We start from the raw sequence: 57,671 nt of genomic DNA, 5'->3' as shown, positions 1-57,671 counted from the left end.
TAAAATATATATAATATGCGAATTACTAAATATCCATTATTTACTATCAAAGAAAAACCTCAAAACGCTGAACTAATCAGTAATGAATACATGTTAAGATCTGGTATAATTCAAAAAAACTCTTCAGGTTTATACACCTGGTTGCCTTTAGGATACAGGATATTAAAAAAAATTAAAAGAATAATTAGATATTATATGAAAAAAATTAATGGTATAGAAATATATATGCCAATTTTACAATCGTCAGAAATATGGAAAAAAAGCGGTCGTTTAAAATTATATGGTAAAGAGTTATTTAAAATTAATGATCGTAAAAAAAAAAAATTTATATTATCACCAACCAATGAGGAAATAATTACCCAATTAATAAAAAAAAATGTCAAAATTTTCCAAAATATTCCTATATTATTTTTTCAAATTCAAACGAAATTTAGAGATGAAATTCGGCCAAGTTATGGTGTAATACGTTCTAAAGAATTTATTATGAAAGATGCATATTCTTTCGACATAAGTAAAAAATCTTTACAAAAAACCTACAAAAAAATGTCCAAAATATATAAAAAAATATTTAAAAAAATGAATGTACAATTTAAAATTGAAAAAGCAGATGGTGGTAATATTGGTGATGGTTTATCACATGAATTTGTAACTATTACAGAAAGTATGCAAAATATTAAAAAAAAAAAAAAAATAAAAAAAAAAAAACTTGAAATAGGTCATATATTTCAATTAGGTGTAAAATATTCCAAAATTATGAATATATACACTAAAGATAATAATAAAAATAAAAAATATATATATATGGGTTGTTATGGTATAGGCATTACGAGATTAATTGCAGCTATTATTGAACAAAATAATGATCATAAGGGTATAATTTGGCCTAATGCTATTGCGCCTTTTACTGTATCTATAATACCTATACAAATAAAGAAAAATAAAAAAGTTAAATTAATATCAGAAAAAATATATAAAACCTTTAAAGAACAAAATATTGATGTATTTTTTTATGATAAAATAGAAAGAACAGGGATAATTTTTTCAGAAATAGAATTAATAGGAATTCCACATAATATTATAGTCAGTAATAAATATATTCAAAATAAAGAATTAGAATATCAAAATAGAAAAACAGGAGAAAAAAAAATATTCAAAATTAAAGATATATTTAAATACATACATAAAATATTAAAAAAAAAATCACGTAATAATTTTACAAGTAAAAGCAATTAAATTAAATTTATTAATAAATTTATTCATTCTTAAAGTACCAAAAATAACTATTACATTATCTTTATCTAAAATATTTTCAATTTTATTTAATAAAACATCATAAATTATCACTGATAATTTATCAAAATGATCGTTTATTATTAAAATAGCAATACGTTTATTATCTTTTATAAATTTAATTTTAATAGAAGAAATTATACCAAAAACACATATTTTTTTATTACAAAAACTAGAATTTAAATGTTTAATACGCAAACCTTTTGTATAAATAAAAGCTTTTTTAAAATATTCGTTAATTGGATTACCAGTCAAATAAAAACCTAAAGCTTCCCTTTCAAAATATAATTTCTCTAAATTTGACCATGAAATTTTATGATTTAAAAATTTATATTGTAATTCTATCAATTCGTAATTTTCATCTATAAATAATCTGACTTGCTTATTAAGTTTGTTTTTCCAATATTGTTTAGACCAATTTAAAAAATATTCTAAATTATTTTTTAAAAAAAAACGATCTAATTTTAAACAATCAAAAGCTCCAGAAAAAATCAATTTTTTAAATATATTTTTCGTAATAATTGCTCTATCAGTTCTTTTAAGAATATCATAAAAATTAATATACTTGCCATTAATGTTTCTTTCTTTAATTAAATAAAATATAGCATTTTTACCTATACCATTAATTGCTCCTAAACCATATACAATATTTCCAGAATCATGAACATGAAAATAATATTTACTTTTATTAATATTCGGGCTTATAATTTTTATATTAAATAAATGTGCTTCTTCTACTAAAGCAATTAACTTTTCTTTATTATCCATTTCTGCCGTCATAACTGAAGCAAGGAATTGAGAAGGGTAATGTGTTTTTAACCATAAAGTTTGATAAGAAATTAAAGCATACGCAACAGAATGTGATTTATTAAAACCATATCCAGAAAATTTATTTAATAAATTAAAAATTTTTAATGCAAAAGTTGAACTAATACCATTTCTTATAGCGCCTGTTTTAAAAGCAAGGCGTTGTTTATTCATATCTTTAATATCTTTTTTACTCATTGCTCTACGTAATATATCAGCACTACCTAAAGTAAAACCAGCCAAAACTTGCGCAATTTTCATAACTTGTTCTTGATATAATATAATTCCATATGTTGATTGTAAAATGGGTTTTAATAATCGATGTTGCCATTTTTTATCAGGATAAAAAATAACTTCTCTTCCATTTTTTCTATTAATAAAATTATCTACCATACCAGATTGTAATGGCCCAGGACGAAACAAAGCCACTAAAGACACAATATCTTCAAAACAATCTGGTTGTAAACGTTTTATTAAATCTTGTATTCCAAGAGATTCTAATTGAAAAACACCTCTAGTATTACCAGTACGCAATAAATCAAAACTATTTTTATCATATAAATTAATTGAATTAATATTTATTTTTTTTTTTTTACTTAATTTAAATTTTTTATTAATCATTTTAATAGTTCGATGCATTATAGTTAAAGTACGTAAACCTAAAAAATCAAATTTTACAAGACCAATTTTCTCTATATCGCTTTTATCAAACTGAGTCACTGGATTGTTTCCTGAATCATCACAATATACAGGTACAAAATCAATTATTTTCGTTGGAGCAATAACTAAACCACCCGCATGTTTACCTACATTACGTGTTACACCTTCCAATTGCTTTGCTAAATTTACAATAATTTTAACTTCATCATCATTATAATATAAATCTGTAAAAGCGCACTCTAAGGATAGAACTTTTTCTAAAGTAATACCTACATCTAAAGGAATTAATTTTGATATATGATTAATAAAACCATAAGGGTAACCTAAAACCCTACCTACATCACGTATTACAGCTTTTGCAGTCATTGTACCAAAAGTAATAATTTGAGCAACAGATTTTTTACCATAACGTTTCACTACATGTTCAATAACTTTATCTCTTTTCTCCATACAAAAATCAATATCAAAATCAGGCATAGAAACTCTTTCAGGATTTAAAAAACGTTCAAATAATAATTTAAATGTAATTGGATCTAATTCAGTAATATTCAATGCATAAGCTACTAACGAACCAGCTCCAGAACCTCTTCCAGGACCAACAGGTATATTTTTATTCTTAGCCCATTGAATAAATTCCATAACAATAAGAAAATAATCTAAAAAACCCATTTTTTTAATCACATTTAATTCATGATATAATCGTTTAAAATATTTCACACTTTTACTGATTCGTTTTTTTTTTTTAGGATATAAACTTTTAAGTCTTATTTTTAAACCACATTTACTTTTATTTTTTAAAAAATCATAAGAATTTTTAATACCAGTAGGAAAATTTGGTAAAAAATACTGATCTAAACAAATATTTACATTACACCGCTTAGCTATTTCTACACTATTTTGTAAACTATTAGGAAGATCTGAAAAAATAGCACACATTTCTAATTCACTACGCATGTATTGTTGATCACTATAATTATGTACAAAATGCAAACTATTTAAAGTGCAACTTTGATTAATTGCAACTCTAATTTTATGTGCGTAAAAATCATTTTTTCTTATAAAACATACATCATTAGTAGCAACAACTGGTATGTTATATAAAACAGATAATTTTATTACCTTATTTAAATATAACAACTCGTTTATACGTCCAGTTTTAGTAATTTCAATATAAAAATTATTTGCAAAATACTTTTTATAAAATTCTAAACATAAAATAATATTTTTATCGTTATTAAATATTATGCTCTTACCAATATCTCCAAAAATACCTCCTGATAATATTATTATACCTTTATGATATTTTTTTAACCAATTCTGTTTAATAATAGCTTGTGAATTATTAATTTTTTCTATATAAGATTTTGAAATCAAAGCAATTAAATTTTTATACCCTGTATTATTTTTAGCTAATAAAGTTATTTTGTAATTCTCATTTTTCATAATTTTCGAACTACAAAGTACATCTATTCCAATAATAGGTTTAATTCCATATTTATAAGCTGCCTGATAAAATTTTATAACTCCATAAAAATTATTATAATCTGTTATAGCAATAGCAGGCATATTTAAAGTATTAGCATGATGCAATAATTCACATGGTTTCGCTAACCCTTCAACTAATGAATAATCACTATGTACACGCAAATGTATAAATTTTGGTTGCAAGATTTTATTCCTATAAACATAAAAAATTAAAACATATAATATTGAAACATTATTTTAAAAATAATAATATTTTATAAAATAAACTATTAAAAAATAATTTTAAAAAGAACAAATTATTTCAGATTTGCACACAATATTATTTTTAACAATTACAGAACCATTAAAAAAGAAATTTTTAAAAACTATTTTAATTAAAGAAACATTAATAATCATTTGGTCGCCTGGTATAACAGATTTTTTAAAAAAAGTTTTTTTAATTCCAGCCAAAAAAAAATTTCTTTCTTTATAAAAGTGACATTTAAAACTATAAAATAATAACATCAAAGCAGCTTGAGCAATAATTTCAATAATTAAAACACCAGGAAAAATAGGATTATTTTTAAAATGACCTAAAAAAAAAGATTCATTTACTGTTGCATTTTTTAAAACACAAATATTTATAAATTTTTTTAATATTATAATTCTATCAATTAACAATAACGGATATCTATGTGGCAAAAAACCAAAAATTTCATTTATCAATAAATTACATCTTATATTATTCACAATTATCCTTAATAAAAATAATAAAAATGTTAAATATTACTTTTAAAAATCTTAATTATGATAGTAACTTAAAATATTATAAAAAATATTTTAATATCTAGAATTTAATTTAAAATATTAAAATAATAATAAAAAATTTTAACAACATAAATAAAAAATTCAATCATTATAATAAAATTTTTATTATTAGATTTTTTTTAAAAAAACTTATCATTCTAATTATAATTAAAAATTTAATAAAATATTTAATATTTTAACTAACAATTTAAAGCAAAATCCGTTAAAAAATTTTAAATTTAAATTTTATTTTTTTAAAAAAAAATTAAAAGAACTATATTATAATAAATATTAAAAAATATTTACTAAAAAAATTTACTAAAAAAAACAATATTTTAAATATTAAAAATAATATATTATATATATAAAGTATTTTAAATTTATAATATAAAACTATTAAATGTATTTATTACAACTTTATATTTACAAATTTTTTATTATTTATCTAAATTATATAATAAAAAAATTATATATGTATTAAAAAATAACTCTTTAAGATATAATATATATTTATACGCAATTTTAAATTTTTTTTATAGAATTTATTTTTTTTAAAATAATTTTATCAATTTTTAAAATATTCTCATCCGTTAATAATTGTATTTTATTTAAATACAAATGTTCTTCATCAAGACTAATTTGTTTATTTTTAGACAATAATTTTATTTTTTCATTACCTTCTCTTCGAATATTACGAATATTAATTTTTGCATTTTCTGATTCTAATTCAAATATTTTAACTATTTTATTTTTTTTTTCAGTAGTTAAAACTGGAAAAGGAATAAAAATATGATTATCTGCCGTATATGGATATAAATCTAAATTTTTCAGAATAATAGAGTTTTTAATAATATTTACCATAGACTTGTCAAAAACAGTAATTTGCACTGTTGTGGAATTTTTCACAATAATATTAGAAATATTTTTCAAAGGTGTGGGAACGTTATAATAATCAATAATAATATTATTAAATATATCTACTGAAGGTTTTCCGATATTAAACTTATCAATTTTAATATTAAAATTTTTTATTTTTTTTTTCATTAATAAAAAAATATTATTTAAAATATCACTTGAAACATTAGAAAACATATTTACACCTCAAATAATAATTATAATGAAAGATATAAAATATAGCTAAATTATTAAAGTTCCTTCTTTTTCACCTGTAATAATGCGATATAATATACCTGGTTTATTTATATTAAACACGCGAATTGGTAAATTATTATCTTTTGCTAAAATTATAGACACTAAATCCATAACTTGCAATTTACGATCTAAAACTTCTTGATATGTTAATTTTTTATACATCTTAGCATCTAGATTAATTTCTGGATCACAAGAATATACACCATTAACTTTAGTTCCTTTTAAAACAATATCAACATGCATCTCAATGCCTCGCAAACATGCGGCTGTATCTGTAGTAAAATTAGTATTTCCAATCCCTGCTACAAAAATAACTACTTTTTTTTTTGATAAATAATCCATTGCTTTTTTCCAATCATAATGCATGCAAATACCATTTATAGGAACAGCAGACATTAAACAAGCATTGATATTATTTTTATTCATAATATCTCTAATTGCTAAACCATTCATTATAGTAGATAACATTCCAATATTATCTGATATAACTGAACTAATACCTATTTTTTTTAATTCTGATCCTCTAAAAAGATTACCCCCACCAACTACTATACCAATTTCAATTCCACAATTTACTAAAAATTTTATTTCATTTACTATACTTAATATTTTTTTTGCGTCTATTCCAAATTTATTCGCGCCTTGTAAAAACTCACCACTTAATTTTAATAAAATTCTTTTATATAAAATTTCTGTATTTTTATACATAAAAAACCCTGAAATTATAAAATTTAATATATAATATTAATAAAATTTATTTATATAAAATAAAATATATTTTTAAATCTATTAATATTAAATTGAATATCTAAATAGAAAATCTGACAAAAGACAAAATAGAAATATTATTTTTTTTAAGAAAATCACCAACATTAACATTCTTTTCAAAAATAAATTCTTGACCAAGTAAAGTATTATCATTAATAAACTTCTGCATTCTACCTTGAACTATCTTTTTAGAAATTTCTAACGATTTTTTTGTATTTAATGCAATTTCCATTTGTACATTATATTCCCGTTTTAAAATATATTCCGGTATATCTTTTTCATTTAAATATTTCGGTGAACATGCAGCAATATGCATAGCTATCTTTTTTATTAAACATGATGAATTTGCTATACCATCAACTAAAACTGCAATTTTAAAACCATGTAAATAAAAAGAAATTAAATTCTCACTCTTTAAAAAAAAAGTTTTCTTTATAATTATATTTTCACCAAATCTTAAAACTAGATTTTTTCTTTCTTGATCAAAAATTTTATTAATAAATTCTATATTACCATTTTCTTCTAATAAAATAAAATTAATAATTTTTTCACCAAATTTCTTAAAAATCTCATTTCTAGCAACAAAATCAGTTTCACAATTTAATTCTAAAATACCTCCCATTTTATTTTTAACAGATGCAAATACCGATCCTTGATTTATACTTTTAGAAGATTTTTGTTCAATTTTTAAATTACCAGATTTTCTTAAATAATCTACAGATAATTCAATATCATTATTATTTGTAATTAAAGCATTTTTACATTCAATAACTCCCAAACCAGTTATATCTCTTAATTTTTTAATAAGATTTACATCTAAATGCATATATTCATCCTTACAATTATAATTTTAAATTTCATAAATACTATTATAAAAATAAAAAATATTAAACTAAATCTATTTTATCCATTATATTATCTAAATCATTTTTATTACAATTTATAATAACTTTTTGCACTACACCAAGATATAATTTAATTGCTCTTAAAGCATCATCATTACCTGGTATAATATAATCAATTTTATCTGGATTAGAATTAGTATCCACTACAGAAAATACAGAGATGCCTAAATTATTAGCTTCTCTAATAGCAATTTTTTCATGTTCTGCGTCAATTACAAATATAGCATCAGGTAAACCACCCATATTTTTAATTCCACCTAAACTATTTTCTAATTTTAATAAATTCTTTAACCTTATTAAACCTTCTTTTTTAGTTAATTTCTCAAATGTACCATCTTTAGATTGCATATCTAATTCTTTTAATTTGTTAATTGATTGACGAACTGTTTTCCAATTTGTTAACATTCCTCCTAACCAACGATGATTAACATAAAACTGTTTACAAATAATAGCAGTTTCTTTAATTATTGTACTAGCAACTTTTTTAGTTCCAACAAATAAAATTTTACCTTTATGTAAAGCTATTTTTTTTAATTCTGAAATAGCCATAATAAACATCGGTAATGTTTTTTCTAAATTTATAATATGTATTTTATTTCTTGCGCCAAAAATAAAAGGTTTCATTTTTGGATTCCAATAACGTGTTTGATGCCCAAAATGAACACCGGCTTTTAACATATCTTTCATAGAAACAATAGACATACAATCTCCTTTAATAAATTTTTTATATTAAAATTTATATTTTATATCATAAAGATACTAATTAATATAATTTATAAAAAATATTTAAAATAAATACAATAAATATTGTATATTACTGTAAGTTTTCAATAAAATAAAATATTAATCTGATTTGAAGGTTTAAAATTTACAATGTATATAAAAAAAAAAGCAGAAATCACAAAAATACGAAAATCCGGGATTATTGTAGCAAAAATATTAGAAAATATTAAAAAATATATTAAACCTGGAATAAGTACAAATAAATTAAATAAAATTTGTCATGAACTTATAATACAGGAAAAATCAGTCCCAGCATGTTTAGGATATAAAGGTTTTCCAAAATCTGTTTGTATTTCTGTCAATGATGTTGTATGTCATGGTATACCAAATAAAACTGAAATTCTAAAAAATGGAGATATATTAAACATAGATGTTACAATAATTAAAGATGGATATCATGCAGATGCATCTAAAATGTTTTATGTTGGATATATTTCAAAAGAAAATAACATACTATGTCAAGAAGCGCAAAAAAGTCTATACTGTGCATTAAAAGTAATTAAACCAGGAATTTTAATAAACAAAATAGGTTATGCAATACAAAAAAATATTAGAAAAACAAGTTTTTCAATAGTAAAAAATTATTGCGGGCATGGAATTGGTAAAAAATTCCACGAAAAACCGCAAATATTACATTATTATTGCAAACAAGACAACCAAATTATATTAAAAAAAGGTATGATATTTACTGTTGAACCAATGATTAATTTAGGTAGTGATAAAGTACAAATTATGTCAGATAACTGGACGGTTAAAACAATAGATAAAAAACCATCAGCACAATATGAACATACTATATTAGTTACAAAATATGGTTGTGAAATATTAACACACCAATCAACAGAAAAAATACCAAAAAAACTAAACAATATAATTAAAGAAAAAACTTAAAAACATTAAAAACTTAATATATTTTATTAAAAAAAAATTAGGATAATGACAATGTATAATATTAAAAAAAATATAGAAAAAGCATTTGACAAAAATAAAAAAATTTCCGAAATAATGCAAGATAATATACTAATTGAAAATATAAAAACAGTAATAAAAAATTTAAATACCGGAAAAATACGCGTAGCAAATAAAATAAATAAAAAATGGATAACTAATGAATGGATCAAAAAAACAATAATGTTATATTTTCAAATTAAAAAAAATAAACTAATAAAAGTTAAAAATTTAAAATTTTTCGATAAAATTCCTTTAAAATATACAAATTATACTAAAGAAAACTTCGAACATGATCAAGTGCGAATTACACCTACAGCTAACGTTCGTTATGGTGCATTCCTTAATAAAAATGTTATATTAATGCCATCTTATGTAAATATTGGGGCATATATAGATGAAGGAACAATGATAGATACCTGGGCTACAGTAGGTTCATGTGCACAAATTGGAAAAAATGTACATTTATCTGGAGGAGTTGGAATAGGTGGAGTTTTAGAACCTATACAAAATAATCCTACTATTATTGAAGATAATTGCTTCATAGGAGCGCGTTCAGAAATAGTAGAAGGAGTAATTATTGAAAAAAATTCTGTAATTTCTATGGGGGTATATATTGGTCAAAGTACTAAAATATATGATAGAGAAAAAGACAAAATATATTATGGTAAGGTTCCTAAAAATTCCGTTGTAGTTTCTGGAAGCTTGCCATCTAAAGATAAAAAATACAGCTTATATTGCGCTGTAATAGTTAAAAAAGTAGATGCAAGAACATTAAGTAAAACTGAATTAAATAAATTATTAAGACAGTCATAAATATTTAAATATAATACAAAACGGTTCGTATTCAAAATTCGAACCGTTAGAATTAATGAATTATAAAAAAAACAAAACTATTATTTTTATAAATATAAAAAACAGTAGATTCTAAATTACTATACATAAGATATTTAATTAAATTTTTAGAAAATACATTATAATTATTCACAGATAAAATAATATCTGATTCACGAAAATTACAATAATATATCCAACTATTTTTTTTAATATCATTTATTTTTAAAAAAAATTTATTATTTTTTATATAATCTATTATATTTCGCTTATTAAATATAATATCAATATTATAATACTTATTAAATTTTAATAAAAATTTATATAAAACTAAATCAATTTTATATACAATATTCCTTCTAATAACTTTTAAATGCGCTATTTTATCAATATTTTGCAACATTATATTCATACGAAAAGATAAAAAATCTGTTACTCGATTATTATTTACAGAAATAATCATATCTCCTAATTGTATATCTGAAAAATAAAAAACAGAAAAAAAAGATATATTATTTATTAATAAACCTCTTTGAGAATAAATATTATTTATTTTAGATATATTATAATTAATATTTACTGAAGAAAAATTAAAAATATAATTATTAAAAACCTGTAAATTACTAATTCTATTTAACATAATATCTACTACTTCAATTGGAATAGAAAAACCTATACCTACATTACCACCATTATTGGAAAAAACCGCTGTATTAATTCCAATTAATTCTCCATTTATATTTAATAAAGCTCCACCAGAATTTCCTTGATTAATTGCAGCATCTATTTGTATAAAATTTTCAAAATATTCAATACCTAATTTAGTGCGATTTAATGAAGAAATAATTCCAGAAGTAACAGTATTTTCTAATCCATAAGAATTCCCAATAGCTATAACTTTATCTCCAACATGAGTATTATTTTTATTTACAATATTAATAGATATTAAATCACGAACGTTATTTATTTTAATTATAGCTATATCAATATTTACATCTTTAATAATAAGATCTGCTGTATATATTCGACCATCGTACAACTTTACATAAATTTTATTTGCATTTTTTATTACATGATTATTGGTAATTATATATCCCTTACGACTGTTAACGATAACACCAGAACCTAAGGAAGTATTCCTAAAAAATTTATATTTTTTAACATGATGTGTAAAATTTTTTGTTTTTTTACATATATGTGAAAAAAAATATGGTGAAAAGTTATTACAAAAAGGATATTTTTTTTTAAAAAAAAAATTAATTTTTGAATTTAGTATACTATCGTTAATAACATTTTCTTCACATATAACACTCACCATAGATGGTAAAACTTTTTCAAGAATTTCATGAAAATTTAAATTTTTATTTTGTAATAATTGTTTATTTAAAAAAAATAAAAAATTTTTATTTATATAAAAAATTTTTAAAAAAAATAAAATAAAAAATAACAAAAAAAATAAATTATATTTTTTCATATAAGATTTTTTTAAAAAAATAATAATTAAAACAACATATTATTTATAATACAAATAATTACATAAATAATTTTATTATTTTAAATATATACAATATTATATATTTAAATATATAATATTTAATAAATTACAAATAATATATTACAAATATAACATAAATAATAAATTTAAATATTAAAAAAATAAAAAATCATATTAATCACATATAGATACATTATAGTAATATTATAATTTATAATGGATAGTTTATAAAAATATTTCTATATTTAGGAAAATATACCAAATATAATGGAGAAAAAATGAAAATGTTATCCGGTTCAGAAATGGTAATTAAATCATTAATAAAAAATAAAGTACAATATATATTTGGATATCCAGGAGGAGCTGTATTAGATATATATGACGCATTATATACTATAGGAGGAATAAAACATATTTTAGTTCGTCACGAACAAGCTGCCACTCATATGGCTGATGGTTATGCAAGAGCAACAGGTAAAATAGGAGTAGTACTTGTAACCTCTGGGCCTGGAGCTACAAATGCTATTACTGGAATTGCTACAGCTTATATGGATTCAATACCCATGATTATAATTTCAGGGCAAGTAGATTCCGCTTTAATTGGTTATGATGCATTTCAAGAATGTGATATGATAGGTATTTCTAGACCTATAGTCAAACACAGTTTTTTAGTTAAAAAAACAGAAGATATTCCTAAAATATTTAAAAAAGCATTTTGGATTGCAAACACTGGCAGACCAGGACCAGTGGTAATAGATTTACCAAAAGATATACTAAATATTAGAAATAAAAAAGAATATTTATATCCTAAGAAAATATTAATACGTTCATATAATCCAACACAAAAATTTAAAACAACAAAAAAAATAAAAAAAATATTAAAAACATTATTTTTAGCAAATCAACCAATAATATATATAGGAGGAGGTGTTGTTAACTCTAACAGTTCAAAAGAAATTTTATATTTAGCAGAGAAATTAAATTTACCTGTAACTACAACACTAATGGCATTAGGCGCGTTTCCAGGATCACACCCACAATGCTTAGCAATGTTAGGCATGCATGGAACATATGAAGCTAATATGTCTATGCATAATTCAGATTTAATTTTTGCCATAGGGGTTAGATTTGATGATCGTACTACAAATAACTTAGAAAAGTATTGTCCAAAAGCAAAAATAATACATATAGATATTGATCCAACTTCCATTTCAAAAACTGTAAATGCAGACTTATATATTATTGGTGATGCTAAAAAAATTCTTACTAAAATATGTAATATTCTTAAACTTATAAAAAAAAAAAAAAAACTAAACAATTGGTGGTATCAAATTAAAAAATGGAAAGATAAAAAAAGTTTAAATTTTATACAAAATAAAAAAAAAATAAAACCACAAAGTGTCATTCAATGTATTTATAAATTAACCAAAGGAAAAGCATATATAACATCAGATGTAGGACAACATCAGATGTTCACTGCGTTATATTATATTTTTAATAAACCTAGAAGATGGATTAATTCCGGAGGTTTAGGAACTATGGGATTTGGCTTACCTGCAGCGTTAGGTGTAAAATTAGCATTTCCAAAAAAAACCGTTATTTGCATTACTGGTGATGGCAGTATACAAATGAATATTCAAGAATTAGCAACAGCTATGCAATATAAAATACCAATTTTAATTTTAAATTTAAATAATTACGCATTAGGAATGGTTAAACAATGGCAAGATATTATTTATTATGGAAGACATTCACAATCTTATATGAAATCTTTACCAAACTTTATGCAATTAGCGCAATCATATGGACACATAGGTATAAATATAGAAAATTTTTATAATTTAAAAGAAAATTTAAAAAAATCATTAAAATATGTTAAAAAAGGAAAATTAGTGTTAGTAAATATAATAATAGATTTTTCTGAACATGTTTACCCAATGCAAATACGTGGTGGAGGTATGAATGAAATGCATCTTAGAAAAAAATATAAGGAAGAATAAAAAAAATGGGAAAAATTTTATCTATTCTATTAGAAAATGAATTCGGTGCGTTATCTAGAGTAATAGGATTATTTGCACAAAGAGGATATAATATTGATAGTTTAACTGTTGCACCAACAGAAGATCATACTTTATCATTAGTAACGATTAAAACTATTAGTAATGAGAAATGCTTTGAACAAATAAAAAAACAATTATATAAATTAATTGATGTATTAAAAGTCAATCAAATAAAATCAAAAAAACATATTAAAATAGAAACTATGTTAATAAAAACAAAAAAAATAACCACAAAAAAAAAAAATTTACTAAAAATAATTAAAAAAAAAATAAAATTTGATTTTATATATCAATCAGAAAAAATTTCTATAATACAAATTACAAATATACATACAATTCTTAAGCGATTTCTTAATAAAATAAATAAAATAATAAAAATAATAAAAATTTCAAGATCTGGAGTAATAAGCATTTCAAAAAAAAGTTTTTAAAAAAATAAAAAATATAATATAATATTCATAAGTGAACAACAAAAAATCATATTAAAAAAATGTTATTACATAAAACTGTATTATTAAATGAATCAATAAAAGCTTTAAATATTCTAAAAAATGGAATATATATAGATGGAACATTTGGTCATGGAGGGCATTCAAAAAAAATTTTAGATAAATTAGATAAAGGTTTTTTATATGCTTTTGATAAAGACCCTTATGCTTGTAAATATGCAAAAAAAATAAATCATACTCAATTTAAAATAATAAATGATAATTTTTCTAAAATAAAAAAATATTTAGAAATGAAAAAAATAAAAGGAAAAGTAAATGGAATTTTACTAGATTTAGGTATTTCTTCAATTCAATTATATGATTCTAAAAGAGGTTTTTCTTTTTTAAAAAATGGGCCATTAGATATGCGTATAAATCAAAGAGAAAAAATATCTATTTCAAAATGGATCCAAAAGAATAATGAAAAAAAAATACAAAAAATATTAAAAAAATATGGAAATGAAAAATTCTCAAAAAGTATTGCTAAAGCTATATTTTTTGAAAAAAAAAATATCCAAACTACACATGATCTAGCTAAAATTATAAAAAAAAACACACCTAATACCTTACAATATCAAAAATCATTAAAAAAAACTTTTTTAGCTTTTCGTATATATATCAATAAAGAAACACAAGCACTAAAAAAAATACTAAAACAAGTTGAATTTATTTTAAAACCTAAAGGACGTTTAGTAATAATAACATTCAATCCTATAGAAAATAAAATAATAAAGAATTTTATAAAAAAAAACAATAAAAAACATAACATACCACCTGAAATTCCCATAACTGATAAAGAAATTAAAAAAATACACAATATTAAATTTAAAATATTTAAAAAAATAAAACCGAGTATACATGAAAAATATTATAACACTAAATCTCGTAATGCAGTATTAAGAATTATAGAGAAATTATAATATATAAAAATATTATTTTAAAATAAAATATATAAATCATATTATAATACATAATATTAATTATAATAAATTTTCAATATATTCATATTATAAAATTTATTAAATCATTTATTTAATACTTTAAATATATTTATTTTATTCTAAAATAATAAATAAAAAAATTTAAAAAAATAAATTTATATTTTAAAATATATCAAAATTATAAATTATATTTATAAAAATAAATTATTTAAAAATAATAATACAAAATTAATTAAATAAATTATTTAATAAAATAAATAAAAAATATTTTCTTAAAAAAAAAATGAAAAAAATATAAAAAATATATTAAATTTAAACATTAATCTAAAGAAAAAATATTCCACCAAGTAAAAAACAAAATACTACGATATACAATATAAAAAATTTAACTTATTAAAAATATAAATATTAATTTTATATTAAACTGTATTAATTTTTAAAAATATTTAATATAAAAATTTTTTTATTTTTAAATATAACAAGAATGTTAAAACATATTCTTAAATATATAATAAGGTTATATATGAAAAAAATATCAAAAAAAATAAAAATCACAAAACCTGCAATTAAAAAAATAACAAACCTAAAAAACAAAAATAAAACAAAAAATCTAAGAATATTTATTAAAGGAGGAGGGTGTAATGGATTCCAATATCAATTTCATTTAGATGAAAAAATTAATAATGATGATATATTAATTAAAAAAAAAAACATACTTCTAATAATTGACGTAATAAGTATCAATATTTAATAGGATCAACTATTGATTTTTCAGAAAACTTAGAAGGATCAAAATTCATTATTCATAATCCACAAGCTAGAAACACATGTGGATGCGGTGCATCATTTAATATATAAATATTTGGATATCCTATTTAAAATAATAAGGATACCCAAATATTAATTTGAAAAATTAATTAATTTTTATAAACATTTCAAATAAAATATTTAAAAAATATTTTTCAATAATATCAAATATATAAAAAATGTTTAAAAATAAAGTAAAAAATAAACATAAAAATTCAATATTTATTTTCAAATGCTTAAAAATATTTTATTTAACATTTATAATATCAGTTACCGTACCTTGAAAAATTTCAGCAGTTAATCCAATAGTTTCATATAAAGTAGGATGAGCATGGATAGTTAAAGCTATATCTTCAGCATCACAACCCATTTCAATAGCTAAAGATATTTCAGATAACAATTCACCTGCATTACTACCTATAATTGAACCACCTATAATTTTACAAGTATCTCGATTAAAAATTAATTTAGTTAAACCAAAAGCAGAATTTACAGCAATAGCTCTTCCTGAAGCACTCCATGGAAAAGAAACTGCTTTATAATTTATTTTTTTAATTATAGCTTGCTCTTCATTAATACCAACCCAAGCTACTTCAGGATCAGTATAAGCAATTGAAGGAATTACTTGAGGTTCAAAAAAATGATTTTTACCAGATATAACTTCTGCTGCTATATGCGCTTGATGTATAGCTTTATGAGCTAACATAGGTTCACCAACAATATCTCCAATAGCATAAATATTATTAATATTTGTTTTCATTTGTTTATTAACTTTAATAAAACCTTTATCATTTAACTTTAAACCAATACTATCTATTTTTAATAATTTAGTATCAGGATATCTACCTATACAAACAATTATATTATCATATTTTTTTTTACTTTTTAAACCATTTTGATTTACTATAGTTACTATATATCTACAATTATCCTTTTTAATACAAGAAACATGTGCTGCACGTAATAAATTAAATTCATTTTCAATATTTTTTTTAAATATTTTCATTATATCATTATCTACCATAGATAATAATTTTTTTGAATTATCTACTACATCTACTGTAGAACCAAATGAACTATACAAAGTAGCTAATTCTAAACCTATAACACCACCACCTATAATTAATAAATTACTAGGTATTTTAGGAAAATTTAAAGCTTGAGTAGAATTCCATAAACCAGAAATTTTTAAAGGCAAATCAACAGATTTAGAACCAATTGCAATAATACAATACTCAAATTTAATTAAAATTTTACTATTTTGATTAACAACTGAAATTGTATTATGATCAATAAAAGAACCAATTCCATAAATTATTTTCACATTTCTAAATTTAGCAATATTTTGCAAACCACTGCTGATTTTATTAACAACAGAGTTTTTCCAATTATGTAAGGAATCTACATTTAATTTTGGAAAAGAATTAAAAATTCCTTTTTTATATAATTCTCGTGTATCTTTAAAAATTTTAGCTATATGTAATAATGTTTTAGATGGAATACAACCTACATTTAAACATACACCACCTAATTTATTATAACGTTCAATTAATATTGTATTTAAACCTAAATCCGAACAACGAAAAGCAGCAGAATAACCAGCAGGACCCGCTCCAATAACCACAACTTTAGTAGTAATTACATGATCTTTCATAATATTTACCTTGATAATAATAAATGTTAATCATATTAAGATTTTCAATAATATATTTTTAAAAATATTCCCGAAATATATACATATTAAATATTATAATTATAAATAATTTTTAAAAATAGATAATAAAAATAAATACATACATTTATTTACATTAATAAATAACGTATATCAGATATTAATTCATTCATAGAAAAAATAAATTCACCTGCATCTACTCCATTAATAACTCTATGATCATATGATAAAGAAATAGGTAAAATTATTCTTTCAATTAATTTTTTATTAATTAAATTAGGTTTTAAAATTACTCTAGACATACCTAAAATCGAAACTTCCGGAAAATTAATAATAGGTGTAAAAAAACCACCACCAAATTTACCCAAATTTGAAACAGTAAAAGTACCTGAATTCATTTCTGTTAACAATAATTTTCGATTATGAGCTTTTTTAGATAACACATGAATATCATCAACAATATCTAAAATTTTTTTTTTATACACATTTTTAATTACAGGGATGAATAAACCATGTATAGTATTTACAACTATACCAATATTTATATTTTTTTTAAGAATTATCTGATTATTATGTAAATCTAAAGAACTATTAAATTTAGGAAATTTTTTTAAAACTTGAGCAACTATTTTTAAAATAAAAGGTAATAAAGTAATTTTTGTATTTAATTTTAAAGAATTAATATTTGTATTATATTTTATACGAAAATTTTCTAATTCAGTAATATCAAGATCTTCAAAATGCGTTACATGTGGTATATTTTTCCAACTCTTTTTTAAATTAAAAATTATATTTTTTTGTATATTGTTAAATTTTATACTTTTTATTGTTTCACAATCATTAATATTTTTATTAGATGATGTAACATTATCTAATATTTTTTTTTGATTTAAATTATTTAAATAATGGTCAATATCTTCTCTAAGAATACGGCCTTTTCTACCAGTTCCAGAAACTCTTGATATATCTATTTTATTTAAACGAATTAATCGACGTATTAACGGTGAAGCATGATTTGTTTTTTGTTTTTTAATATATTTTTTCTTGAAATATGATTTTCTACTTAAATTTTTATTTCTAATAATATCATTATCTACATTTTTTTTTTCTTTATTTTGTAGTATTTTTTCTTTAATAGTTAAAACACATATTTTATCATTAGTATGTATTTTATCACCAATTTTAACAAATATTTCTTTAATTATTCCATCTTCAGGTGATGGAATTTCTATAGCAGATTTATGCCCTTCTATGTTTAATATACCTTGATTTTTTTTTATAAATTTATCACTATGAACCAAAATTTCTACTACTTCCGCTTCATCAATTCCAATATCCGGTAGTTGCACTATAATATCCACTATATAAACCTTTTAAAACAAACGAGGGTTAATTTTATTAACATCAATATTAAATTTAATAATAGCATTAGAGACTATATTTTTATTAATATAACCACAATCTGATAAAATAAATAATGATGCAACAACTATGTAATATTCATTAATTTCAAAATAATTACGTAAATTTTTTCTACTATCAGACAAACCAAAACCATCTGTACCTAAAACAAAATATTTTTCAGAAGGAACGTAATCTCTTATTTGTTCTGCAAATAATTTCATAAAATCTGTAGCAGCAACGGCAGGAAAATTATTCATAACTTCGGCAACGTAAGGTTTTTTTTTATTTCTATCAGGATTTAACATATTCCAACGTACACAATCTTGCCCATTTCGTGCTAATTCAGTAAAAGATGTAACACTATAAATATATGAACCAATATTATATTCTGATAATAAAATTTTTGCAGCATTATTAATAATTCTTAAAATTGAACCAGAACCTAATAATTGTATACTACAATTAAAACTATGAATAACACTTAATTGATAAATACCCTTACATATTCCTAATTCTGCTCCTTTAGGCATTGCTGGCATTAAATAATTTTCATTCGAAGTAGTAATATAATAATATATATTTTCTTGTTCAATACCATACATACGTCGTAAACCATCATTTATGATAACTGCTATTTCATAAGCATATGCAGGGTTATATGATATACAATTTGGTATAGTCAAAGATTGTATGTGACTATGTCCATCTTGATGTTGTAAACCTTCACCATTTAATGTAGTACGTCCAGAAGTTCCTCCTATTAAAAAACCTCTAGCTTGTTGGTCTCCAGCTGCCCAAAGTAAATCACCAGTTCTTTGAAAACCAAACATAGAATAATAAATATAAAATGGTATCATTGGTAAGTTATTTGTACTATAAGAAGTAGCTGCTGCTAACCAAGATGCAGTTGCACCAAGTTCATTAATACCTTCTTGTAAAATTTGGCCATTTACACTTTCTTTATAATAAGATAATTGTTCTTTATCTTGAGGAATGTAATTTTGTCCTTTAAAATTATAAATACCTATTTGTCGAAAAAAATCTTCCATACCAAAAGTTCTTGCTTCATCTGCTATTATAGGTACAATTATTTTTTTAATAGCTGTTTTTTTAATTAATATATTTAAAAACCTGATAAAAGCAATTGTAGTTGATATTTTTTTTTTTTGTGATGTTAATAAAATTTCAAAATCACTTAATTTAGGTAATTGTAAATCTTTTGTAAATTTATTTAAACGCTGAGGTAAATAACCATTTAATTTTTTTCTTTGTTTATGTATGTATTTATATTCATCAGTTTTTTTATTAAATTTAATATATGGTAAATCATCTATTTTTTTTTTTTTAATTGATATATTTAAATGATTATAAATTTCATGTAAATCTTGCATATTTATATTTTTCACTTGATGTGCAATATTTTTAGATTCAATATTTAAACCTAATCCATAACCTTTTACAGTATGTGCTAAAATCACTACTGGTTTGCCAACTATACTTTTAGCTTTTACAAATGCGGCATATACTTTTTTAAAATCATGCCCTCCTCTTTCTAAATTCCAAATCTCTGTATCAGTCATATTTTCTACTAATTTTTTAGTTTCTTTATATTTTCCAAAAAAAAATTTCCTTATATATGCGCCATTTTTGGATTTAAAATTCTGATAATCTCCATCTAATGTTTCATTCATTAAATATGTTAATTTTCCAGAATAATCTTTTTGAAATAAAGCATCCCAACTACTACCCCATAATACTTTAATAACCTCCCAACCCGCTCCTATAAAAAACGATTCTAACTCATTAACTATTTTTCCATTACCCAACACTGGTCCATCTAATCTTTGTAAATTACAATTTACAACAAATATTAAATTATCTAAATTTTCTCTAGAAGCAATATTGATAACACCTTTAGACTCAGGTTCATCCATTTCACCATCACCTAAAAAAACATACACAGTTTGTTTTGTAGTATCCTTCAAACCTCGGTTATTTAAATATTTTAAAAATTTTGCTTGATATATTGCACAAATAGATCCAAGTCCCATAGAAACAGTAGGAAATTGCCAAAAATTAGGCATAAGCATTGGATGAGGATAAGAAGATAAACCATTACCTTGCAACTCTTGTCGAAAATTATCCAATTGCACAGAAGAAATCCTACCTTCTAAATATGCTCTAGAATAAATACCAGGTGAGATATGTCCTTGAAAATAAATTAAATCCCCATCATAATCGTTTCCACTACCTTTAAAAATATGATTAAAACATACTTCATATAAGACAGCAGAAGATTGAAAAGAAGATAAATGCCCTCCTAAATCCTGTTTTTTTTTTGCAGCTTTTAAAACCATAATTATTGCATTCCAACGTATTGCAGAACAAATGCTTTTTTCTATTTTTAAATTTCCTGGATATTCTGGTTCATTTTCAACAGGAATAGAATTTACATAATCACTAAAAAACTGCAAATTTAAATTACAACCTTTTTTATATTTAATATAATCAGTTATTTTTTTTAATAAAAAAAGTGATCTTTCAATACCATCATTGGCAATAACTGAATCTATTGATTGAATCCATTCATCTGTTTCTATAGTATCCAAATCATTAAAAAAAGAACTACCCATATTTTACATCCCTAATATAGTTTACAATAAAATTATAAAATATGTATAACTAAATATTTAAATAAATAAAAAATATACTCAAATAATTCAATATAGAACATGAAAATTTTGAAAAAATTAAATAAAATAATGTTAAAATAAGTAATATATTATAAATTTATTTTCTATAATTAAAATAAATAAAAATTATGAATTCTTATTAATAATATTAATATTTGAAAACATAGGATTATAAAAATTTAAAGATGCTATATTACTTTTACTTAAAATAGAAATTACCTTGTATTTTATTGCATCAAACATTGAAACAAACATAATATATGACTCTTTTATATACTCTTGCTTAGGATCTTTTTGAGCATAACCTTTTAAATATATACTTTGACGCAAATAATCAATATTAATTAAATGTTCCTTCCAAAAAATATCTAAATTTTTTAACATAACTGATTTTTCAAACAATCGCATATTTTCTAAACCAACAAATTTCTCTATATTAAATAAATTTAAACGTATTTTAAAAAGTATTTCCTTAAAAATATTTTTTTTATATTTTTTAATATTTTGATTCAATAATTTAATTTTTGCAATATCTACATTAAAATCTTTTTTTAAATCACATTTTAAAGATTTTATATTAAATTCATTTGTTATTTTATCTTGTATAAAATGTTTATTTAAAATATTTTTAACAATATCATATAAAATATCATTTATAACATTATGTATACTTTTTTCATTCATTACAATATTTCTATATCTATAAATTATTATTCGTTGTTCATTAAAAATATTATCATAATCCCATATTTGTCTACGAATATCAAAATTACTTTTCTCAATTTTAATTTGAGCATTGGTAATCACAGAATTAATCCAAGAATGTTGTATTGATTGTCCATACCTAATACCTAATTTTCTAAAAAAAACTATAACATTTTTAGGAATAAATATGCGCATTATAGAATCATCTAAAGAAACATAAAACTGCGAAGATCCAACATCACCTTGTCGTCCAGAACGTCCTCTTAATTGATTATCAATTCTTCTAGACTCATGGCGTTCTGTTCCGATAATATGCAATCCTCCAGCATCTAACACGAATTTGTGTTTTTTTTTCCAAATTTTTGTTTTTTTCTTAATAATTTTTGATGATAATGAATAGTTATTATTAAAAATAAAGGTATCTTTGCAACCTCCTAAAACTATATCCGTACCTCTACCAGCCATATTAGTAGCAATTGTAACTGCTCCAACATCTCCAGCTTTTGCTATAATTTCTGCTTCTTGTGAATGACTTTTTGCATTTAAAACATTATGTTTAATACCTAAATTATTTAATTTTTTAGAAATTATCTCAGATTGTTCAATAGATATTGTTCCAACTAAAACAGGTTGTTTCTTCTTAAATCTATTCAATACTTCTAAAATAATAGCATTTATTTTTTCTTTATGAGTTAAAAATACTAAATCAGGTAAATCATTACGTATCATGGGACGATTTGTAGGTATTACAACAGTATTTAAATTATAAAAACATTTAAATTCAAATGATTCAGTTTCAGCGGTACCTGTCATGCCAGATAATTTTTTATATAACTTAAAATAATTCTGAAAAGTTATAGAAGCTAATATTTGATTATCATCTTGTATTGCAATATTTTCTTTTGCTTCAATAGATTGATGCAAACCATCAGACCAACGACGACCATGCATAATTCTACCAGTATGTTCATCAACGATCATGATTTTATTATCTTTTATAATATAATCTATATCTTTAAAATACAAATAATGAGCACGTAAAGCAGAAATTACATGTAAAAAAAAAACAATATTTTCAGGATAATAAAGAGATTTTTTATCATTTATAAAATTATATTTAATTAATAATTTTTCTATTTTTGTAAAACCACTTTCTGTTAAATATAATTGTTTACATTTTTCATTAATAATAAAATCACCATTTTTACATAATACATTTGACTCCTCATAACCTTGAAAAATTAAATTAGGGATAATAATATTATTTATTTTAGTAAACACATTTTTTTTATTATTTACTATACCAGATATAACCAAAGGAGTCCTAGCTTCATCAATTAATATTGAATCCACTTCATCAATAATAGCATAATTTAATGACCTTTGAACTTTTTCTTGTGTAGAATAAACCATATTATCTTTTAAATAATCAAATGCATATTCATTATTTGTTGCATAAGTTATATCTGCACAATAAGATTTTTTTTTTAATTGAATAGACATATTGGATAAATTTAAACCTACAGTGATACCTAAAAAATTAAATAAAGGTGCATTTTTATTAGCGTCCCTTTGAGCTAAATAATCATTCATGGTAACAATATGCACACCTTTTTTATTTAAAGCATTTAAATAAGCAGGTAATGTGGAAGTTAATGTTTTTCCTTCACCAGTAGACATTTCAATAATATATTTTTTATGTAAAGCTATACCCCCAAGTAATTGAACATCGAAATGACGCATTTTAAAAATTCTTTTACTTGCTTCCCTGACAGTTGCATACGCTTCAGGTAATAATACATCTAAACTTACACCTTTTTTAACAAGATCATGAAAATAAAAAGTTTTATTTTTTAATTCATCATCATTTAATTTTTCAAAAATTGGTTCTAAATTATTAATATCATGAACTATTTTATAAAATTCGCGTAATATATGATCATTTTTATTAATAAACAACTTTTGAAACATTACCTTCCACATTTTATAATACTCATATGTATATTAGTTATTATTCTCGTAAAATATAATTTACCAAAAAAAAAAAAAAAATAAATAATTAATTTTAAAATATTACTATTTACAATAATTACATACATTAGAAAAATAATTATTTAATTTAAATAATTAAATATATAATTTTTATATTATCAATTTCATATAAAAGATTTAAAAGATTTTGGTATATTAAAAAATTTAGGATATTTTACATGAATTAAATATAAGCCATTGGAATTAGCTGTAGAAGAAGCATACATTCTATTATTCATTTTTAACAAATCTTTTATATAAAAAACATTTTTTTTACACGTACCAATATCTATCAAACAACCTACTATATTACGAACCATATGATATAAAAAAGCATTGGCTATTATATCAATAATAATTAAAGGTCCATCACGTAATATATTAAAATAAGTTAATTTTCTATAATTACTAGATGATTGACAACCTTTCGATCTAAAAGAAGAAAAATCATGCTCTCCGAGCAAGAAATTACCTGCAAATTGCATATTTTTAATATCTAATTTTTTATTAACATGACATAAAAAATTTTTAAAAATAGCAGTTTTATATTTTTTATTATAAATAATGTACCTATAATGCCGTGATAATGCACTATGACGAGCATGAAAATAAAATGGAACTGAACGAGCCCATAAAATAGTAATATCATCCGGTAAAAAAGAATTAGAACTAGATATCCATAATTCCATAGTTTTAATAGTAGAAGTATAAAAATGTGCTACTTGACCTATACTATGTACACCAGAATCTGTTCTACCGGCGCTATATAATTTAATTTCATGTTGTGCTATAAAAGATAAAACAGACTCAATTGTTTCCTGAACAGTATTTTTAAAATTATTTTGTTTTTGCCATCCTTTATATCTAGAACCATTATATTCTATTCCTAAAGCAATTTTTGTATAATTTAAAATTTTTCTCATATAATCATTCCTAAATATTAATTATATATAAAAATTTTTAATTTCATATATTATGAAATCTTTTATTGCATATTTTTAGTAATAATGAAAATAATAATATATTAAATATTATAAAAAATCTTCATTAATATTTAAAAATATTTTAAAAAATATTAAAAAATAACTTTAGCTATATAAGGTAAAGATCTATAATATTGTGCATAATCTATACCATATCCAACTACAAAATCATTAGAAATATAAAAACCTGTATAATCAATATGAATGGAAATATCACGGCTTTTGGTTTTATTTAATAAAGTGCAAATAGCTAAAGAATGTGGTTTTTTAGACTTTATAATTTCCCTTACTTTAAACCAAGTATTACCTGAATCTATAATATCTTCAATAATTAAAACATTTTTACCACAAACATCTTGATTTAAATCTTTTAGTATTTTTACATTCATATTTGTAACTGTATTATTACCATAACTCGATATAGTCATAAAATCAATTTCATGTTCAATATTAATACATCTACATAAATCTGCAATGAATATAAAAGATCCTTTTAACAATCCAACTAATACCATATTTTGTTGACTATTTTTATAATTACTAGTAATTTGTTGGCCAAGCTCAATTATTCTTTTACGAATTTGAGTAGCAGAAATAATCATCTGAATAGAGTTCTTCATAATGTTCATTTATATAAATATATCTTCATTATATAATATTTTAACATTAAAATATTATATAATATTTATTTTATTTTTACAGTATATAAATAAAATTTTTATCAAAATATTTAAATAACATACTATTTACTGTAAAAATAAAAAATATATTAAAAAAAAGTAAATTATATAAATATCTAAATATAATTATAAAATAAAATATATTACTTAAAATAATATAATTTGATACAAATAAAATATGAAAGGAACATATATATTATGAAAATATTAAAGTTTGGAGGAACATCATTAGCCAATGCTGAAAAATTTATAAAAATAATGCATATCATTGAATCACAAATTCACAAAGAACAGATATCAGTAATTTTATCAGCTCCAGCAAAAATTACTAATTATCTTGAAAAAATAATAAAACACCATAAAAATAAAAAAAAAATAAAAAAATACATTTATAAAATATTTAAAAAAATAAAAAACATAATAAAAGAAATTAATTCTAAACAAAAAAATTTTATTTATAAAAAAATAAAAAAATTTATTAAAAAAGAAGAAAAACATTTAAAAAAAATAATTAAACAAATAAATATATTACAGACGTGTCCTAATAAAATATATGCTTATATTATTTCTAAAGGAGAAAATTTTTCTATAAATATAATGCAAGCATTATTAAAATCCCGAAACCATAAAATTACCATAATAGATCCAGTGAAAAAAATTTTAGCAATAGGAAACTTTTTAGAATCAATTGCAAATATTGAAATATCTACTCAACTTATACAAAAAAAAAAAATACCATCTCGAAATATAATTTTAATGCCAGGTTTTATAGCAGGAAATAAAAATAAAGAAATGATGTTACTAGGTAGAAATGGTTCAGATTATTCTGCTACTATTTTAACCGCTTGCTTAAAAGGATCTTGTTGTGAAATTTGGACAGATGTAGATGGAATATATACAAGTGATCCTAGAGTTATTCAAAAAACTAAATTATTATCTTCATTAACTTATCAAGAAGCAATAAAATTATCATATTTCGGAGCTAAAGTATTACATCCGAAAACTATTTTTCCAATTTTAAATTTAAATATTCCTTGTATTATTAAAAATACCTTAAATATAAAAAATAAAGGTACAATAATTCAAAAACAAAATACTCAAAATAATACAAATAAAATAAAAGGTGTAACACATTTAAATAATATAATACAAATATATATTGAAAATAAAGATATACAAATAATCAATCATTTACACAAAAAAATATGTAAATTTTTAAATAATAATTCTATATGGAATATATTAATACCTAATACAACTTACAATAATAGTATTAATTTATATATTAAAACAAAAGATAAAAAAGAATTAAAATTTTTAATAAAGAAAAATTTTAAAAAATCAAAAAAAATAAAAACAAAAATAAAAATTACAAAAAATTTAGCAATAATTTCTATTATAGGAAATAATTTGCATTTAAAAAAAAACCTTGTTAAAAAAATTTTTAAAAGTTTATCAAATATAAATGTAAATATTTTACAAATTATTCAAGGAAATAATAAATACTCCCTATCATTAGTTATAAAATCATCGAAAATGATAATTGCAGCTCAATCAATACATCACGCTTTATTTAATAGAAAAAAAATAATTGATGTATTTCTTGTAGGATCAGGAGGCGTTGGTAGCGCTTTATTAAAAAAAATAAAAAAAAATAAAAGTATATTAAAAAAAAAAAACACAAAAATAAAAGTCTGTTGTATAGCAAATTCACAAAAAATACTTATCAACATCAATGGTATTCAATTAAATAATTGGAAAGAAGAACTAAATAAATCTAAAAAAAAATTTAAATTAAATAAAATATTAAAAATCCAAAAAAAAACATATTTAAATAACCCAGTATTAGTAGATTGCACATCTAATAATCAATTACCAAGTAAATATTTAAAAATTATTAAAAACGCATTTCATATAGTCACACCTAATAAAATATATAACACTTTAAACATGAAAAAATATAAAAAATTAAGGAATATTGCACATAAGAAAAAAAGAAAATTTTTATACGAAACGAATGTAGGTGCAGGATTACCTGTAATAGAAACGTTGAAAAATATAATTCAAACAGGTGATAAAATAATCAAATTTAGAGGTATTTTATCTGGTTCTTTATCATATATATTTGGTAAATTAGATAATAATATATCTATTTCTCAAGCAACAAAAAATGCTGCAAAATTAGGCTTTACTGAACCAAATCCTCGTGATGATTTATTAGGCCTTGATGTTGCTAGAAAATTATTGATTTTAGCACGTGAGATGGGTTATAAAATAGAATTAAAAGATATAAAAATACAAACAATTCTTCCAAAAAAATTTCAATCCATAAATAATAAAACAGAATTTTTAAAAAAATTAAAACAATTAGATCAATATTTTTCAGAAAAAATTAAAAAAACACTTAAAAAAAACAAAGTTTTACGTTTTATAGGTGTTATTAAATCCACAGGGCAATGTTATGTAAAATTGAAAAAAATAGATAAATTAGACCCATTATATGAAGTAAAAGACGGTGAAAATGCATTAGCATTTTACAGTAATGAGTATCAACCTATACCTTTAGTAATACGAGGATACGGTGCAGGAAATAATGTCACCGCTGCTGGAATTTTTACTGATTTATTAAAAATATTATCATAAAAAAGGAAATAAAATGATAAAAATTTACGCACCTGCTTCAATTGGAAATGTTAGCGTTGGTTTTGATTTACTAGGAGTAGCTATTAAACCAATAAATGGAACTTTACTAGGTGATTGTATACAAATTAAAAAATCAGATAATTTTAAAATTAATATCATTGGTAAATTCGCCAATCAATTACCTAAAAAAATAAACCAAAATATTGTCTGGAAAGCATGGAAAATTTTTTTAAAAACAACACAAAAAAAAAAAAATGTACATATAACATTAGAAAAAAATATGCCAATTGGATCTGGTTTAGGTTCAAGTGCTTGTTCTATAGTATCAAGTTTACATGCTATGAATGTTATTTTTAATAATCCATTGAATGATGAACAATTATTAAAAATTATGGGTGTTTTAGAAGGGGAGATATCCGGTAGCATACATTATGATAATGTTGCACCATCCTATTTAGGAGGAATGCAATTAATTATAAATGAAATGAATATTATCAGTCAAAAAATACCTATATTTGAACATTGGTTTTGGGTTGTTGCTTGGCCAGGAACTAAAGTATCTACAGAAAAAGCACGATTTATATTACCAAAAACATATAAAAAAAAAACATGTATACAACATAGCAAATTTTTAGCTAGCTTTATTCATGCAACATATTCTATGCAAGAAAAATTAGCACTTTATCTATTAAAAGATCATATAGCAGAACCATATCGTAAGAAATTATTACCAGGTTTCTCAAATGCTAAAAAAAATATTATAAAAATTGGTGCATTAAGTTGTGGAATTTCAGGATCCGGTCCAACTTTATTTGCAATATGTAAAAAATTAAATATTGCCGAAAAAGTTTCAAAATGGTTAAATAATAATTATTTGCAAAATAAAAATGGTTTTGTACATATCTGTCATTTAGATACAAAAGGTTCACGAATAATATAAAGGTTAAATATGAATTTATATAATTTAAAACATAAAAATGAAAAAGTAAGTTTTGCACAAGCAGTTAAATTTGGTTTAGGTTTTAATCAAGGATTATTTTTTCCTAATGATCTACCCATTATAAACAATAAAGAATTAAAAAATTTACTAAATATGAATTTTATAGAAAGAAGTACAAAAATATTAAATAAATTCATAGGTGATGAAATTCCTATAAAAGATCTAAAAAAATGCATAAAAAATGCATTTTCCTTTTCTGGACCTAAAATAAAACCTGTTTTAGATAATATCGCTTGTTTAGAACTATTTCATGGACCTACTCTAGCTTTTAAAGATTTTGGAGCTAGATTTATGGCACAAATTTTATCTTATTTAAATCAAGGAAATGAAATAGTAACTATATTAACTGCTACTTCAGGTGATACTGGAGCTGCAGTAGCACATGCTTTTTATAAAATGCCAAAAGTACGTGTAATAATATTATATCCAAAAGGTAAAATTAGTATTTTACAAGAAAAAATGTTTTGCACACTAGGTAAAAATATAAAAACCATCGCAATAGATGGTAGCTTTGATGATTGCCAAAGTTTAGTTAAACAAGCATTTAATGACCAAGAATTAAAAAACAAAAAAGGTTTAAATTCAGCTAATTCTATTAATATTAGTAGATTATTAGCGCAAATATGTTATTATTTTGAAGCATTTGCATTAATTCCAGAAGAATATAAAAAAAACTTAACTATATCTGTTCCATGTGGAAATTTTGGAAATTTAACAGCAGGTTTATTAGCTAAATCATTAGGTTTGCCTATAAAATCTTTTATAGCTGCTACTAATGCAAATGATACAGTACCTAGATTTTTAAAAAACAATATATGGGATCCAAAAAAAACAATTTCTACAATATCTAATGCTATGGATATTAGTCAACCAAACAATTGGCCTAGAGTAGAAGAATTATTTAAAAGAAAAAAATGGAATTTAAAAAAATTAGGATATGGAAGTATAAACGATAAAAAAACTATACAAACATTAGTAGAACTAAAGAATTTAAAATATGTTTCTGAACCACACGCAGCTATAGCATATAAATTATTAAAAAATAAAATTTCAGATAAAACCTATGGATTATTTTTAGGAACCGCGCATCCAGCAAAGTTTCAAGAAACCATTGAAAAAATACTAAAAGTTAAAATTTCTCTGCCAGTATCACTAAAAAGCAGAGAAAATTTACCACTATTATCGTATCACATGAAACCAGATTTTATAAAATTAAGAGAATTTTTACTAGAAGCTTAAAAGAAAAATTAATAGAGAAAAATATAATTATTTTTCTCTATAAAAAAACTAAACATTAAATAAAAAATTTAAAATATCTCCATCTTGAATAATATAGTTCCTACCTTCAATTCTTAACTTTCCTAATGCACGTAAATCTTTCTCATCTTTATAAACTAAAAAATCATGGTATGAAATAACTTTTACTCTAATAAAACCTTTACTAAAATCACTATGTATTAAATTTGCAACTTGTATAGCATTGCTATTTTTAAGAAAGAGCCATGCTCTAACTTCTTTAGTTCCTACAGTGAAAAAAGTGCACAAATTTAACAAATTAAAACATTGGTTTATAATTTGTAAATAATCAGATTGACTTAAATAATAATTTTTAACATTATTATTAGTTCTATTAATATCTTTAGAACTAACACGCTTAGAATTTTTCATAAAAATAGGTATAATAGATTCTTTTTCTTTGTTTAAAAATATTTTTATTTGTTTATATAGATTCCTACTAGCTCTAGTTTTATCTAAATTTAAAATATATATAACAGGTTTTAATGTTAAAAAATTAAAAAAAGACAAAATATCCTTTTCTTTAATACTAAAATTTGATATTCTTAATAAATTTTTATTAGACAAATAAATTTCACATTTTTTTAACAACTCTCTAATATAATCAATATCTTGATCTTTAGGAATATTTTTTTTATTTAGATTTTTTAGTAAATTAGTACATATAGATAAATCAGAAGAAATTAATTCTTGATTAATAATTGATATATCTAATATAGGATCAATTTTGTTATTTATATGTATTATTTCTAAATTTTGAAAACATCTTACAACATGTATCACAACATCAACATTGCGAATATTATTTAAAAATTGATTACCTAGGCCTTCACCTTTAGAAGCACCTTTAACTAAACCAGCAATATCAATAAACTTTATATAACCATATGTTTTTTTATTGGATTGTACAATATTAGAAAGTATTTTCACACGTTCATCACACACAGGTACAATTCCAATATTTGGTTTAATCGTACAAAACGGAAAGTTTAAAGCTGGAACGTGTGATTTTGTTAAAGTGTTAAATAAAGTAGATTTCCCAACATTGGGTAGACCTATTAAACCACATGATAGACTCATATAATACAGACCTAGTTAAATTTATTAATGGATTGATAATTCAAAATTATTTTATTAATAATGAATGTTTATGTAATAATTTGTTTAAAAATGACATATTCATATCTTTAATAAGATTATCAGTTATATTAATCATATATTTGATAATAAATTTTATTTTTATTTTATCTAAAATTGTAGGATTAGATAGAACATAAGAAGATATTTGTTTACAATATTTGGGTCTTCCTATACCTATGCAAATTCTATAAAATTTTTTATTTTTAAAATTTTTTACAATATTCCTTAAGCCATTATGTCCATTATGTCCATTGCTTAATTTAATTTTAATATTTCCAGGCAATAAATCTAATTCATCATGCACAATTAACATATTTTCACAACTTAATTTATAATATGCAAGAACAGAAAAAATAGCTTTAAAATTTAAATTTATAAATGTATTTGGTAATAAGATATAAACATGCTTTCCAAAAAAATTTATTTGACCTAAATATCCATATTTTTTTTTTTAAAAAATCCAGAATGTTTACGCATTAAACCTTGTACATACCAAGCACCAACATTATGACGTGTATCATTATATATTTTAATAGGATTTGATAAACCAATTATTATTTTTATATTTTTCATTTCATCCTTACTTTAAAAATTTATAATAAATGTTAATTATTTTATTTATAACATAATATTTATAAAATTAAAAATAAAAAATTTTAACAAAAATATATTATTTAATAAATATAATATTTAAAAATTAAATAGATTTTAAAAATATTTCTGAAATATATGTCCAATTTACAATTTTCCAAAAAGCATTAATATATTCTAATCTATTATTTTTATATTTTAAATAATATGCATGTTCCCACAAATCTAAACCTAATACAGGTATTCCAGATACATCACAAATACTATCATGCATTAAAGGATTATCTTGATTAGAAGTAGTTCTTATATGTAAAGTATTTTTATCCAATACTAACCATATCCAACCAGAACCAAACTTAGACAACGCCAATTGTGTAAATTTTTTCTTAAAATCTTCAAAAGAAGAAAATTTTTTAACAATAGAAATTTCCAATTCTTCTGATAATTTAGAAATTCCTGTTATAAACTGCTTCCAAAAAAAACTATGATTAACATGTCCACCGATATTATTTTGCAAACCTACACGCATATTTTTTGGAAAAATTGCTAAATTTTTTAAAATTTCAATTGATGACATCTTATTAAATTTAGTATTTTTTAAAATTTCATTAGCATTATCAACATATTTTTTATGATGCATCATATGATGTATATACATAGTTTCTTTATCAATATAAGGTTCTAAAGCATCATAAGAATAAAGTAATTTAGGCAAAACAATCATAATTTTTCCTTTATAATTATAAATTATTTTTATAAAAAATAATATTATATTAATATAATTTATTTTAATTGTAAAGAAAGATTTTAAAAGATTTAAATTTTAAATTTAATAATTATTTTATTATATACAATATTTTTTAATATAATTTTGGAAATAAAACTACAACAATGTATAAAGAGAGATTCAATATCAATAAAAATAGCTTAAATTCTATAAAAAACCGATTTAGAAAATTATTACCTATAGTAATAGATATTGAAACAACAGGTTTAAATCCTAATATTCATGCAATATTAGAAATTGCAATTATTACTTTAAAAATGAGTAAATTAGGTTGGTTGAAAAAAGATTTTATATTGCACTTTCACATCAAACCATTTAAAAATTGTAAAATTAATAAAAAATCATTATTTTTAAACAAACTTGATCCTTTTAATCCATTGCGATTTGCTATCAGTGAACAAGAAGCATTAAAATCAATATTTCAAATAACAAAAAAAAAAATAAAAAAAAATGAATGCAAAAAAGGAGTGATAATTGCACATAATGGCTATTTTGATCACAGTTTCTTAATGAAAGCTATTAAAAGAAATAACATGTCAAAAAAAATATTTCATAATTTTACAATATTCGATACAGCAACTTTAAGCGCTTTAGTACTAGGTCAAACAGTATTATCTAAATCTTGTAAAGCAATGGGGATATCATTTAATCATTCAAAAGCGCATTCGGCATTATATGACGCCATAAAAACAGCGGAATTATTTTGCAAAATTATTAACTTTTTTAAAAAAGTTAATTAAATATAAAATAATTTAAAATAATATGTGTAAATAAAATACAACATGTTTAATTAAACAAAAATACACATGTCGTATTTAAAATAATTATTTAAATATTAAAAATATAAATACAGCTATAAATATATTACATAAGTAAATTTTTTAAATTTTTATTTTTATGCATTTCTGTAATAATATCACACCCACCAATTAATTCACCATTTATAAAAACTTGAGGAAATGTAGGCCAATTAGAATATTTTGGTAAAAATATTCTAATATCTTCATTTTCTAAAACATCAACATAATGAATTTTTTTTTTATACAATAATAATATTTTGATAGTTTGCGCAGAAAATCCACATCTTGGTACTTTTGGAGTTCCTTTCATATAAATTAAAACATTATATTTCTTAACTTGTGTATCAATTTTTTTTAAAATATTCATCATTTAAACTTTAAAATTTTAAAAGTTATATATTATATTTACCATGTATTTTAAAATAAATAATAAAATATTACAATTAAAATATTATACACATTATAAAAAATATGATATAATTAATTATGGGGCTGATTTTGGATTTGACAAAATTTATTGACACCAAAGTGCATGTCGAGATTCGGTATCACTCGTTAAAAACCGATAAATAATTGCAAAAAAACAAAATTACGCTTTAGCAGCTTAAAAATTGCAAAGCTCTCTTTCTGTATTTAAATATAGACAGAGAAAATTAATTTTTTTTAAAAATATTGCATAAGTATTTTTATAATATTTAATTATGCTATAATACTTAAAAGTTGTTTATTACTCAAAAGTAATGAATAAAAAAAAAAATAAACTAAACATGTAGTACTAAAGTGAATTTAATTTTGGACGCGGGTTCAAATCCCGCCAGCTCCAATAAAATAAAATTAAAAATTATTAAACAGGAAAAAATTTTTTTGACCAGTTTAATTTATCACTTAAAATATTAAAATAATTATACTTAATCGGATGTAAAAAAGATAAATTATATTTACTTTTATAAATTACAACTGTGTCATTTTTTTTTATTGATAATATCTTTTGACTATCACAAGTAACTCTTAATTTTCCTGGAAAATCATGAAACTTCAAAGAAACAATATTTTTATTATGTATAATTAAAGGTCGAACAGATAAAGTATGTGGGGACATGGGAATTAAAATAATAGCATCTAATGAAGATTCTAAAACAGGCCCACCTGCTGACAAAGAATACCCTGTAGAACCAGTTGGTGTAGAAATTATTAAACCATCTGCACATTGTGAAAATGCAAATTTTTTATTAATTAATACATCAAACTCTATCATTTGTGTGGCATTTTTTGGATGAATTACAAATTCATTAATAGCTTTACTTTTAGCTATAAACGAATTATTTCTATATACCGAAACTTCTAATATAAAACGATTTTCAATAAAAAATTTACCAGACAAAATGCTTTTAAGATTTGCAAAAATAGTTTTATAATTCAAATCAGTTAAAAAACCAAAATTACCTCTATTAATTCCTATCATACATATTGTATAAACACATAAAGCCCTTCCGGCTCTTAAAATATTTCCATCTCCCCCGATTACTAAAGCTAAATTACAACATTTTCCAATACCAGATAAAGATAAAGCCATAGGTTTAATTAAAAAAAGTTTATCAAGAATTTTTTTCTCAACATATACATTATAACCTTTATTGTTTAACCAATAATAAAGTATTTCATGTGTAACAAAAGCACGATCATGTCTTGGTATTCCGATAATACCAATATTATTAAAATATCGTTTCATTATTTACACCATATAATATATAACGTATTAAATTTAAACTAATTTAATCTTGAAAGATTTTTTTTAAAACCTTATAATATAATAATATTAAATTATAAATAAAAAATTTAACAAAATTAAAATGAACATAAAAAAAAAAGAATTTTTAATAAATTTTAAAAAAAAATTTAATAAAATTAAAAAAAAAAGAAAAGAAATTAATTTAAGAATGCAAGCAAAATTAGAAAACACAAAAAAAAAAATCATTATACAACAAAAAACAATAAAAACTCAAAATATTGAAAAATTTTTTAAAAAAATAATACCTATAATAGATTATTTAGAAGATTCTATATCATACTTAAAAAAAATATATAATTTTAAAAATAACACCATAAAGGGATTAATATTAATATTAAAAAACTTACATAATAATTTTAAAAAATATAATATCATTGTAATTAATAATAAAAAAATAAATTTAGATAAAAAAAAACATAAAAATATAATAAATATCAAAAATAAAGAAAATAATTCCACAAATAAAATAAAAAAAATAATTAAAAAAGGGTACATTAGAAAAAATACAATATTAAGAAAGGCGTATATAGAAACATACAAATAATAAATTAATTTATAAAAACCAATTAATTGGCCTTCCTCCTATAGCACATAATATATTATTAGTTTTAGAAAAATGCCGACAACCAAAAAAACCACGGTTAGCTGAAAAGGGGGAAGGATGAGAAGCAGTAAATAAAAAATGTTTGCTTTCATCAATTATTATTTTTTTTTTTTGAGCTGCATTCCCCCAAAGTAAAAAAACCACACCAATACAATGCTTACTAATTATAGATATAACTTTATCTGTAAACATACTCCAACCTAAATGCATATGTGAAAAAGGTTTTCCAGATTCTACAGTTAAAATAGTATTTAATAAAAATACACCTTGCTTAGCCCAATTCATTAAACAACCATTATTAAATATATAACCTTTTTTATTATAGTCATTTATTAACTCCCTATAAATATTTTTTAATGTAGGAGGTATTTTTATACCACACGGTACAGAAAAAGCTAACCCATGAGCCTGTTTAGAACGAAAATATGGATCTTGTCCTAATATTACAACTTGAATATCACTTAATTCAGTCATATAAAAAGCTTTAAATATGTTTTTTTTTTTAGGATAAATCTTTTTATTACAATATAAAATGTTTAAATGTTTAATAATATTTATAAAATATTTTTTTTTTTTTTCTTTATTTAAAAAATCACACCATTTTTTATTCATTTTTGAATCAACTCAGTTTAAAATAAATATCTTGCAAATTAGCTAATTTATATATAATTTACAAAAATGTTAATAAAAACAATTTAAAAAATTTTAGATTTAAATAATATTCATAAATAATAAAATTTCATTTAAAAGGATAGAAAAAATGGTATTAGTCACTCATAAAGCACCAAATTTTACTGCACCTGCAATATTAAAAAATGGAAAAATAATTGAAAATTACAATTTTTTAAAAAATATTTCAAATAAAATAACAGTTTTATTTTTTTGGCCAATGGATTTTACCTTCGTTTGTCCTTCAGAAATTATAACATTTAACAAAAATTTAAATGAATTTAAAAAGCGCAATGTAAAAATAATTGGAGTATCTATAGATTCTGTATTTGTACATAATGCTTGGAGAAATACACCAATTAATAAAGGTGGTATTGGAAACATACATTATACAATGATATCAGATATAAAAAGAAACATACAACAACTATATGGAATTGAACATCCTAATAACGGAGTTGCTTTAAGAGCGACATTTATAATTGATAAGAAAAAAATTATACGTCATCAAAGTATAAACGATCTTCCTATAGGACGTAATATAAAAGAAATAATTAGAATAATTGACGCTATTGAGTTTTATGAAAATTCTGGAAACGTCTGTCCAGCAAATTGGAAAAAAGGAAAAGCAGGTATCAAACCAAATCAAAAAGGAATACAAGAATATCTAAAAGAAAATTTTTAACACTAATTTAATATATTTTATCTATAACTGTATTCACAATTATACAGTTATAGACAAAAAATGTCCTAACTATAAATATTCATCATCATCTTCTTCATCTTCATAATCATCATAATCGTATGAATCTGTAAATTCTGTGGTTTCAGAAGTAGAATTGTCATCTGAAGAAAATTTTTTCTCTTCATTTAAAATATAATTATTTCCAGTACTATTTTCGCTATTTTGAAATAAATTACTTGCATGATTATTAGAATTATTAGAATTATTAGTACTAAATAATTCTGAACTGGATTTATTATCATGATTAAATAAATTCATCAACATATTTGCAGTAACTACACCACCTGCTACACCAATAGCTGTTTGTAAGGCGCTTCCTAAAAAACTATTATTTTTACCTTTTAAATCGTTATTTTTATTACCAGAATTTAATTTAGTTAAATTAGGAGAAGTTTTAGTATTCTCAGTTTCTACTTTATTATTAATTTCTTTTTTAGTTTTAGAACCAAATATACTAGATAAAAACCCAGTAGATTTTTTATTAGAATTTATTTTAGATTCCTGATCTTTGATAATTTTTTCTAAATTTTGTATCTTTTCATGTAATTTTTGCACAGCATGCTCTTGTATTAATATAGTTTGCACCATATAGTATGGAGAATTAGGTTGTATTTTTAAGTTTTCAAAAATAAGTTTTTCTGCTTTCGCATCTCTAATCTTATTCTTAATTTCTGTATCATTAAATCTTGAAAATAAATTCTTAATTAATTTTTTTTCAACACTATTCATATAATATCCTTTAAAATTTATATTAGTTTAACAAAATATATTAAATATAAATATAAATCACTTTATATAATTTTCAACATATATTTATATTATTTTAATTAAAAAATTATATATATAAATAATATTATTTAATTTATGTTAAATAAAAATTTTACAATATAAAATATTATTATTCTATAAATATCAGAGAAATATTTGATGAAAGAAATTGCCAAGGAAATTAAAAATATATCAATTGAAGAAGAATTAAAAAACTCTTATTTAGACTATGCAATGTCAGTAATTGTTGGACGCGCTTTACCTGATGTTCAAGATGGATTAAAACCTGTACACAGAAGAATTTTATATGCAATGAAAATATTAGGCAATAATTCTGAAAAATCTTACAAAAAATCAGCTAGAATAGTAGGAGATGTTATAGGTAAATATCACCCACATGGTGATTCAGCAGTATATGAAGCAATCGTACGTATGGCGCAAACATTTTCCTTACGATATACTTTAATTGAAGGACAAGGAAATTTTGGCTCAATAGATGGTGATTCTGCTGCAGCTATGCGATATACAGAAATTAGAATGTCTAAAATTTCTAACGAATTAATGAAAGATTTAGAAAAAAACACTGTAAAATTCATACCTAATTACGATAATACAGAAAAAATACCAGAAATATTACCCTCTAGAATACCAAATTTACTAATTAATGGCGCTTCTGGAATAGCAGTAGGAATGGCTACAAATATTCCACCACATAATTTAAAAGAGATAATAAATGGTTTTTTAAAATATATTGAAAATAAAAATATTAGTTTAAAAAAATTAATGAAATATATACCAGGGCCAGATTTTCCAACATTTGGAATAATTAATGGAACAGAAGGTATAAAAAAAGCATATAAAACAGGAAGAGGTAAAATTCTAATTCGAGCACGTAGTAAAATTGAACATAATTTACATAAAAAAAAATCCATAATAATTTATGAATTACCTTATCAAGTTAATAAATCTAAATTAATAAAAAAAATAGCAGAACTTATAAAAGAAAAAAAAATCGAAGGCATAAATAATCTAAGAGACGAATCTGATAAAGATGGTATGCGTATTGTTATAGAAATAAAAAAAAATAATATTCCGGAAATAATATTAAATAAACTGTATTTAATGACGCAATTGCAAATATCATTCGGCATAAATATGGTTGCTTTATATAAAGGACGTCCAAAAATTCTTTCATTAAAAAAAATTTTAAAAGCTTTCTATCGACATAGAATTAAAATTGTAACAAATCGTACTATTTTTGAATTAAAACAAGCAAATAAAAAATTACATATCTTAAAAGGTTTAATTATAGCATTAACTAACATCAATAAAATTATATATATAATACAAAAAATACCAAATTTCGCAGAAGCAAAAAAAAAACTTACTAAAAAAAAATGGTTAATAAAAAACCAAATATTCATATTTACAAAAAAACAAGCAAAATCTATTTTAAATTTAAAACTACATAAACTAACTCATTTAGAAACAACAAACATAAAAAAAAAAGAAAAATTATTAAAAATTAAAATAAAAAAATTTAAAAAAATTTTAAATAATAAACAAAAAATGATAAAAGTTATAAAAAATGAACTAATTAAGATACGTAATAAATTTAAAGATAAACGCAGAACAAAAATAAAAAATGCTAATCCTAATATCAAAATAGAAGATATTATTGCGCAAGAAAATGTAGTTGTAACTTTATCTAATTCTGGATATGTTAAATATCAACCTATAACGGATTATGAAGCTCAAAAAAGAGGAGGAACAGGAAAATCTGCTGCTAAAATAAAAGAAAAAGATTTTATAGAGAGTTTATTAATCACTAAAACACATGATTTAATACTATGTTTTTCAACTATAGGTATAGTATATTGGATAAAAGTTTATCAATTACCAGAATCTAGTAGACATGCAAAAGGAAAACCTATAGTAAATCTATTACCATTAAGTAAAAATGAAAGAATAACAGCTATTTTACCAATTAATAAATTTTGTAATAAAATAAATGTTTTTATGGCAACAGCACAAGGCATTGTAAAAAAAACCCCTTTAAAAGAATTTAGTAAACCTAGAAACAAAGGAATTATTGCTATTAATTTAAATAAAAATGATAAACTTATTGGAGTTTCTTTAACTAACGGAAAAAATAATATAATGTTGTTTACTGCGAAAGGTAAAGCAGTACATTTTTCTGAAAATTCCGTTCGTAAAATGGGAAGAACTGCATCAGGCATAAGAGGAATAAAAATAAATACTAATGATCGTGTAGTTTCTTTAGTTATACCAAAAAAAATAGGAAATATTTTAACCGTAACTGAGAAAGGATATGGAAAGCAAAGTCAAATGAAAGAATTTCCTATAAAATCAAGATCAAATAAAGGTATAATATCCATAAAAATAACAAAAAAAAATGGCATTTTAATTGGGGCACTAGAAGTCACACAAAAAGATCAAATTATGATAATAACAAATGCTGGTACATTAGTTAGAATTAGAGTATCAGAAATAGCAATATTAAAAAGAAATACACAAGGTGTGATATTAATCCGAACTAAAAAACAAGCAAAAGTAGCTGCATTACAAAAAATAAATAGTAAATATTTTAAAAAACTTTATTGAAATTATTATATTATATTACAATACATAAATTTTAAATAATAAAAAGTATTTAAAAATGTACATTTTAAATAAAAAAAATTTCACAAAAACCAAAAAAAAAAAATTTAAAAAATTTAAATATTTATCATGGATAAAGATATGAAAAATAAATTTTTTGTCATCAAAAGAAATGGACAAAAAGAATTAATAAATTTAGATAAAATACATAAAGTTTTAAATTGGGCTGCGGAAGGTTTAGAAAATATTTCAATCTCACAAGTCATTTTAAGATCAAAAATACAATTTTATAATAATATTACAACTATTGCAATACATAAAACAATAATTAAATCTACTGCTGATTTAATTACTAAAAAAGCATCAGATTATCAATATATGGCAGCCAGATTATCAGTTTTTCATATTCGCAAACAAGCATACGGACAATTTCAACCCCCTAAATTATATACACATATAAAAAACATGATTAAAAATGATAAATACGATGCTCAATTACTAAAAATATATACTCCATATGAATATAATATTATAGAATCATTTATAGATCATTGGAGAGATATGAATTTTTCATACGCTGCTATAAAACAATTAGAAGGAAAATATTTAGTTAAAGATAGAGTTAAAGGTAAAATATATGAAAGTGCACAATTTTTATATATTATGATCTCTGCTTGTTTGTTTGCAAATTATCCCAAAAAAACAAGACTAAAATACGTAAAAAAATTTTATGACGCAATATCCACTTTTAAAATTTCTTTACCTACTCCAATAATGTCAGGTGTGCGTACTCCTACTAAACAATTTAGTTCTTGTGTATTAATTGAATGTGATGATAATTTAAATTCTATAAACGCAACAGCTAGTAGTATTGTAAAATACGTTTCACAAAGGGCAGGAATCGGGGTAAATGTTGGTAAAATACGCGCCATAGGAAGTCCTATAAGAGGAGGCGAGGCATTACACACTGGTTGTATACCATTTTATAAATATTTTCAAGCAGCAATCAAATCATGTTCACAAGGTGGAGTTAGAGGAGGGGCTGCAACATTATTTTATCCCATTTGGCATTTAGAAGTGGAAGATTTATTAGTTCTAAAAAATAACAGAGGGATAGAAGAAAATAGAGTGCGTCATATAGATTATGGTTTACAAATAAATAAATTGTTTTATAAACGATTAATTAAAGGAAAGAACATAACTTTATTTAGCCCATCAGATACACCAAAATTATATGATTACTTTTTTTCTGATCAAAAAAAATTTAAAAAATTATATAAACATTATGAAAAACAAAAAATAAGAAAAAAAACAATAAAATCAACAGAACTATTTTCACTAATCATGCATGAACGCACATCAACTGGCAGAATATATATACAAAATGTAGATCATTGTAATACACATGGTTCTTTTAACCCAAAATTAGCTCCTATCAAACAATCAAATTTATGTTTAGAAATCACTTTACCAACTAAACCATTAAATGATATTAATGATACAGAAGGTGAAATTGCTTTGTGTACATTATCTGCTATAAATTTAGGAAGTATTGATAATTTAAAAGAAATTTCCGAATTAGCTGATTTATCCGTACGTGCTTTAGATGAATTATTAGATTATCAAGAGTATCCTATATATGCAGCAAAAAAAAGCACAATGAATCGAAGATCTTTAGGAATAGGTGTTATAAATTTTGCATATTATTTAGCTAAAAATAATGTACGATATTCAGATGATAGTGCAAATTCTTTAACACATAAAACTTTTGAAGCATTACAATATTATTTATTAAAAGCATCTTGTAATTTATCAAAAAAAAAAGGCGCATGTCCATTATTTAACCAAACTAAATATTCTATGGGTATATTACCAATAGATACATATAAAAGAGACATTGATACATTTTGTAATGAACCATTACATTTAAATTGGGAAAATTTACGTAAAAAAATATTAAAATATGGCTTAAGACATTCTACATTATCATCTTTGATGCCATCAGAAACATCTTCACAAATATCAAATTCCACTAATGGAATCGAACCACCTAGAGGTAGTATTACTATAAAAGCATCAAAAGACGGCATGCTAAAACAAATAATACCAAATTATAAATTACTTAAAAAAAAATATGAATACTTATGGGATTTACCGAATAATACAGGATATTTAAAATTAGCCAGTATTATGCAAAAATTCATTGATCAATCTATTTCAACAAATACAAATTACGATCCTAGCCGTTTTAGAAATAATAAAATACCTATGAAAGTATTATTAAAAGATTTATTATTTTCCTATAAAATTGGATTAAAAACATTATATTATCAAAATACTAGAGATGGAGCCATGGATTATCAATGTAATATTCCACAATTAAATAATATTGATGACTGTAATGGAGCTTGTAAAATATAATATTAATTTATAATTTTAGTAAAATAATTTATTATATAAAAGTATAAATCAGGAAAAAATATGACATACACTACATTTTCAAAAAATAATAATAACCAATTAAAAGAACCTATGTTTTTTGGACAATCAGTAAATATAGCTAGATATGACCAACAAAAATATAAAATTTTTGAGCAATTAATAGAAAAACAATTATCCTTTTTTTGGAGACCTGAAGAAATTGATTTATCAAAAGATAGAATAGATTTTCAGAAATTATCTAAAAATGAAAAACATGTTTTTTTAAGTAATTTAAAATACCAAACACTTTTAGATTCTATCCAAGGTAGAAGCCCAAATGTTGCATTCTTACCTATAGTATCTATACCAGAACTTGAAACATGGATAGAAACATGGTCTTTTTCTGAAACTGTGCATTCAAGATCGTATACACATATTATAAGAAACATCATTAATAATCCTTCGACTATTTTCAATAATATAATCAATAATCAAGCAATTTATTCCAGAGCTAAAGATATATCTAAATATTATGATAAATTAATAAATAACACCAATTACTGGCACTTATTAGGTGAAGGTGAACATAATATTAATGGCAATAAAATAAATATTAGTTTAAAAAACTTAAAAAAAAAATTATATTTATGTTTAATAAGTGTAAATGCTTTAGAGTCTGTGCGTTTTTATGTAAGTTTTGCTTGTTCTTTTGCTTTTGCAGAACGTAAATTAATGGAAGGAAACTCAAAAATTATTCGATTAATAGCGCGTGATGAAGCATTACATCTTAATGGAACGCAACATATATTACATTTGTTAAAACATGATAATGACTCATTTGAAATGCAAAAAATTATAAAAAAATCCGAACATGAATCATATCAAATATTCTTAACTGCTGCAGAACAAGAAAAAAAATGGGCTCAATATTTATTTCAAGATGGTTCAATATTAGGTTTAAATAAAGAAATTTTATGCAAATATATTGAATATATCACTAATATTCGTATGCAAGCTTTAGGTTTTAAAATGCCTTTTTCTGTTAATATTAACCCTATTCCATGGATTAATGCATGGTTAGTATCAGATAATGTACAAAATGCACCACAAGAAGTAGAATTAAGTTCATATTTAGTTGGTCAAATTAAATCTGAAATAAATAAAGATGAATTTAACGATTTTATTTTATGAATTCCAATAATTTAATAACTATTATACAACAAAATATTCAAAAAAAGATAATTAATATTAAAAAACAAACCCTATTAAAAACTTTAGAATTAAATAATATACATGTTTCATATCAATGCGAAAAAGGGTATTGCGGTATGTGTAGAGTAAGTTTAATTAAAGGTTCAATAAAATACATCAACAAAGAACAATTAGCAATATTAAACCCAAAAGAAATTTTGACATGTTGTTGTATTCCAATAACTGATATTATAATTAAAATATAATAATAAGATAATTAAAATTAATTTATTTTTTTTTTACACTGTATGGAAGTTATTGCAATAGTATATACAATATCTTCCACTAAAGCCCCTCGTGAAAGATCATTTACTGGTTTTTTAATTCCCTGTAAGATAGGTCCAAATGCATATATAGAATTATATTTCGCTGCGCTACACTGAACTGCTTTATAAGTAATATTTCCAGAATTTAAATCAGGAAATATTATAATTGTTGCTTGACCTTTTATTATAGAAAATGGAGATTTTAATTTACAAATACTTGGAATAACTGCAGCATCATATTGCAATGGACCTTCAATAATTAAATTTGGATATTTTTTTTTAACAATTTTAACAGCTATTCTGACTTTATCAATTGTTTTACCAGTAGAGGAATTACCTGTAGCATATGACACCATAGCGATTTTTGGATTTATTCCTAATAATTTTGCTGTTATAGCAGATTGCACGGAAATATCAGCTAATTGTTTAGCATTAGGATTTCTATTAATAGCACAATCAGCATAAACTAATACTTTTTCATCTAATAACATAAAAAAAACAGAAGAAATTAAACTAAATTTATTATCTTTTCCTATTAATTGAAATACTGGACGTAAAGTTTCAGCAGTAGTATGAATGGATCCAGACACAATTCCATCTACATCATTATTATATAACATAAGAGCAGGTAAAACCATATATTGTCGAATATCTTGATAAACATAACATTTATTCATATCATTATACAAACGTAATTGTATTAGTTTATATATGTATTTTCTAAAAATACATTTTGAATTAATAATTATAATATCTTTATGTAAAAAAATATTATTTTTTTGAACAATTTTATAAATTTTCTTTTTATTTCCTAATAAAATACACTGTGCTAAATTTAATTTTTGACATTTAGAAGCAGCTTTAATTACTCTAATTGAATAACCTTCAGGTAATAAAATTTTATTATAATTACTTTTAGATAATTTATATATATTTGTAATAAAATCTTTTGGTTTTAAAAAAACAGATTTATTTGACATATTTCCATACCATATATGAATTAAAATAATATAATTAACATGTTTAAAAAAAATATAATAAAAACTTTTTATATCAAAAATTAAATTAATGATAACATATTATTAAATATTGATAAATAAAATAACTAAATTTTTTAAAATATTATAAAATTTTATATCTTTTAAAATTTCTATAAAAATTTATAATAATATTATAATTTTAAAAAAATTTATAATTAAAAGTTGCATTTAAATTATACAAATACTAATGTGTAATTATAAAAATTTTTTAAAAATATATATTTAAATATTTTAAAAAAATTATAAAATAAACAAAAAAGTAAAAAAATAAAAAATCACATAACATTAATTTTGTATTTATTAATTAAATATAAAACTTCTTCAGCAATTATATATTCTTCATTAGAAGGTATAATTAAAATATTGATACTATTTTTAGTATTTATGAAAATATTTTTATTAACAACAGAATTGTTTTTACTTTTATCTATATAAAAACCTAAAATCGATAATTTAGAAATAATTATTTTTCGAACCAAAGGAACATTTTCACCTATTCCACCAGTAAAAATTAAAGCATGAATTTTTTTTTCATTTAATACAAAATATGCTCCAATATATTTTATTATTCTTGCACAAAACATATCAATAGACAACTTAACAAACTTATTTGTATAATATTTTTTTTTTAAATAATGAAAGTTTTGCGAAATACCATTTATACCTAATAAACCAGAATTTTTTGTTAAAATTGACTCAATACTTTCGATACTCATTTTTAATTTTTTATACATATAAAATACAATTGAAGGATCAATATCGCCACTTCTAGTACCCATAATTAAACCTTCTAATGGAGTCAAACCCATGGAAGTATCAAGACATTTACCATGTTTAACAATAGAAATGGATGATCCATTTCCTAAATGACAAATAATAACATTTAGTTTATTTAAAGGAATATTTAATATTTTAGATACTGTTCTTACTGAATATAAACAACTAATACCATGCGCTCCATATTTTCTTATACTATATTTCTTATAATAAAAGTAAGGAATACCATATAAATAAAATTTTTTTGGAATAGTTTGATGAAAAGCAGTGTCAAAAACAGCAACATTATTTTTTTTAAATAAATTCATTTTATTAAGAATAATTTTAATACATAATAAATTTATTGGATTATGTAATGGTGAAAAAATACAAGCTTTTTTAATATAATTTAAAACTTTTTTATTAATAATAACAGATTTATTAACATATTGCGCACCATGTACAACTCTATGGCCAATACCTATTAATTTAGATAATAAATATCTTTCTTTAAATATAATTTCTTCCAAAATAAAATTTATAACAATTTTATATGAACCATTAAAATTTAATAAAGATTTAAATTGTAAATCACCTATAGTCCATACAACAGAAATAAATTCTTTTCTAATAAAATCTACAACACCATATAAAAATTTTTTCTTACTATAAACATTTAATATAGAAAATTTCAAACTAGAACTACCACAATTAAATACTAAAATCAAAGTATTTTTCATTAAATCCTCTAAAATATATTTATGAAATATTAAAATATATATTATAAATATTTTTATATAGTACAAAATAAATCTATTTTATTTGACCTATTGTAATACGATATATACCATAAATATCTTTATAAGAAATTATATTACTATATTTATGTATTTTAAAATATTTTAAAATAATTTTTCTTTGCATAAAACCATGTTCAATCATTAACCAACCGTTTGAATTTAAGTATTTTTTTGATTCTTGAATAATATACTTTATATCTCTTAACCCCTTTTTTTCTGAAAATAAAGCATTTAAAGGTTCAAAAAAAATATTTTTCTTTAATAAAAAATTCTCTTCATAACTAATATATGGAGGATTACTAACAATAATATCAAAATGCATATTTTTAATAGAATTAAACCAATCACTTAATATAAAATAAACATTGCTAAGATCATGTATAATAGCATTTTTTTTAGCTATCATAATAGATTTAAAATTTTTATCTAAACCTAATATTTTATTATTTTTGTAAAATTTAGCAATACTTAAGGCAATTAAACCAGAACCAGTACCTAAATCTAATATTGAACTATTAATATTTTTAACTTTATTTAAACAACTTCAATTAAAATTTTAGTTGAAATTCTAGGAATTAAAGTATCTTTGGAAATTACAAAATTCAAAAAAAAAATATTATTTTTTTTAAATAAATAGTCTAAAGGTTCGAAATTAAGACATCGCGATAATAAATAATTTAGTTTATTTAATATTTTAAAACATAATAAAAATTCAATATTTAAAAAAATCCAATTTTTTTTTTTATTTAATATAAAACAAATTATTTCTTCAGCATAATATTTTGATAAGGAATATTTTTCGAGTTTTATAAAAGAAAATACTAACCATTTATTAATAGTCATATATTATTTAGAAATATTTAATAAAATATCAGCGTGATATTCTTGTATAATAGGTTGAATCAACAAATCCATATTACCAGCTAAAATATCATTTAAACAATATAAATTTAAATTAATTCTATGATCCGTAACTCTATTCTGAGGGAAATTATATGTTCTATTACGATCTGAACGTTCACCAGTTCCTAATAAATTTTTACGTAAAAAAGCTTTTTTTTTATTTTTTTTTAAAATTTTTGCATTATAAACACGAGCAGATAAAATAGACAAAGCTTTTGCTTTATTTTTATGTTGCGATCTTTCGTCTTGGCATTCTGCTACTATACCAGTTGGAATATGTGTAATTCTTATTGCAGAATCAGTAGTATTTACATGTTGTCCTCCAGCACCTGAGGCACGAAAAGTATCAATTTTTAAATCATTAGGTAAAATATTTAATAATTTTGATTGTTTAACTATTGGCATAACCGCCACAGTACAAGTAGAGGTATGCAATCGACCTTGTGATTCTGTTTTTGGTATACGTTGTACTCTATGCCCACCTGATTCAAATTTTAATTTTCCACAAGCTCCATAACCAATGATTTTAAAAATAATTTCTTTAAAACCACCTTTAACACTATGTTGTACATGCATAATATTAATATTCCAAGAATTTAACTCAGCATATCGACTATACATACGAAATAAATCACCTGCAAAAATTGAAGCTTCGTCACCTCCTGTAGCTGCATGAATTTCAATTATACAACCATTTTTATCATTAGGATCAATAGGTATTAATAAAAACTTTATTTTTTTTTCTATTTTTTTTTTTTTAATATAACTATTTTTTAAATCATTATATGCTAACTCGTACATCTCAGAATCATGTAATAACTCTTTAAGAGAAATAATATCCTTTTTAATTAATTTCCAATTAATAAAATACTTACATATACGAGATAATTTTAAAAATTCACGAGATAAAGCACTGAATTTTTTATTATTAATAATAACATCTTTTTTAGTTAATAATACTTGAATTTCAATATAACGCTTATATAAAGATTGTAATTTTAAAACCATTATTTTTTTCATATAATTATAATTCCTTAATTAATACAATATAAAATTATTAATATATTTCAACATTCAGTAGATATTCAAATATTTTATTTTCAAAATGTATATAAAATTGTATTTTAAAAATATATTATTAAAATTAATATTTAATATATATAAATATTATTTTAATATATTTATATATGAGAATTATTTATAATATTATATCCAATATTTAATATATAAGGAACTAAAATGTCGGATATAAAATTATTTTCTGGAAATGCTACACCAAATTTAGCACAATCTATTGCAAAAAGTTTATATCATAAACTAAGTAATGCAATAATAGGTAGATTTAGCGATGGAGAAATTAGCGTACAAATTAATGAAAATGTTAGAGGATCAGATGTTTTTGTAATTCAATCAACTTGCTACCCAACTAACGATAACATAATGGAATTAATAGTTATGATTGATGCAATTAGAAGAGCATCTGCAGGAAGAATTACTGCTGTAATTCCATATTTTGGTTACGCCCGACAAGATCGAAGAGTAAGATCTGCAAGAGTACCGATAACCGCCAAAGTTATAGCAGATTTTTTATCAAATGTAGGGGTAGATAGAATTTTAACAGTAGATTTACATGCAGAACAAATTCAAGGTTTTTTTGATATACCTGTGGATAATGTTTTTGGTAGTGTAGTATTATTAGAAGATATGTTAAAAATACATCTAATAAACCCAGTTGTAGTTTCACCAGATATAGGAGGGGTTGTTAGAACTAGAGCAATAGCAAAGTTATTAAACGATACAGATATGGCAATAATAGACAAAAGAAGACCATATGCTAATTATTCACAAGTAATGCATATAATAGGAGATATTGAAAACAAAGATTGTATTTTAATAGATGATATTATTGATACTGGAGGGACATTATGTAGTGCAGCTAAAGCACTAAAAAAAAATGGCGCAAGACGTGTTTTTGCATATGCAACACATCCAATATTTTCTGGACCTGCATTAGAAAACATTAAAAATTCTAGTATAAATGAAATAGTGGTATGTGACACAATCCCATTGACTAAAAAAATAAAATCTTTACCTAATGTACGTACATTAACTCTAAGTTACATGTTAGCTGAAGCTATACGTAGAATAAATAATGAAGAATCAATATCTGCTATGTTTGAACATTAGAAATAATAAATAAATTTAACAGGAATAATAATTTCACAAATTATTTAAAAATGATCATGAACTTATCTTACAAACGTAAATTACTTTTAAAATATTACATTATTTTAATAATATAAAATAATTTTATAATCATTTATTTAAAAAATTTTATATACTAACATAATATCAATACTAATAAAAATAAAGAGAATATATTTAATATTATCTAAATAATATTAAAAATTTATACATTTATGTTCAACATATAGTGAATGTAAAACTTGATATTGGTAATATTACCAATATCAATAAAAAATTTAAAATATAAATAACGACAGCACAATCCTGTTAAGATCTAAAATAATATTTATTAATTAAAATTATTAAATTATTAAATTATTAAATTATTTAAATATTTATATATAAAAATATGTATTATATTTAAAAATAATCCTTTTAAATTTTAAAAAAATTTAAATTAATTACATATGAATATATTATTCAATAAAAGAAATAAATTTAAAAAATAAATATTTATTATTTAAATATATAAAATATAATTAATGTAAATTAAATAAAATTAATAAGAATTTAGGATAACAACCATAAAATATAATTAAAAAAATAATTAAAAAAAGTGCAAAATAATTTATAATAAGATTACAAATAGAATAGTTTTCACGAAATAACAAATTTGCAGGATAGCAAAATAAAGGAAAAATTATTTTAAAATAACAATATATACCTAAAACACTACTTATCGTCATTAATATAACTAAAATAAAATATTTTTGATTAAACAAAAAAAACATAAGATAAAACTTACTAATGAAACCAATAGTAAATGGTATTCCAGAAGCTGATAATAAATTAATTGTCAATGATAAAGCTAAAAATGGACTTTTCCAAAATAAACCCTTATACATTGATATAGTATTACAATTATTATTTATATAAAAAATATTTGATATTGTGCTTAAAGTTCCAAAAATTCCGATATTAATTAAAAAATAATTTAAAAAATAAAGATAATTAGTGCTAAAAATTAAAGATTTATTATAAAAAGCAACTAAAGTAATTAATATATAACCGAAATGTGATATAGAAGTGTAGCTTAATAAGCTTTTTATATTATTTTGCATTAAGGCTATTAAATTTCCTAAAAATACAGAAAAACAAGCTAAAATATATATAAGATAATATATATTTTGAATATAATTTATAGGAATATTTTTAAAAAAGTTCATTAAAAAACTAAAAACTGCAATTTTAGCTACAATAGAAAAATATATTAATACAGGAAAAGTAATTCCTTGATATACATCAGATATCCAAAAATAAAAAGGAAAAATAGACAGTTTACATAATAAAGAAATCAATATTATTAAACATCCCAAAATTAATAAACAATTATCTTTCAAAGAAAGTAAATCAAAAAAATATATAAAATGATCAATATTAAAACTACCCAAAATTAAATATATAAAAGAAACACCTAATAATAAAAAAATCGAAGTAATGCTAGACCAAATAATATATTTTAAAACAGATTCTAAAGAATTTTTATAATTTATAAAATATCCTATTAACCCAAATAAAGGGAAAAAGAGTAATTCTATAGAAATATATAATAACATCATATTATTAGTACTAATTAAAATTATAGCGCCTAAAGTAGATAGTAATAATAACAAATATAACTCTTCTTTATTAATAGACACAAATTTGAATCGTAAATAAAAAAACAAACATGTAAATAAACTAGTCAATAATATTATTACTTCATTAAAAAAAGAATAATAATCTATAGTAATATACTGTATAAAATAAAACGGTAAAACATACAATTTATTATATATAAATATAGAAAATAAAGATAAAAAAAAACAAATAATAGAAACACTAAAAACAAATAAATGATTTCTATAAATAGAAATACTAAAAACTATTAATAATATAGAAAAAAAAATAATTATTATAGGAAATAAAGCAATTATTTGTTGCAATAAATTAATTTTACTCATGATAACCTTCTAATTTTCTGTCAAATAATTAAAGTTTTTATAAATATTCATAATAGAATAATATAAAATATCTAAAATTTTTTGAGGATACAATCCAATAATAATTACTAAAATAAACAAAAAAAACAGAACAAATTTTTCCAAACATCCTATTTGAATAATAAATTTATTTTCATTTTTATAAATACCAAAAATAAAACTTTGCAAAATTTTTAATGAATATATCATAGTAAAAATTAAACAAATAGAAACCAGAATTGTAATATTAGGAACATAAAAATAACTACCTAAAAGCATTAAAAATTCACCAGTGAAATTTCCAGTACCAGGAATTCCTAAATTCGCCATACAAAAAAATAAAAGAAAAGCAGGAATATAATTTAAAATTATCCATATACCAGAAAGTTTTGTTATTTTTCGCGTCCCAAGAATAAAATAAATATCACCTAATAATATAAACAAAGCAGCTGTAGTAAACGCATGAGAAATTACTTGTATAATTAACCCTTCTAAAGATAATAAATTCATGCTATATAAAGAAATTAATATATATCCCATATGCGCAATAGAACTATAAGCAATTAAACGTTTTGCATCTTTTTGACTATATGCAAGAAAAGAACAATAAAATATATTTATTAAACCCAATAAAATAAAAAAATAAGAAAAATATAAAGAAGAAATAGGAAAATAACAAATATTAAAACGTAATAAACCATAAATAGAAGTCTTTAATAATATACCAGAAATATCTAAAGCTCCCGAAATAGGTGCATAAGTATGAAAATTCACCATCCAATTATGAAAAGGTACAATAGGAATTTTAATAGAAAAAGATATAAAAAATAAAAACATTAATAAACATTCTAAATTCCAAGAAATAGGTGTATTTAAAATTAAATTATAATCAAATGACCAATGATTAGTCAAAGCATGATAATTAAATACTAAACCTAAAACACCTAATAATAAAAAAAAACTAGAAATTTTTGAATAAATAAAAAAATTATTAATAGAATATTTAAAAAAATATTTTTTTTTATTCTTAAAACCCCATATTAATATTAAAAAATACATAGGAATAGAAACTAATTCCCAAAAACAAAAAAAAACAAACAAATCTAAAGATAAAAACACACCTATAATTGAACCAATTAACCACATAAGACAAAAATAAAAAAAACCCTGATTTTTAAATTTCACGTTCCAAGAACATAAAACAGAAATGAAACCTAATAAACTAGTTAAAATAAGCATTACATAAGATAATCCATCTAAACCCAGATGAAAATTAATACCTAAATTAGTAAGTAAATTATAATTAAATTCTATATCCCAATAATCTTTTATATGAATTTTTAAAAAATTATTATAATATTGTTCAAACCAAATTTTAATTAGCACAATAAATGTGCTAAAAATTGTCAATAATGCTACAAAACGCGGAAATTTTAAGTCAATATATTGAGATTGAAGACATAAAATTCCACCAATAAAAGGAAGAATAACTAACAAAAAAAGTAACATTTAAAAATTCCTATAAATATTCAAAAAACATACATTATTTTAAATTCAAAAATAAAACAAAACTTTTAATAAATTTTTAAATAAATATTTATAAATTTTCCATAATAGACAATATAATTAAAAAACTAAATATAGTTAACGTTATATACCAACGTAAGTAACTATTAATACATAAAATAATTTTTTGACCTATAAAATTTAAAAAATAAACATTTAAACTATTAATTTTATTTACAGGATCGTGGTATAAAATTTTAGAAATTTTGTTATAAAAAGAAACAAAAAAATATTTATATAATAAATCAAAATAAAAAGATTTATAAAACATTTTATAAAAATAACAAATATATTTATATTTAAACAATTCCCTTAATAAAGTTTTATTTAATATCCATAAATAATAAGCACAAAAAATACCTAATATAGATAATAAACCAGAACAACAACCTAAAATTAATTTATAATCATGTGAAAAAATTTTATAAGAAAATACATTAAATACATTAGGTAAAAATAAAAATCCAATATAAGTGGAACATATAACTAAAATAACCATAGGGAAGATTTGCATTAAGCTACTAATAGGAATAGAATAACCATCATGATCATAATTAAAGATAAGAAAAAACATTTTAAATGTGTATATCGATGTTAAAAAAGTACATAACAAACTAATACTAAAAAAAAATAAATTTCCATTTTGTAAAATGTTAAATAAAATATTTTCTTTACTATAAAAACCAGATGTTATAATTGGAAAAGATATTAAAGATAAACATCCAAAAATAAAAGAAATATATAAAAAAAATACATTTTTTTTACAAATCAACATTTTAAAAATATTTTGATTATTACAATATATTATTAAACTTGCTGCAGTAAGAAACAATAAAGCCTTAAACATTCCATGAATAACTAAATGAATCATCGCAGCATCCCAAGCTTTTACACCCAGAGATAAAAACATATATCCAATTTGACTTATAGTAGAATATGCTAATATTTTTTTTAAATCTTTTGCTGCTAAAGCGCATATACATCCAATAATTATAGTTAATAGACCACTAATTCGTAATATTAATAAAATAAAAGGATTTAAAATAAATAAATAATGCATACGAGTAATTAAATAAACCCCAGCTGTAATCATAGTTGCAGAATGTATTAAAGCTGATACTGGAGTAGGTCCAACCATAGCATCAGATAACCATATGTGTAAAGGAAATTGTGCAGATTTACCTATAGCTCCAAAAAATAAAAATAAAGTAATTAAAAACAGATGATTTGTATGAATTAAAGTGATATTATTAATTATCATATTAATATCATTGAAATTACAAGTATTGAATTTAAAATTTAACATTAAAATTGCAATAAATAAAAAAACATCTCCTATTCTAGTTATCAAGAAAGCTTTACTAGCATAAAATCCATTATTTTTATTAACATTATAAAATCCAATTAACAAATAAGAACATAAACCAACAATTTCCCAACCAAAATACATTAAAATAATGTTATCAGATAAAACTAATAAAACCATACTTGCAATAAACAAATTTAAATACGCAAAAAATCTAGAATAATCAAATATACTTACAGATTTCATATATGAAACAGAAAACAAATAAATTAAAAAACTGATAAAAATTAACAAACTTAGCATTATAAAAGATAATTGATCTAACAATAAAGAAAAAACAATATTAAATCTATTTATAGATATCCAAGTGAATAAATGCTCATAAAATACATTACCTGATCTAAAAAATTTAAAACAAATACATAAAAAAACAAACAACTCTAAAAATATAAAAAAAACACCAAAAAATTTAGATTTTTTTTTTGCAAATAAAGTCCCAAAAAAAATAAAAAAAATAAAACTTAAAAATGGTATTAAAATTAATAAATAAATACATTTCATAAATGCATCTCACTTAAAAAATCAATATTTAAAGTTTTATATTTTTTATATAAATGCATTAAAACAACTAATCCTACACCAATTTCTGCAGCAGCTATAGTTATAATGATAATATACATTAATTGTCCATCAGTTTGCCCCCAATAATTACCTATAATTACAAATGCTAAAGCAATAGCATTCACCATAATTTCTAAACTAATTAATATATATAATAAATTACCTCTAATAAGCAATGAAAAAACACCTAATGCCAACAACATAAAAACCAATATTAAACCATGATATAAGGAAATCATTACAATACCCAAACATTAAAATAATAATTTTAGAATTATAAAATATTATTCAGCATTTTTACCTATATGAAATATAATAATTAATGCAGTTAATAATATCATTGAAATAGATTCAACTATAATAGAATGATGACTAAATAAATCAAAACCAATATCTTTAAAATCAATAATTAAATTTAAAATAACATTTTTATTTTTAGTACTCGCAACACTTATGCTCATAATAATAAAAAATACAAAAGATAAAAAAAAAGTTTTAACATAAGATAAAAAATAAAACCATTTACGTTCAGAAATAATAGTTAAATTTCCTAAATTTAAAATCATTACAACAAAAACAAACAAAACCATGATAGCACCAGTGTATAAAATAATCTGTAATGTTGCTGCAAAAAAAGCACCTAAAATAAAAAAAATACCCGATATAGATATAAATGAAATAATTAAATATAATAATGTGTAT

General features: G+C 21.6%; 48 protein-coding genes, 1 other RNA gene and 1 pseudogene (1 of these 50 only partly in view). 19 read left to right on the top strand and 31 right to left on the bottom strand.

From position 1 onward, the window contains the following. Window positions 1-15 precede the first annotated feature (15 nt). Complete coding sequence (locus tag RJT30_RS00800; RefSeq protein ID WP_343190451.1) at window positions 16-1,233, top strand: aminoacyl--tRNA ligase-related protein; 1,218 nt, start codon at window positions 16-18, stop codon at window positions 1,231-1,233. On the opposite strand, the gene dnaE is transcribed toward RJT30_RS00800, so the two are convergent. The 6 genes from dnaE to rpsB form a co-directional block, all read right to left on the bottom strand. Beyond that, complete coding sequence (gene dnaE / locus RJT30_RS00795; protein WP_343190450.1) at window positions 1,201-4,425, bottom strand: DNA polymerase III subunit alpha; 3,225 nt, start codon at window positions 4,423-4,425, stop codon at window positions 1,201-1,203. The genes RJT30_RS00800 and dnaE overlap by 33 nt on opposite strands. A 99-nt stretch (window positions 4,426-4,524) precedes the next feature. Continuing rightward, the gene (gene fabZ / locus RJT30_RS00790; RefSeq protein ID WP_343190449.1) at window positions 4,525-4,971 is read right to left on the bottom strand and encodes a 3-hydroxyacyl-ACP dehydratase FabZ; all 447 of its coding nucleotides are present in this window, start codon (window positions 4,969-4,971) and stop codon (window positions 4,525-4,527) included. Between the two features lie 579 nt (window positions 4,972-5,550). Continuing rightward, window positions 5,551-6,120, bottom strand: a complete 570-nt coding sequence (locus tag RJT30_RS00785; protein ID WP_343190448.1) for a ribosome-recycling factor — start codon at window positions 6,118-6,120, stop codon at window positions 5,551-5,553. Between the two features lie 45 nt (window positions 6,121-6,165). Further along, window positions 6,166-6,888, bottom strand: coding sequence for a UMP kinase (gene pyrH, locus RJT30_RS00780; protein ID WP_343190447.1), 723 nt, complete (start codon window positions 6,886-6,888; stop codon window positions 6,166-6,168). A gap of 100 nt (window positions 6,889-6,988) precedes the next feature. After that, window positions 6,989-7,774 carry a translation elongation factor Ts gene (tsf, locus tag RJT30_RS00775; protein ID WP_343190446.1) on the bottom strand — a complete coding sequence of 262 codons (786 nt, stop codon included), beginning with the start codon at window positions 7,772-7,774 and terminating at the stop codon, window positions 6,989-6,991. Window positions 7,775-7,835: 61 nt separating this feature from the next. Beyond that, window positions 7,836-8,555, bottom strand: a complete 720-nt coding sequence (gene rpsB, locus RJT30_RS00770) for a 30S ribosomal protein S2 (RefSeq protein WP_343190445.1) — start codon at window positions 8,553-8,555, stop codon at window positions 7,836-7,838. A 171-nt stretch (window positions 8,556-8,726) separates the two neighbouring features. Between rpsB and map the strand changes: the two genes are divergently transcribed. Beyond that, window positions 8,727-9,527 (top strand): type I methionyl aminopeptidase, encoded by an 801-nt coding sequence (gene map, locus RJT30_RS00765; protein WP_343190444.1) that lies wholly within the window; start codon window positions 8,727-8,729, stop codon window positions 9,525-9,527. A 51-nt stretch (window positions 9,528-9,578) separates the two neighbouring features. Continuing rightward, window positions 9,579-10,400, top strand: coding sequence for a 2,3,4,5-tetrahydropyridine-2,6-dicarboxylate N-succinyltransferase (gene dapD / locus RJT30_RS00760; RefSeq protein ID WP_343190443.1), 822 nt, complete (start codon window positions 9,579-9,581; stop codon window positions 10,398-10,400). 52 nt (window positions 10,401-10,452) lie between these two features. Here dapD and RJT30_RS00755 read toward each other — a convergent pair whose 3' ends face one another. Next, window positions 10,453-11,892, bottom strand: a complete 1,440-nt coding sequence (locus RJT30_RS00755; protein ID WP_343190442.1) for a trypsin-like peptidase domain-containing protein — start codon at window positions 11,890-11,892, stop codon at window positions 10,453-10,455. 299 nt (window positions 11,893-12,191) lie between these two features. Here RJT30_RS00755 and ilvB point away from each other — a divergent pair, with 299 nt between their 5' ends. The 4 genes and pseudogenes from ilvB (at window position 12,192) to erpA (ending at window position 16,260) form a co-directional block, all read left to right on the top strand. Then, the gene (ilvB, locus tag RJT30_RS00750; protein WP_343190441.1) at window positions 12,192-13,913 is read left to right on the top strand and encodes a biosynthetic-type acetolactate synthase large subunit; all 1,722 of its coding nucleotides are present in this window, start codon (window positions 12,192-12,194) and stop codon (window positions 13,911-13,913) included. 5 nt (window positions 13,914-13,918) lie between these two features. Beyond that, window positions 13,919-14,404 carry an acetolactate synthase small subunit gene (gene ilvN / locus RJT30_RS00745; RefSeq protein ID WP_343190440.1) on the top strand — a complete coding sequence of 162 codons (486 nt, stop codon included), beginning with the start codon at window positions 13,919-13,921 and terminating at the stop codon, window positions 14,402-14,404. A gap of 59 nt (window positions 14,405-14,463) precedes the next feature. Then, entirely contained in the window at window positions 14,464-15,381 is a 918-nt protein-coding gene (gene rsmH, locus RJT30_RS00740; RefSeq protein WP_343190439.1) for a 16S rRNA (cytosine(1402)-N(4))-methyltransferase RsmH, read from the top strand. A 544-nt stretch (window positions 15,382-15,925) separates the two neighbouring features. Continuing rightward, window positions 15,926-16,260 (top strand): annotated as a pseudogene (erpA, locus tag RJT30_RS00735) (iron-sulfur cluster insertion protein ErpA). Window positions 16,261-16,456: 196 nt separating this feature from the next. Here the strand turns inward: erpA and lpdA are convergent. The 6 genes from lpdA to hpt form a co-directional block, all read right to left on the bottom strand. After that, window positions 16,457-17,863, bottom strand: a complete 1,407-nt coding sequence (gene lpdA / locus RJT30_RS00730; protein ID WP_343190438.1) for a dihydrolipoyl dehydrogenase — start codon at window positions 17,861-17,863, stop codon at window positions 16,457-16,459. Window positions 17,864-18,012: 149 nt separating this feature from the next. Beyond that, window positions 18,013-19,242, bottom strand: a complete 1,230-nt coding sequence (locus RJT30_RS00725) for a dihydrolipoamide acetyltransferase family protein (protein WP_343190437.1) — start codon at window positions 19,240-19,242, stop codon at window positions 18,013-18,015. A 12-nt stretch (window positions 19,243-19,254) separates the two neighbouring features. Further along, window positions 19,255-21,918 carry a pyruvate dehydrogenase (acetyl-transferring), homodimeric type gene (aceE, locus tag RJT30_RS00720; protein WP_343190436.1) on the bottom strand — a complete coding sequence of 888 codons (2,664 nt, stop codon included), beginning with the start codon at window positions 21,916-21,918 and terminating at the stop codon, window positions 19,255-19,257. Window positions 21,919-22,104: 186 nt separating this feature from the next. Beyond that, window positions 22,105-24,654, bottom strand: coding sequence for a preprotein translocase subunit SecA (gene secA, locus RJT30_RS00715; protein WP_343190435.1), 2,550 nt, complete (start codon window positions 24,652-24,654; stop codon window positions 22,105-22,107). A 185-nt stretch (window positions 24,655-24,839) separates the two neighbouring features. Next, entirely contained in the window at window positions 24,840-25,637 is a 798-nt protein-coding gene (gene truA / locus RJT30_RS00710; RefSeq protein WP_343190434.1) for a tRNA pseudouridine(38-40) synthase TruA, read from the bottom strand. A 152-nt stretch (window positions 25,638-25,789) separates the two neighbouring features. Continuing rightward, on the bottom strand, window positions 25,790-26,317 hold the full coding sequence (hpt, locus tag RJT30_RS00705; protein WP_343190433.1) for a hypoxanthine phosphoribosyltransferase: 528 nt from the start codon (window positions 26,315-26,317) through the stop codon (window positions 25,790-25,792). Between the two features lie 258 nt (window positions 26,318-26,575). Here hpt and thrA point away from each other — a divergent pair, with 258 nt between their 5' ends. The 3 genes from thrA to thrC are packed head-to-tail and all read left to right on the top strand — an operon-like array spanning window position 26,576 to window position 31,259. Next, entirely contained in the window at window positions 26,576-29,020 is a 2,445-nt protein-coding gene (thrA, locus tag RJT30_RS00700; protein WP_343190432.1) for a bifunctional aspartate kinase/homoserine dehydrogenase I, read from the top strand. Window positions 29,021-29,033: 13 nt separating this feature from the next. After that, window positions 29,034-29,960: a homoserine kinase gene (thrB, locus tag RJT30_RS00695; RefSeq protein WP_343190431.1), complete on the top strand. Its 927-nt coding sequence runs from the start codon at window positions 29,034-29,036 to the stop codon at window positions 29,958-29,960. A gap of 9 nt (window positions 29,961-29,969) precedes the next feature. Next, entirely contained in the window at window positions 29,970-31,259 is a 1,290-nt protein-coding gene (gene thrC / locus RJT30_RS00690) for a threonine synthase (RefSeq protein ID WP_343190430.1), read from the top strand. A 48-nt stretch (window positions 31,260-31,307) separates the two neighbouring features. Here the strand turns inward: thrC and ychF are convergent, their stop codons facing one another. From ychF to RJT30_RS00670, 4 genes are all read right to left on the bottom strand, one after another. Further along, window positions 31,308-32,396 (bottom strand): redox-regulated ATPase YchF, encoded by a 1,089-nt coding sequence (gene ychF, locus RJT30_RS00685; protein ID WP_343190429.1) that lies wholly within the window; start codon window positions 32,394-32,396, stop codon window positions 31,308-31,310. A gap of 46 nt (window positions 32,397-32,442) precedes the next feature. Continuing rightward, window positions 32,443-32,880: an aminoacyl-tRNA hydrolase gene (gene pth, locus RJT30_RS00680; RefSeq protein WP_343190488.1), complete on the bottom strand. Its 438-nt coding sequence runs from the start codon at window positions 32,878-32,880 to the stop codon at window positions 32,443-32,445. Window positions 32,881-32,885: 5 nt separating this feature from the next. Beyond that, window positions 32,886-33,029, bottom strand: coding sequence for a hypothetical protein (locus RJT30_RS00675; RefSeq protein ID WP_343190428.1), 144 nt, complete (start codon window positions 33,027-33,029; stop codon window positions 32,886-32,888). A 124-nt stretch (window positions 33,030-33,153) separates the two neighbouring features. Continuing rightward, complete coding sequence (locus RJT30_RS00670; RefSeq protein ID WP_428994214.1) at window positions 33,154-33,771, bottom strand: superoxide dismutase; 618 nt, start codon at window positions 33,769-33,771, stop codon at window positions 33,154-33,156. A 167-nt stretch (window positions 33,772-33,938) separates the two neighbouring features. On the opposite strand from RJT30_RS00670, the gene RJT30_RS00665 reads away from it, so the two are divergent. After that, window positions 33,939-34,574 carry an exonuclease domain-containing protein gene (locus tag RJT30_RS00665; protein ID WP_343190427.1) on the top strand — a complete coding sequence of 212 codons (636 nt, stop codon included), beginning with the start codon at window positions 33,939-33,941 and terminating at the stop codon, window positions 34,572-34,574. Between the two features lie 124 nt (window positions 34,575-34,698). Here RJT30_RS00665 and grxD read toward each other — a convergent pair whose 3' ends face one another. Then, window positions 34,699-35,001 (bottom strand): Grx4 family monothiol glutaredoxin, encoded by a 303-nt coding sequence (gene grxD, locus RJT30_RS00660; RefSeq protein ID WP_343190426.1) that lies wholly within the window; start codon window positions 34,999-35,001, stop codon window positions 34,699-34,701. A gap of 121 nt (window positions 35,002-35,122) precedes the next feature. On the opposite strand from grxD, the gene ssrA reads away from it, so the two are divergent. Then, window positions 35,123-35,460: a transfer-messenger RNA gene (gene ssrA, locus RJT30_RS00655) on the top strand. 18 nt (window positions 35,461-35,478) lie between these two features. On the opposite strand, the gene RJT30_RS00650 is transcribed toward ssrA, so the two are convergent. Next, window positions 35,479-36,363, bottom strand: a complete 885-nt coding sequence (locus RJT30_RS00650) for an NAD(+)/NADH kinase (RefSeq protein ID WP_343190425.1) — start codon at window positions 36,361-36,363, stop codon at window positions 35,479-35,481. A gap of 121 nt (window positions 36,364-36,484) precedes the next feature. Between RJT30_RS00650 and grpE the strand changes: the two genes are divergently transcribed. Then, window positions 36,485-36,967, top strand: coding sequence for a nucleotide exchange factor GrpE (gene grpE, locus RJT30_RS00645; protein WP_343190424.1), 483 nt, complete (start codon window positions 36,485-36,487; stop codon window positions 36,965-36,967). A gap of 9 nt (window positions 36,968-36,976) precedes the next feature. Here the strand turns inward: grpE and ung are convergent, their stop codons facing one another. Next, entirely contained in the window at window positions 36,977-37,639 is a 663-nt protein-coding gene (ung, locus tag RJT30_RS00640) for a uracil-DNA glycosylase (RefSeq protein WP_343190423.1), read from the bottom strand. 148 nt (window positions 37,640-37,787) lie between these two features. Between ung and RJT30_RS00635 the strand changes: the two genes are divergently transcribed. Next, window positions 37,788-38,381, top strand: a complete 594-nt coding sequence (locus tag RJT30_RS00635) for a peroxiredoxin (protein ID WP_343190422.1) — start codon at window positions 37,788-37,790, stop codon at window positions 38,379-38,381. Window positions 38,382-38,450: 69 nt separating this feature from the next. Here the strand turns inward: RJT30_RS00635 and RJT30_RS00630 are convergent, their stop codons facing one another. Next, a complete protein-coding gene (locus tag RJT30_RS00630; protein WP_343190421.1) occupies window positions 38,451-39,170 on the bottom strand; it encodes a DUF2076 domain-containing protein in 720 nt (239 codons plus the stop codon). A 198-nt stretch (window positions 39,171-39,368) separates the two neighbouring features. Here RJT30_RS00630 and gyrA point away from each other — a divergent pair, with 198 nt between their 5' ends. The 4 genes from gyrA to yfaE all read left to right on the top strand — a co-directional run bounded on the left by gyrA (window position 39,369) and on the right by yfaE (window position 45,709). Continuing rightward, on the top strand, window positions 39,369-41,834 hold the full coding sequence (gene gyrA / locus RJT30_RS00625; RefSeq protein ID WP_343190420.1) for a DNA topoisomerase (ATP-hydrolyzing) subunit A: 2,466 nt from the start codon (window positions 39,369-39,371) through the stop codon (window positions 41,832-41,834). A 138-nt stretch (window positions 41,835-41,972) separates the two neighbouring features. Continuing rightward, a complete protein-coding gene (gene nrdA / locus RJT30_RS00620) occupies window positions 41,973-44,252 on the top strand; it encodes a class 1a ribonucleoside-diphosphate reductase subunit alpha (protein WP_343190419.1) in 2,280 nt (759 codons plus the stop codon). 60 nt (window positions 44,253-44,312) lie between these two features. Then, window positions 44,313-45,443, top strand: a complete 1,131-nt coding sequence (nrdB, locus tag RJT30_RS00615) for a class Ia ribonucleoside-diphosphate reductase subunit beta (protein ID WP_343190418.1) — start codon at window positions 44,313-44,315, stop codon at window positions 45,441-45,443. Beyond that, the gene (yfaE, locus tag RJT30_RS00610; protein WP_343190417.1) at window positions 45,440-45,709 is read left to right on the top strand and encodes a class I ribonucleotide reductase maintenance protein YfaE; all 270 of its coding nucleotides are present in this window, start codon (window positions 45,440-45,442) and stop codon (window positions 45,707-45,709) included. Before nrdB ends, yfaE begins: the two co-directional genes overlap by 4 nt. 17 nt (window positions 45,710-45,726) lie before the next feature. Here yfaE and pta read toward each other — a convergent pair whose 3' ends face one another. From pta to prfA, 5 genes are all read right to left on the bottom strand, one after another. Then, window positions 45,727-46,749 carry a phosphate acetyltransferase gene (gene pta, locus RJT30_RS00605; RefSeq protein WP_343190416.1) on the bottom strand — a complete coding sequence of 341 codons (1,023 nt, stop codon included), beginning with the start codon at window positions 46,747-46,749 and terminating at the stop codon, window positions 45,727-45,729. A 335-nt stretch (window positions 46,750-47,084) separates the two neighbouring features. After that, window positions 47,085-48,305, bottom strand: a complete 1,221-nt coding sequence (locus RJT30_RS00600; protein WP_343190415.1) for an acetate/propionate family kinase — start codon at window positions 48,303-48,305, stop codon at window positions 47,085-47,087. Between the two features lie 73 nt (window positions 48,306-48,378). Continuing rightward, entirely contained in the window at window positions 48,379-48,885 is a 507-nt protein-coding gene (locus RJT30_RS00595) for a HemK/PrmC family methyltransferase (protein WP_343190486.1), read from the bottom strand. Between the two features lie 14 nt (window positions 48,886-48,899). After that, window positions 48,900-49,208 (bottom strand): hypothetical protein, encoded by a 309-nt coding sequence (locus RJT30_RS00590; protein ID WP_343190414.1) that lies wholly within the window; start codon window positions 49,206-49,208, stop codon window positions 48,900-48,902. A gap of 3 nt (window positions 49,209-49,211) precedes the next feature. After that, window positions 49,212-50,288: a peptide chain release factor 1 gene (prfA, locus tag RJT30_RS00585; RefSeq protein WP_343190413.1), complete on the bottom strand. Its 1,077-nt coding sequence runs from the start codon at window positions 50,286-50,288 to the stop codon at window positions 49,212-49,214. 219 nt (window positions 50,289-50,507) lie between these two features. On the opposite strand from prfA, the gene RJT30_RS00580 reads away from it, so the two are divergent. Next, a complete protein-coding gene (locus tag RJT30_RS00580) occupies window positions 50,508-51,455 on the top strand; it encodes a ribose-phosphate pyrophosphokinase (RefSeq protein WP_343190412.1) in 948 nt (315 codons plus the stop codon). Between the two features lie 539 nt (window positions 51,456-51,994). On the opposite strand, the gene RJT30_RS00575 is transcribed toward RJT30_RS00580, so the two are convergent. The 5 genes from RJT30_RS00575 to RJT30_RS00555 all read right to left on the bottom strand — a co-directional run. Beyond that, the gene (locus tag RJT30_RS00575; RefSeq protein WP_343190411.1) at window positions 51,995-53,458 is read right to left on the bottom strand and encodes an NADH-quinone oxidoreductase subunit N; all 1,464 of its coding nucleotides are present in this window, start codon (window positions 53,456-53,458) and stop codon (window positions 51,995-51,997) included. 9 nt (window positions 53,459-53,467) lie between these two features. Further along, window positions 53,468-54,985 (bottom strand): complex I subunit 4 family protein, encoded by a 1,518-nt coding sequence (locus RJT30_RS00570; protein ID WP_343190410.1) that lies wholly within the window; start codon window positions 54,983-54,985, stop codon window positions 53,468-53,470. 88 nt (window positions 54,986-55,073) lie between these two features. Continuing rightward, window positions 55,074-56,909 (bottom strand): NADH-quinone oxidoreductase subunit L, encoded by a 1,836-nt coding sequence (locus RJT30_RS00565; RefSeq protein WP_343190409.1) that lies wholly within the window; start codon window positions 56,907-56,909, stop codon window positions 55,074-55,076. Continuing rightward, window positions 56,906-57,208, bottom strand: a complete 303-nt coding sequence (nuoK, locus tag RJT30_RS00560; RefSeq protein WP_343190408.1) for an NADH-quinone oxidoreductase subunit NuoK — start codon at window positions 57,206-57,208, stop codon at window positions 56,906-56,908. The genes RJT30_RS00565 and nuoK overlap by 4 nt, the downstream gene beginning before the upstream one ends. 45 nt (window positions 57,209-57,253) lie before the next feature. Then, window positions 57,254-57,671: the 3' portion of an NADH-quinone oxidoreductase subunit J family protein gene (locus RJT30_RS00555; RefSeq protein ID WP_343190407.1), read on the bottom strand. 77 nt of this gene lie beyond the right edge of the window; 418 of the gene's 495 nt are visible here — the last part of the coding sequence; the start codon falls outside the window, past its right edge; the stop codon is at window positions 57,254-57,256.

Source organism: Buchnera aphidicola (Mollitrichosiphum nigrofasciatum) (assembly GCF_039388045.1).
Taxonomy (GTDB): Bacteria; Pseudomonadota; Gammaproteobacteria; order Enterobacterales; family Enterobacteriaceae; genus Buchnera_K; species Buchnera_K aphidicola_B.
The sequence above is the reverse complement of the archived record's forward strand: the minus strand, read 5'-3'. Positions and strand labels throughout refer to the sequence as shown.

What these genes read in the sequence shown, in the direction of transcription:
- RJT30_RS00800 (WP_343190451.1), top strand. Translation starts at nt 16, where the DNA reads ATGCGAATTACTAAATATCCATTATTTACTATCAAAGAAAAACCTCAA.
- RJT30_RS00785 (WP_343190448.1), bottom strand. Translation starts at nt 6,120, where the DNA reads ATGTTTTCTAATGTTTCAAGTGATATTTTAAATAATATTTTTTTATTA.
- pyrH (WP_343190447.1), bottom strand. Translation starts at nt 6,888, where the DNA reads ATGTATAAAAATACAGAAATTTTATATAAAAGAATTTTATTAAAATTA.
- tsf (WP_343190446.1), bottom strand. Translation starts at nt 7,774, where the DNA reads ATGCATTTAGATGTAAATCTTATTAAAAAATTAAGAGATATAACTGGT.
- rpsB (WP_343190445.1), bottom strand. Translation starts at nt 8,555, where the DNA reads ATGTCTATTGTTTCTATGAAAGATATGTTAAAAGCCGGTGTTCATTTT.
- map (WP_343190444.1), top strand. Translation starts at nt 8,727, where the DNA reads ATGTATATAAAAAAAAAAGCAGAAATCACAAAAATACGAAAATCCGGG.
- dapD (WP_343190443.1), top strand. Translation starts at nt 9,579, where the DNA reads ATGTATAATATTAAAAAAAATATAGAAAAAGCATTTGACAAAAATAAA.
- RJT30_RS00755 (WP_343190442.1), bottom strand. Translation starts at nt 11,892, where the DNA reads ATGAAAAAATATAATTTATTTTTTTTGTTATTTTTTATTTTATTTTTT.
- ilvB (WP_343190441.1), top strand. Translation starts at nt 12,192, where the DNA reads ATGAAAATGTTATCCGGTTCAGAAATGGTAATTAAATCATTAATAAAA.
- ilvN (WP_343190440.1), top strand. Translation starts at nt 13,919, where the DNA reads ATGGGAAAAATTTTATCTATTCTATTAGAAAATGAATTCGGTGCGTTA.
- rsmH (WP_343190439.1), top strand. Translation starts at nt 14,464, where the DNA reads ATGTTATTACATAAAACTGTATTATTAAATGAATCAATAAAAGCTTTA.
- lpdA (WP_343190438.1), bottom strand. Translation starts at nt 17,863, where the DNA reads ATGAAAGATCATGTAATTACTACTAAAGTTGTGGTTATTGGAGCGGGT.
- aceE (WP_343190436.1), bottom strand. Translation starts at nt 21,918, where the DNA reads ATGGGTAGTTCTTTTTTTAATGATTTGGATACTATAGAAACAGATGAA.
- secA (WP_343190435.1), bottom strand. Translation starts at nt 24,654, where the DNA reads ATGTTTCAAAAGTTGTTTATTAATAAAAATGATCATATATTACGCGAA.
- truA (WP_343190434.1), bottom strand. Translation starts at nt 25,637, where the DNA reads ATGAGAAAAATTTTAAATTATACAAAAATTGCTTTAGGAATAGAATAT.
- hpt (WP_343190433.1), bottom strand. Translation starts at nt 26,317, where the DNA reads ATGAAGAACTCTATTCAGATGATTATTTCTGCTACTCAAATTCGTAAA.
- thrA (WP_343190432.1), top strand. Translation starts at nt 26,576, where the DNA reads ATGAAAATATTAAAGTTTGGAGGAACATCATTAGCCAATGCTGAAAAA.
- thrB (WP_343190431.1), top strand. Translation starts at nt 29,034, where the DNA reads ATGATAAAAATTTACGCACCTGCTTCAATTGGAAATGTTAGCGTTGGT.
- thrC (WP_343190430.1), top strand. Translation starts at nt 29,970, where the DNA reads ATGAATTTATATAATTTAAAACATAAAAATGAAAAAGTAAGTTTTGCA.
- ychF (WP_343190429.1), bottom strand. Translation starts at nt 32,396, where the DNA reads ATGAGTCTATCATGTGGTTTAATAGGTCTACCCAATGTTGGGAAATCT.
- RJT30_RS00675 (WP_343190428.1), bottom strand. Translation starts at nt 33,029, where the DNA reads ATGAAAAATATAAAAATAATAATTGGTTTATCAAATCCTATTAAAATA.
- RJT30_RS00670 (WP_428994214.1), bottom strand. Translation starts at nt 33,771, where the DNA reads ATGATTGTTTTGCCTAAATTACTTTATTCTTATGATGCTTTAGAACCT.
- RJT30_RS00665 (WP_343190427.1), top strand. Translation starts at nt 33,939, where the DNA reads ATGTATAAAGAGAGATTCAATATCAATAAAAATAGCTTAAATTCTATA.
- grxD (WP_343190426.1), bottom strand. Translation starts at nt 35,001, where the DNA reads ATGAATATTTTAAAAAAAATTGATACACAAGTTAAGAAATATAATGTT.
- RJT30_RS00650 (WP_343190425.1), bottom strand. Translation starts at nt 36,363, where the DNA reads ATGAAACGATATTTTAATAATATTGGTATTATCGGAATACCAAGACAT.
- grpE (WP_343190424.1), top strand. Translation starts at nt 36,485, where the DNA reads ATGAACATAAAAAAAAAAGAATTTTTAATAAATTTTAAAAAAAAATTT.
- ung (WP_343190423.1), bottom strand. Translation starts at nt 37,639, where the DNA reads ATGAATAAAAAATGGTGTGATTTTTTAAATAAAGAAAAAAAAAAAAAA.
- RJT30_RS00635 (WP_343190422.1), top strand. Translation starts at nt 37,788, where the DNA reads ATGGTATTAGTCACTCATAAAGCACCAAATTTTACTGCACCTGCAATA.
- RJT30_RS00630 (WP_343190421.1), bottom strand. Translation starts at nt 39,170, where the DNA reads ATGAATAGTGTTGAAAAAAAATTAATTAAGAATTTATTTTCAAGATTT.
- gyrA (WP_343190420.1), top strand. Translation starts at nt 39,369, where the DNA reads ATGAAAGAAATTGCCAAGGAAATTAAAAATATATCAATTGAAGAAGAA.
- nrdA (WP_343190419.1), top strand. Translation starts at nt 41,973, where the DNA reads ATGAAAAATAAATTTTTTGTCATCAAAAGAAATGGACAAAAAGAATTA.
- nrdB (WP_343190418.1), top strand. Translation starts at nt 44,313, where the DNA reads ATGACATACACTACATTTTCAAAAAATAATAATAACCAATTAAAAGAA.
- yfaE (WP_343190417.1), top strand. Translation starts at nt 45,440, where the DNA reads ATGAATTCCAATAATTTAATAACTATTATACAACAAAATATTCAAAAA.
- pta (WP_343190416.1), bottom strand. Translation starts at nt 46,749, where the DNA reads ATGTCAAATAAATCTGTTTTTTTAAAACCAAAAGATTTTATTACAAAT.
- RJT30_RS00600 (WP_343190415.1), bottom strand. Translation starts at nt 48,305, where the DNA reads ATGAAAAATACTTTGATTTTAGTATTTAATTGTGGTAGTTCTAGTTTG.
- RJT30_RS00590 (WP_343190414.1), bottom strand. Translation starts at nt 49,208, where the DNA reads ATGACTATTAATAAATGGTTAGTATTTTCTTTTATAAAACTCGAAAAA.
- prfA (WP_343190413.1), bottom strand. Translation starts at nt 50,288, where the DNA reads ATGAAAAAAATAATGGTTTTAAAATTACAATCTTTATATAAGCGTTAT.
- RJT30_RS00580 (WP_343190412.1), top strand. Translation starts at nt 50,508, where the DNA reads ATGTCGGATATAAAATTATTTTCTGGAAATGCTACACCAAATTTAGCA.
- RJT30_RS00575 (WP_343190411.1), bottom strand. Translation starts at nt 53,458, where the DNA reads ATGAGTAAAATTAATTTATTGCAACAAATAATTGCTTTATTTCCTATA.
- RJT30_RS00570 (WP_343190410.1), bottom strand. Translation starts at nt 54,985, where the DNA reads ATGTTACTTTTTTTGTTAGTTATTCTTCCTTTTATTGGTGGAATTTTA.
- RJT30_RS00565 (WP_343190409.1), bottom strand. Translation starts at nt 56,909, where the DNA reads ATGAAATGTATTTATTTATTAATTTTAATACCATTTTTAAGTTTTATT.
- nuoK (WP_343190408.1), bottom strand. Translation starts at nt 57,208, where the DNA reads ATGATTTCCTTATATCATGGTTTAATATTGGTTTTTATGTTGTTGGCA.